Consider the following 57542-nt stretch of genomic DNA (forward strand, 5'->3'; position numbering starts at 1 on the left):
CCAAGGCACGAAGCCAGTCAGAGCAAGAGTCACGTCCGCTGCCGCCGACCATCAGCCCATCATCTGCGGACCGACCCGGCCAGCCTCACAGTCAGTGCAGTGCCCGAGCCTCGGGGACGCCTTCGTCACGGCGGAAACGACGAGAGCCGGGCCCGACCGGGCCCGGCTCTCGCACGACGTACGACCGGAGTCAGCGGCCCCGGGTCTGGCGGAACGCGCCGCGCGCGGGCCGCATGTTCTTCGGGATCGCGCCCTTGGGCAGCTGGGGCCGGGCGGTGAGCGCCTTGAGCCGCTTGTCGAGCGAGTTGACGTCCTTGCCGCTGAGGCTGCGGGGCAGCCGCATCAGTGTCATCCGCAGCTTGCGGATCGGCAGCTCGCCCTCCTCCTGCCCGATCACGTAGTCGTGCAGCGGGGCGTTGCCGATGACCTTGGACAGCCGGCGCTTCTCCTGGCCGAGCAGCCCGCGGACCCGCTGCGGGTTCCCCTCGGCCAGCAGGATCACGCCCGGCCGGCCGATGACCAGGTGAACCATGTCCATCTGGGTGGTGGAGCTGACCGCGGGGGTCACCCGCCAGTCACCCCGCATGCTCTCCATGATCTGCGCCGCCGCGCCGGGCTGCCCCTCGGCGGCGTTCATCATCGCCTTGTTGGACCGCAGGTTGAGCACGATCAGCACGGCGAGCAGGGTCAACAGGATGCCGATCGGCAGCCAGATCCAGCTCCAGAGGATCACCGCGACCACGGTGAGCGCGAGCGGGATCAGCACCGCGCCGGCGGCCAGTGGCGCGAACCACCGGTCCTGCTTGGCGGTGAACTTGAACACCATCCCGATCTGCTTCAGCCGCTGGCCGAACGAGACCTTCTCCTGGGGCTTTGCCATGCGGCCAAGTCTAGTGGGCGGCGCTCGTCGGGGTGATCCGCGCCCGGGGTAGCGGCCGGCTGAGTACCTTACGTCCGCCGAGCGGCCGGTAAGGGGCCGGTAAGGAGGCGGCGACGGCCGAGGATGAGGCGCCGTCCCCATGCCCCGGCACCACCTTCGGGCGAAGAGTCAACGTCAGAAGTTGACCGCATCGCACGACAGGAGCCAGACATGTTCGGCAACGACGCAGACTTCCTGCTCTCCCTGCACCGCACCCACGCCGCCGAGCTGCGCGCCGACGCCGCCGCCGACCGGCTCGCCCGGTCGGTGCCGCGCTCCGGCATGCGCGGCTGGCTCGGCCGCCGGCGTCAGGTCGGCCGTACCGACGCCCGCCGGTGAGCGCCCCCGCCACGGTGAGCGCCCCTGCCACCGTGAGCCTCCCTGCCCCGGTGAGCGCCCCTGCCCCGGCGGGGACCGCCGGCCCGGCCGCCGCCGCGCCGCCGACCGGTCCGGCCGACGGCGGCCAGCCGCCGGCCGCCACCGTCGTCGACCCGGCCGAGCGCGGCGGCCCGGGGGCCGGCGGCCGGCCGATCGACGGAAACGGCGCGGGCGTGGTCCGTGGCATGCTCGGTGCCGTGACCGCACGCTCCGCCAGCACCGTCCTCGTCGGCCGCCAGCCCGAGCTGGCCGCGCTGCGCGACGCGCTCGGCCGGGCCCGCGCCGGAGAGGCCACCACCGTGCTGGTCGGCGGCGAGGCCGGGGTGGGCAAGACCCGGTTGATGGAGGAGTTCCGCCGGCTGGCCGTCGACGCCGGCGCCCGGCCGCTGGTCGGCCAGTGCCTCGAACTCGGCGAGGCCGGGCTGCCCTTCGCCCCGTTCGCCGCCGCGCTGCGCGAGGTGCTGCGCAGCGACGGCGCCGAGGTCTTCGCCGGCTACGAGGCCGAGTTCGCCCGGCTGCTGCCGGAGCTGGCCCGGGTGCCGGCGGTCGTCGGCGCGCCGGCGCCCCTGCCGCTCTCCGACGCCCCGCGCGGCTACCTCTTCGACCTGGTGGCCGAGCTGTTCCAGCGGCTCGCCGACGCCCGGCCGCTGCTGCTGGTGATCGAGGACCTGCACTGGGCCGACCGGTCGACCCGCGACCTGATCGGCTTCCTGGTCCGGGCCGCCCGCCCCGGCCGGCTGCTGCTGGTCTGCACCTACCGCACCGACGAGCTGCAGCGCGGCCACCCGCTGCGCCCCTTCCTGGCCGAGCTGGACCGCGCCCGCGAGGTCGAGCGCATCGAGCTGGCCCGGCTGGACCGGGACGGCACCGGCGCGATCCTCGCCGACCTGCTCGGCGCCGAGCCGGCCGCCCGCGCGGTCGACGACATCCACGACCGCACCCAGGGCAACCCGTTCTTCATCGAGGAGCTGGCCGCGGCCGGCGACCCGATCGGCTGCGCGACCCTGCCGGACACCCTGCGCGACCTGCTGCTCGCCCGGGTCGACCGGCTGCCCGACCCGGCCCAGCGGGTGCTGCGGATCGCCGCCGCCGGCGGCACCCGCTTCGCCCACCAGCTGCTCGCCGAGGTCGCCGGGCTGCCCGAGGCGGAGCTGGAGGACGCGCTGCGCGCCGCCGTCGCCGCCCAACTGGTGGTGGCCGACCCCGAGGGCGACTACGAGTTCCGGCACGCGCTGGTCCGGGAGGCCGTGCACGACGAGCTGCTCCCCGGCGAGCACGCCCGGCTGCACGCCCGGTTCGCCGCCGCCATCGAGGCCCAGCCGCACCTCGTCGTCGCCGGCCGCGCCCCGGCCGAGCTCGCCCACCACTGGTACGCCGCGCACGACCACCCGCGCGCCCTGGTCACCGCCCGCGCCGCGGCCCGCGCCGCCGCCGACCGGTACGCGTACGCGGAGCAGAGCCGGCTCCTGGAGCGGGTGTTGGAGCTGTGGGAGCTGGTGCCCGACGCCGGTGACCGGCTCGACATGGATCACCTCGGGGTGCTGGAGGAGACCCTCGACGCGACCGTCACCGCCGGCGACTACCAGCGCGCGCTCACCCTCGCCCGGGCCGCGCTGGCCGAGGTCGACTCCGCGGCCGAGCCGCTGCGCGCCGCCCGGCTGCTCGACCGGCTGGGTCGGATGCTGTCCATGCTCGGCAAGAGCGACGGCGCCGCCGAGCTGGCCGAGGCGTACCGGCTGGTGTCCGGGGTGCCGGACGGGCCGCAGCGGCTGGAGCTGCTCGCCGCCGTCGCCTCCCAGCTGGCCCGGATCGACCCGGTGGACGGCGTCCGGATCGCCACCGACGTACTGGCCGCGGCGCAGGCCGCCGAGGTGGACACCGCGCTGCTGCCGGTGCAGCTGGCCGTGCTGTGTCACCGCAACGACTCCGCCGACCTCGGGCTGGCCGAGATCCGCCGCGCCGAGGCGGTGGCCCGCGCCACCGACGACGTTCCGACGCTGGTCAGCGCGTTGGTCTACATCTCCGACGTGCTCTTCGAGCTGGGCCGCTACGAGGAGTCCGCCCAGGCCGCCGCCGACGGGGTGGCCGAGGCGCGCCGGGTCGGCATCAGCCGCTCCACCGGCGCGTACCTGCTCTCCAACCGGGCCGAGGCGCTGCTGGCCCTGGGCCGGTGGGCGGAGGCCGAACGGGTCTGCGCCGACGCGGCCCGGATCGACCCGCCCGGCGTCGCGGGTCTGCACTGGCTCCAGCTGCGGGCCGGGCTGCGGCTGGCCAAGGGCGATCCCGGCGCCGACGAGGCGGTCGTCCGGGCGCTGAGCTTCCTCACCCGGCCCTACCTGCACCCGCACCTGCGGCTGCCGGTGGACGAGCTGCGGGTGGAGGCGGCCCTGGCGGCCGACGATCGGGCCGAGCTGCGGCGCGCGGCCGAGGCGGCGCTGGCCGACGACACGCTCTCGACCTACCCCCGGTACGCCTGGCCGTTGCTGGGCGTCGCGGCCCGGGCCGCCCGGCAGCTGGACGACGCCGGGCTCGCGGCCCGGGTCGCCGCGCTGGCGGCGACGGTGCCGGTCCGCTTCCCGGCGGAGCGGGCGTACGCCGCCCAGGTCAGCGCCACCGTGGCAGCCGGGCCCGACCCGCTGGCCGCCTGGCGCGCCGCCGTCGCGGCCTGGCGGACCGACGGCCAGCCGTACCCGCTCGGCCGGGCGTTGCTGTCGCTGGCCGAGGCGGCGGCCCTCTCCGGTGAGCGGGACGAGGTGGCCGCCGCGGTGCAGGAGGCGGCGGCGCTGGCCGACGCTCTCGGCGCGAAACCGCTCGCCGAGCAGGCCGCCACGCTGGCGCGCCGGGTCGGGCTGCGCGGCGCGGCCCGGGGCCGGCCCGGTGCGGACCTGCTCACCGACCGGGAGCGGGAGGTGCTGCGGTTGGTCGCCGAGGGGCACAGCAACAGCCGGATCGCCGAGCAGCTCTTCATCTCCCCGAAGACGGCCAGCGTGCACGTCTCGCGGATCATCGCCAAGCTGGACGTCACCAACCGGGTGGAGGCCGCCGCCCTCGCCCACCGGCTCAACCTGCTCGCCGAACCCAGTCCGGGGTGAGCCCGCGCCGGACCGCGCCGTGCCGGCTGCCGGGTCAGGCGTGGGACAGGTAGATGCGGTAGCCGTCGACGGTGACCAGGTCGAGGCTGCCGGGGCTGGCGCGCATCCGGTCGTCCAACCGGGACGCCAGCGGCGAGCCGACCGGCGCCACCCAGGCCGGCGCCGCCGAGTCCGCGACCGCCCGCCGGTACGGGGCGTACCGGTCGAAGCCGGGGCGCAGCTCGTCGTCGACCACCGCGCAGACCACGTCCTCGCCGCTGGCGAAGGTGAGCCGGTTGCAGGTCCAGTAGCCGGCGTAGACGTGTCGGACGCCGAGCCCGCGCAGGGCGCCGACCAGTTCGGCGTGCCGGGCGTCGGCGGCGCGCGCCGCCGGTGCGGTGCCGGCCGCCCGGTAGGTCGCGTAGCCGGCGGTGAGCAGGGTCGCGGTCAGCACGGCGGCCGCCCCCACCGCCGCGAACCGGGCGGGCCGGGAGCGTGTGCTGTCCAGCCGGTCACGGGCGGTGCGCCACAGCGGCCAGAGCAGCGCGGGCAGGGCCACCAGCAGGGTGGACAGATAGCGGGAACTCTCCACCGGGGTGAGCCCGGCGGCGCTGCTCAGCACGTACGCGGCGAGGGTGGCCGCCGCGGCCGCCACCAGGGCGAGCCGGACCGCCCCGGCGACCCGCCCGGCCACCGGACCGCCGGGATCGTTCCCCGGGGCGGACGGCGACGCCGGCGCGCGGAGCGCCCGCCAGGCGGTCACCGTGCCGAGCCCGAGCAGCACGGGCAGGGCGACCGCCCACCACAGCTGCCACGTCGCGCAGTGGCTCGGCGAGCAGAAGCCCATGCCCAGCGGCGGGCCGAGCAGCAGGCCGCCGTGCAGCCGGTCCGCCCAGCCGGCCGGCACGTCGCCCCCGCCGGCGGCCAGCACGGCGTCCAGCGGATTGCGGCCGGTCGCCAGGCTGTGCCCGAGCAGCGGCGCCGCACCGACCAGGGCCGCGACGCCCAGCAGCGCGCCGGCCCGGCCGAGCAGCTCCCGCCCACGGAAGGCGAGCAGCACCGCGCCGGTGCCGAGCACGTACGGCAGCACCAGGGGGTCCACCCAGAGCATCAGCCCGGCGAGGAACCCCCAGGCCGCCCAGCGGGGCAGCCGGCGACCGGCCCGGCGGGCGCAGAGGTCGTACGCGAGCAGGGCCAGTCCCACCGCGGCCGGGTTCATCTCGGGGTAGCCGCCGCCGGCGATCAGCTGGTTCTTGATGATCCGGTCCGAGCCCAGCGCGAGCAGCACCACCACCAGCAGGGCGAACCACCGGTCGCCGGTGAGCCGCAGGGTGAGCCGCCAGGCGAGCAGCACGAAGAGGGCGTACAGGGCCAGCGTGGGCAGACGCAGCCCGAGCACCGACGGCCCGGTCAGCGCGAGCACCGGCGCGGCCAGGTACGCCTCCAGCGTCCCCATGTACGCCTGGCCGTAGAACCAGACCGGGAACTCCTGCCCTCGGGCGATGTGCAGCGCGGCCAGGCCCATGGTGGCCTCGTCGCTGTTCGTCGGCGGAGCGGCGGACAGCAGCAGGACGAGCCGGTAGGCCACCCCGGCCAGCAGGGCGAGCACGGTCAGCGCCCCCGCCAGCCGGGCCCGGGCGGACCCGAGCAGCGCGCGGGGGGCGTCGCGTGGCTCGTGGCGTACCCCGGCGGTCATGGCCCGATCATGGCACCCACCCGCCGGAGGACCGCGCAGCGGTGCGGTGGGTCAGCCGGCGGTGACCGGGCTGGCGGCGCGGGCGTCGAGGGCCTGGCGGTAGAGCCGGCCGGCCCGGTACGAGGAGCGCACCAGCGGCCCGCTCATCACCCCGGCGAAGCCGATCTCCTCGGCCTCCTCGCGCAGCTCGACGAACTCCTCCGGCTTGACCCAGCGGGTGACCGGGTGGTGCCGGGCGCTCGGGCGCAGGTACTGGGTGATGGTGATCAGCTCGCAGCCGGCCTCGTGCAGGTCGCGCAGCGCCTGGGAGATCTCGGCCCGCTCCTCGCCCATGCCCAGGATCAGGTTGCTCTTGGTGACCAGGCCGTCGGCGCGGGCCTGCCGGATGACGTCCAGCGACCGGTCGTAGCGGAACGCCGGGCGGATCCGCTTGAAGATCCGCGGGACCGTCTCGACGTTGTGCGCCAGCACCTCGGGCCGGGACCCGAAGACCTCGGCGAGCTGCTCGGGGACCGCGTTGAAGTCCGGGATCAGCAGCTCGACGCCGCAACCGGGCTGCAGCGCGTGGATCTGGCGGACCGTCTCGGCGTAGAGCCAGGCCCCGCCGTCGGGCAGGTCGTCGCGGGCGACACCGGTGACGGTGGCGTAGCGCAGGCCCATGCTGACCACCGACTCGGCGACCCGGCGCGGTTCGTCGGCGTCGAACTCGGCCGGCTTGCCGGTGTCGATCTGACAGAAGTCGCACCGACGGGTGCACTGGTCGCCGCCGATGAGGAAGGTGGCCTCCCGGTCCTCCCAACATTCGTAGATGTTGGGGCAGCCGGCCTCCTGGCAGACGGTGTGCAGCCCTTCGCGCGAGACGAGCCCGCGCAGCTGGGTGTACTCCGGTCCCATCGTGGCCTTGACCTTGATCCACGGCGGCTTGCGCTCGATCGGCGTCTCGGCGTTGCGCGCCTCGATCCGCAGCATGCGCCGCCCCTCGGGGGCGGGCGTCGCGGTACGCGCGGCCGGGCCGGTCGTCGGCGCGGAGTGCTCGATCGTCACGAAAGCGAGCCTACGCCGGACGGCGGCCGTCGATGTACGCCAGGCGACCGGCGTCACGCCCGAGGGCCTGTGACGCCGCACACCCGGGCGGTGCGAAAAGGCGTCACATTCTGCGGGTGTCGGTGCTACGGTCGCCGGCAACAGCGACGACGGAGCCGAGTAGCGCCCCGCCCCGCCAGTGCAGAGAGCCGCCGGTGCTGAGAGGCGGTCTGGCGCCGGGGCCGCGAAGACCCTCCCGAGCTGCGGGAAGAACGGTTGCGGGAGACCGCGCCCAGTAGAGCCCGCCCGGCTGGCCCCGGTCATCAGGCGACGAACGAGGCCCCCGTCCGCGGGGGCGAAGGTGTGGTGGCACCGCGAGGACCCGCTCGCCCACACCTCCCGGGCTGAGGTGATGCTCCGCCGCCCGAGGGCGGCGAAGGCGTTGCGATCGATCGAGGAGGTAACCGCCGTGCAACGCGTCCTTTCCACCCAGCTCACCCATCATGTCGGCGAGATCGTCCGGATCGCCGGCTGGGTGCACCGCCGCCGGCTGCTGAAGTCGGTGGCGTTCCTGATCGTCCGGGACGCCGCCGGGCTCACCCAGGTGGTGGTCACCGACCCGGCGGTCCGCGCCGAGGTCGAGGCGCTGACCGAGGAGACCGTCGTGGAGGTCACCGGCACGGTGGTCCCGCGCAGCGGCGACGCCGTTCCCACCGTCGCGACGGCAACGACGCCCGCCGGGGTCGAGCTGACCGCACCGACGGTACGTCCGCTCGGCCCGCCCGCCGTGCCGCCGCCGTTCGACCTCTACCGGCCGGCGCTCACCGCCAGCCTGCCCACCCAGCTCGACAACGCGCCGACCGCGCTGCGGCACCCGTCCCGGTCGGCGGCGCTGCGCGTCTCGGCGGCGGCGGTGGCCGGTTTCCGGGCCGCGCTGGACGCCCGGAACTTCGTCGAGGTCCATACGCCGAAGGTGGTCAGCTCGTCGACCGAGAGCGGGGCGAACGTCTTCGCGCTGGACTGGTTCGGCCGGCCCGCGTACCTGGCCCAGTCGCCGCAGTTCTACAAGCAGCTGATGGTCGGCGTCTTCGAGCGGGTCTACGAGGTGGGCCCGGTGTTCCGGGCCGAGCCGCACGACACCGTCCGGCACCTGGCCCAGTACACGTCACTCGACGCCGAGCTGGGTTTCGTGGCCGACCACCGGGACGTGATGGCGGTGCTGCGCGATGTCGTGGCCGGGATGCTCGGCGCGGTCGCCGAGCGGGGCGGCGGCGCGCTGGCCACCCTCGGGGTCGAGCTGCCGGCGGTGCCGGCGCGGATCCCCGAGGTGCACTTCACCGAGGCGCTGAAGATCGCCGGCGCCCCGGCCGACGAGCCGGACCTCGCCCCGGCGCACGAGCGGGCGCTGGGGGAGTGGGCCCGCCGCGAGCACGGTTCCGACTTCCTCTTCGTCACCGGGTACCCGATGGCGAAGCGACCCTTCTACACCCACCCGGACCCGACCAGGCCGGCCTACAGCAACGGCTTCGACCTGCTCTTTCGCGGGCTGGAGCTGGTCACCGGCGGGCAGCGGCTGCACCAGCACGCCGACTACCTGGCGGCGCTGGCGGCCCGGGGCGAGCCGGTCGAGCCGTACGCCGGCTACCTGGACGCGTTCCGGCACGGGATGCCGCCGCACGGCGGCTTCGCCATCGGCCTGGAACGCTTCGTCGCCCGCCTCACCGGCGCGACCAACATCCGCGAGGTAACCGCCTTCCCCCGCGACCTGCACCGCCTGACTCCGTAGCCCCGACCGGCAGTTTGTTGATCATGAAGTTGTTGCCGCGACACGCCGTGGCTGCCGGCAACAACTTCATGATCGACGAGGTGGGCGGGTGGGGTCAGGGGGGTAGGGGGCAGGGGGTTAGGCGGGGCCGAGGAGGTCCCAGCGGTTGCCGGCGATGTCGCGGAAGACGGCGACCTGGCCGTACGGCTCGGTGCGCGGTGGGCGGACGAACTCGACGTCGGCGTCGCGCATCCGGCGGTAGGTGGCCGCGAAGTCGTCCACCTCGAGGAAGAAGCCGACCCGGCCGCCGACCTGGTTGCCGATCGCGGCGGTCTGCTCGTCGCCGTCCGCGCGGGCGAGCAGCAGGCCGGTCTGCGCGCCGGGCGGGCGGACCACCACCCACCGCTTGGGCCGGCCGTCGGTGGTCAGCGACGGCTTGTCCTCGACCAGTTCGAAGCCGAGCACGTCGGTGAAGAAGGCGATCGCCGGGTCGTACTCGGCGACCACGACGGTGACGAGGTCGACCCGCATGCGGCTCACTCGGCGGTGTCGGTGACCAGCGTGGCGAGGTGGCGCTCCACCACCGGCAGCACGTCGGCGACGGTGACCGGGCGGCCCAGCTCGGCGGTGAGCGAGGTGACGCCGGCGTCCCGGATGCCGCACGGCACGATCCGGTCGAAGAAGCCCAGGTCGCAGTCGCAGTTGATCGAGAAGCCGTGCAGGGTGACCCCGCGGGCCACCCGGATGCCGATCGCGGCGACCTTGCGGGCCGGCCCGCGGTCGTCCTCCGGCACCCACACGCCGCTGCGACCGTCGATCCGGCCGGCGGCCAGCCCGAACTCGGCGCACACGTCGATCAGCATCTGCTCGGTGCGCCGCACGTAGGCGACCACGTCCACCGGGTCGGGCAGCCGCAGGATCGGGTAGCCGACCAGCTGCCCCGGGCCGTGCCAGGTGATCTTGCCGCCCCGGTCCACGTCGACGACGGGGGTGCCGTCGGTCGGCCGGTCCCACGGCTCGGTGCGCTTGCCGGCGGTGTAGACGCTCGGGTGCTCCAGCAGCAGCACGGTGTCGCCGCGCTCGCCGGCCACCACGGACTCGTGCAGCCGACGCTGCTCGTCCCAGGCCGCCCGGTAGTCCAGCAGGCCGGCGCGTACGGCCGTCAGGCCGGAAATCGTCGTGGTCACGGCGTCCAGCGTAGTCCCGCAACCGGCTTGGATCGCTGGTGAGCCGCCTCACCAGCGGCCCGGTCAGGCCGGCGGGATGCGCCAGAGCCAGACGTCGTCGACCCGCTGCGGCTCGCCGAGCAGCATGGTCGCGGTACGCCGGACCGCCTCCTCGTCGACGTCGAACTTCGCCCCGTGCACCCGGTCCGGGAGGACCACCGCCTCGACCTTCCAGTAGGCCAGGTCGGCGCGGACCTCACGCATCGTCCCGTCGGTGACGATCGGCACCAGCCCGGTCTTGCCGGCCTGGTCCATCAGCGCGCTGAAGGTGCGGGGCACCGGGCCGATCCGGCCCCGCCCGTCCGGGCCTCCGGGGCCGAGGAAGAAGCCGGCCGGGATGCGGAACTCGCCCTGCCGGTGGGCCAGGGCGTACGCCTGCCAGCGCTGGCCGTCCGGATAGATGTCCACGGCCACCGGCACCGGGGTGAGCACCCCGCCCGCGGAGACGTGCTCCCGCCAGGTGCCGGCGGTGATGAACCGCGGGATCGGCTCCCGCTCGTGGGTGAGCAACGGGGTGGGCAGCAGCGGCAGCAGGGCCACCGCGAAGCCGAGCGCCCAGGCCAGCTCGGTCGAGCGGTGCCGCGGCGGCGCGGTGCGGAGCTGGTCCACGGCGTACGCCAGCAGCAGCCCGATCACCGGAGCCACCACCAGGGCCAGCCGGGCGGGCAGTGCGGCGTTCACCACCGGCAGGTGGCCGAGCAGGTCGAACGGCATCGGCACGTCGGTGCGGTCGCCGTCGACCTTGGCCACCGGCCCCCAGGAGAGCACGCTGAAGACGACCGCGATCACGCCCAGCGCCCAGAGCGTGGCGCGGCGGCCCGGGTCGGCCCGCCGCCAGAGCACCACGAAGCAGAGCACCGCGAAGAGCAGCAGCGGCAGCCCGAAGAAGGAGTTCTCCTCGGTCGGGTTGGGCGCCAGCGAGGTGCCCAGCCCGGCCTCGCCGGCCAACGAGCGACGCGGGTACGCGCCGAACGCGGCGATGTCCTCGGAGTGGATCACCGGGTCGAAGCCGGTGCCGTGGAACCGTTGCGGGCCGGCGAAGTGCAGCCAGAGCGGATACGCCAGCAGCGCGCCGGCGACCAGCGCGGTGACCCCGAGCCCGCGCAGGAAGTTGGGCAGGGCGGCCCGTGCCTGCGCCCGGCGGGCGGGGTGCAGCGACCAGACGGCGACGAAGACGCCGAGCGCGAGGGCGGTGAAGAAGAGCCCCTCGGCGGCGATCGAGAAGGCGACCGCGACCAGCAGGCCGAGCACGATGCCGTCCCGCAGCCAGTGCCCCGGTCGGCGCAGCGCGAACAGCCGCCAGATCAGCAGCGGCACCAGCCACCCGGCGGTCCAGTTCAGGTGGGCGTTGGCGTGCGACACCATGCCGGGGGAGTAGGCGATGAAGAGCCCGCCGACGGCTGCGGCCAGCCGGCTGCGGACCAGTTGCCGGGAGAACAGCCAGTACCAGGCGACCGCGGTGGCCGCCAGGTTGAGAGTGAGGATCACCAGGAACGTCACCGGCGGCCCGACCAGGTAGGTCAGTGGTGCGAAGATCACCGCGTACACGGTGATCGAGGTGTTCACCGCGAGGTTGACCCCGTCCGGGACGTTGATCAGGTGGGTGAAGAACGGGTTCTCCCCGTGGGTGAGCGCGTTGCCGCCGAAGGCCAGCAGCCACTCGAAGAGCGCCTGGTCGCTGGAGTTGACCGTGACGGTCCGGACGTTCGGGTCGCGCCACAGCCCGCTGGTGACCCAGACGGCCAGCGCGAGCGCGGCCAGCACCACGATCAGGTCGGCCCGGCGGTCCCGGGTGGCGCGTGGCCGGGCGGCGGGCGCGGGCCCGGTGGCCAGGGACGGGGAGGTCGGCACGCAGCGGACGTTACCAACCGGACCTGGACCCGCCGGTCAGACACGGAACCTTCGGGCGGACATCCCGCCGAGCGGGCGCCGAACCGGACACACATCTTCACATCCGTAAATGTGTGAGCGTGGCCCATGTCACACCGCTGACACACCGACGTAACGTCGCGGCAATTCGCAGGTGACCCAGTTCACATTCGCCCCGGGAGGCCGCTGTGCGCCGCTCCTCATCCCTGCTCACCCGACTGATCGGCGTGGCCGCCGGGCTGGTCCTCGCCGCCGTGGGCGCCGTCGTCGTCGCCGCGCCCGCCCAGGCCGCCAGCCTGACCCAGGTCGCCAGCTTCGGCTCCAACCCCGGCAACCTGGCCATGTACGCCTACCGGCCGGACAACCTGCCGGCCAACGCGCCGGCCGTCGTGCTGCTGCACGGCTGCACCCAGAACGCCTCGGGCTACTTCACCAACTCCGGCTGGCGCAAGTACGCCGACCAGTGGCGGTTCGCGCTGATCGTGGCCGAGCAGAAGTCCGGCAACAACGCCAGCAGCTGCTTCAACTGGTTCGAGACCGGGGACACTGCCCGGGGCCAGGGCGAGGCGCTGTCGATCAAGCAGATGGTCGACCACGCCAAGGCGAACTTCGGGGTGGACGGCTCCCGGGTCTTCGTCAGCGGCCTCTCCGGCGGTGGGGCGATGAGCTCCGTCATGCTCGCCACCTACCCGGACGTCTTCGCGGGCGGCTCGATCATCGCCGGCATCCCGTACCGCTGCGCCACCAGCATGGTCAACGCGTTCAGCTGCATGAACCCGGGCACCGACAAGTCTCCGGCCGCCTGGGGCGACCTGGTCCGCGGCGCGTACTCCGGTTACACCGGGCGGCGGCCCCGGGTGGCGATCTGGCACGGCACCTCGGACACCACGGTCGCGCCGATCAACGCCACCGAGTCACGCGACCAGTGGACCAACGTGCGGGGCATCTCGCAGAGCCCGACCAGCACCGCCTCCCTGCCCGGGGGCACCAGCGTCGAGGTGTACGGCAACGACGAGGTGCGCCTCTACCGGGTCTCCGGGATGGGCCACGGCACCCCCGTCGACCCGGGCACCGGAGCCGAGCAGTGCGGCAGCACCGCCGCGTACTTCCTGGACACAATCTGCTCGACGTACCGGGACGCGGTCTTCTTCGGCCTGAACGGCGGCGGGACTAATCCGACCCCGACTCCGACCGCCACCCCGACTCCGACCCCGACGCCGACCCCCACGACGCCGCCGGTGTGCGTGACCGCCAGCAACTACGCCCACGTCAGCGCCGGCCGGGCCCACCAGTCCGGCGGCTACGCCTACGCCAACGGCTCGAACCAGCAGATGGGCCTCTACAACACCTTCTACACGACCGCCCTCAAGCAGACCGGCCCCAACTACTGGGTGATCGGCTGCTGACCCCGCCCCCCGGGGAAGAGGAGGGCCGGTCGTCCCGCTCGGGGGCCGGCCCTCCGCCGTCAGTCGGCCAGGGCGGCTTGCAGGGCGGTGCGGAGATCGGGGTGGCGGTAGGGGAAGCCGGCGCGGGTGAGGGCGCCCGGGAGCACGCGGGAACTGGACAGCGCCTCGGTGGCGAAGCCGCCGAGCACCACCTTCAGCGCCACCGCCGGGATCGGCATGAACGCCGGCCGGTGCAGCTGCCGGGCCAGTTCCCGGGTGAACTCGGCATTGGTCACCGGGGCCGGGCCGACCATGTTCACCGGGCCGGCCAGGTCGTCGGTCTCCAGCAGGAACACCACCGCGTCCAGGAGGTCGGCCATCGACATCCACGGCCACCACTGCCGGCCGCCGCCCAGCTTGCCGGAGACACCCAGCCGCATCGGCAGCAACTGCGGCTTGAGCATCCCGCCGGCGCGGTCCAGCGGCAGGCCGGTGCGCAGCCGGGCCACCCGGACGCCGGCGTCCTCGGCCGGCCGGGTGGCGGCCTCCCACACCCGGCACACGTCGGCGAGGAAACCCTCGCCGGCCGGCGCGTCCTCCTCCACCGCGCGGTCGCCGGTGTCGCCATACCAGCCGACCGCCGACGAGTTGAGCAGCACCGCCGGCCGGTCCTGCGCCGGCAGGCCGGCGATGGTGATGGCCAGCGTGGTGGTGCTGTCCACCCGGCTGGACCGGATCAGCTGCCGGTACTCGGCGGTCCATCGCCGGTCGCCCACACCCGCGCCGGCCAGGTTGACCACCGCCTCGGCCTGGGCCACCACCGCCGGGTCGAGCTGCGCGGCGGACGGATTCCACTGTCGCTCGTCGGGGGTACGCGGCGGGCGGCGGACCAGCCGGATGACCTGGTGGCCGTCGGCGCTGAGCCGGTCCACCAGCCGGGTGCCGAGGAAGCCGGACGCGCCGGCCATCAGGATCCGCATGCCTCCATCTTCGTGCAGGCCGCCGCCGGCACGCGCGTCGGAGGGCCAATGTCCCGGGAAGCGGGCGACGGCTCGACTTTCTGCCCGGCCGACCCGCCACCTGACGAAAGCCCATGTCACCGGCGGTCACCGGCGCGGAAAAAGGCGGCGTCGGCATATCCGCGCTAGTTGCGTTTTCCCAGGTCAGAGGGAAGGTGAATGCGTTGTTCGCATTTGCCCGCGGCGGTGGAATGAATCAGCATGAGTCAACCGGACGGCGTCCCCTATTGGTGGGGAGGATGTCCCCTGCCCGCCGCCGGGTCGATCCCTGAAGGAGAGACCATGCCGATCCTGGTCACCGGAGCGACCGGAACCGTCGGAGGCAGCCTGGTCCGGCAGTTGGTGGCCGCCGGTCACGAGGTGCGCGCGCTGACCCGGGATCCCGCATCCCCGGCGGCGGCCGGCCTGCCCCGCCAGGTGGAGGTGGTGCCGGGCGACTTCGCCACGCCCCGGACGCTGGTCCCGGCGCTGCGGGGAGTGGAGCGGATGCATCTGGTCGCGATGGACGGCTACGGTCCGCTGACGACCGGCCCGGAGATCCTGGAGCTGGCCCGACAGGCCGGCGTACGGCGGATCACCCACCTCGGCCACAACGACCCCAGCCGGGACGACGACGATCCGATCGAGGCGGACCATCGGCCGCTGCACCGGGCCATCGAGAACTCCGGTCTGGAGTGGACGCACCTGTTCCCCGGCGAGTTCATGGCCAACACCTCGGACTGGGCGCAGAGCATCCGGGCCGAGGGCGTCGTCCGGGCCCCCTTCGGTGACTGGAGCAGCGCCATGGTCCACGAGGCGGACATCGCCGCGGTCGCCCTCGTCGCGTTGACCGAGGACGGCCATGCCGGGCGGACGTACTGGCCCACCGGCCCGGAGCCGGTCCGCCGCCGCGACGCGGTCCGGATGATCGGCGAGGCAATCGGCCGGGAGGTCCGGTTCGACGAGCTGACCCCGGAGCAGGCCCGCGAGCACTGGCAGGGCTGGTATCCCGAGGAGGTCATCGAGTGGTTCCTCGCGATGGGGGAGCACCTCGACGGCAACGCCTGGGTGGCTCCCGACGTCGAGGAGGTCACCGGCCGTCCCGGGCGCACGTTCCGGCAGTGGGCCGCCGACCACGCCGACGACTTCCGCTGAGCGGGCGGCCACCGCGGCCCGCTCAGCGGCGAGCGGGCCGCGGCCGCCGCGTCGGGCGCGGCGAGTTCAGCGGTGACCGGGCCGGTCGGCGGCCCGGGCGGTCAGCCGGCGTGCGCCGGGCGCAGGTCGGCCAGCAGCCGTTCGACCTCGGCGAACGCGTCGTCGCCGAGCGGGCCGAGCGCCAGAGTGGCGAAGTTCTCCGCCGCCTGAGCCACCGTGCGACAGCCGGGGATCGGCACCGTCCGTGGGCTGCGGGCCAGCAGCCAGCCGAGTGCGCCCTGGCCGAGGGTACGACCGTCGGCGGTGAGCGCCGCGCGGATCTCCTCGACTCGGGCCGCCCACTGCGGGGTCGGCTTGCCGTCGGTGAACCAGACCAGCCACTCCGGCGCCACCCCGCGCACGTCGTCCGCCCCGACGGCTCGGGTCGAGCCGGTGAGCAGGCCCATCGCCAGCGGGCCCCGGTTGAGGCTGGCCAGGTCGTGGCTGTCGCAGACCGCCAGCACCGCGGCGTTGTCGGCGAGCACCGACAGGTCGTGCTGGATCGCGGCGCAGTGCGGGCCGGCCGCCGCGAAGGCCTCCGCCGAGTCCGGGTTGTCGGTGCTCCAGCCGTATGCCCGGATCTTGCCCTGGGTGACCAGGTCCTCGAGCGTGTCGACCAGGTCGAGCGCGGCGGGCACCGGCAGGTCGTTGATGTGCAGCTGGTAGAGGTCGACGTGGTCGGTGCCGAGCCGGCGCAGCGAGTCCTCCAGGCTCCGCACCGCGTACGCCGGGCTGGCGTCGGTGCCGATCCACCGGCGGGTCGCCTCGTCGGAGCGGTTGCCGAACTTGGTGGCGATCACCACCCGGTCCCGGCGGCCGGCGAGCGCCCGGCCGAGGACCCGCTCGCTGTGCCCGGCGCCGTAGTTGCTGGCCGTGTCGAAGAGGGTGACGCCCGCGTAGAGCGCGGCGTGGATGGTCCGGATCGACTCGGCGTCGTCGACCTCGCCCCAGCCGAACGGCTGCCCGCCGTCGCCCCACAGTGGTCCGCCGATGGCCCAGCAGCCCATGCCGATCGCGCTGACCTCGATGCCGCTGCGGCCCAGTGTCCGTGTCGTCGTCATGCGCCCAGCTTCCTCGTTAGAGTGCGCGCGAAGTCAAGCCGCCAACGGTGCGGCCTCAGGGCGTCGAGGGCCGGCGGTCAACCCAGTCGGTGATGAGCTGGCGCTCGGCGAAGAGCCAACGATCGCCCTGCCGGACGAAGGTGTCGCGGTAGCGGATCGACATGACCATGAGAGTGCGCCGCCCGTCCTCGGTCCAAAGGTGGTGCGCCAGGCAGTAGGTCTCCCCGGTGGCCCGGTCGCCGTCGAGATTCACCGTGCTCTGGCCGTTGAAGTGGGTCGTCCGGTCGTAGGCGGCCAGCCCACCGAAGGCGGCCGCCAGCTCGTTCCGACCGGTCAGCACCTGCGTCGGCTCGGTGCTGTCGGGTTCGCCGTCGTACACGGCGACGCGGGCCTCGTCGGTGAAGAGCGCCGCCTGCCCCTCGGCGTCGCGCCGGTCCGCGAGGCGGGCGTAGGCGTCGACCAGGTCACGGATCGCGAGCCGGTCAGCTACCTGGTCGGACAGGTCTCGGGAAGTGCTCATGGTGGGTCCTTGTGGTCTGCGGGGAAGCGAGCCGGTGGCACATTGCCAGGGACGATACTGGCCCATTCAGGCCTAGACCGGCCAACACGGACTACCTGGTGCGTCCACAGTCCCCGCCTGTGACCCTTGATCCTGGGCGGGCGAGCCTCAGCCGGCGGCGGTGAGGTCCGTGGTGGCGGCCAACTCGGTCACCACGTCCACCACCCGCCGCAGCGCGGGCGAGCTGTTGCCGGGCAGCCAGACCATCTCGGTCGGGGTGAACTCCCCGGTCAGCGGTACGAACACCACGCCGGTACGGCGGAGGTTGTGTGCCGAGAAGCCGAGTCGGGTGATCCCGACACCGGCCGCGACGAGGCCGAGCAGCCCCTGCACGCTGGCGTCCCGGGCCACGATGTCGGGGACGAATCCGGCCGCCCGGAACTTCTCGTCGAACACCCGGTGCCAGGGTTCCCAGGAGCTGCGCGGCGTCATCACCCAACGTTCGTTCGCCAGCTCCGGCAGGGTCAGTTCGGCGCGTCCGGCGAGTGGATGACCCTCGGGCAGGACGACGCAGACCTGTTCGGTGGCGAGCGTCTGGGCGGCCAGGCCCGGGACCTGCGGCGGGCGGGTGAACGCGAGGTCGTAGCGGCCGTCGAACAGGCCCTCGACCAGCGGCCCGATGGTCGTTTCCTCGGTGACGAGTTCCAGGCCAGGGAGGTGTTCCCGGGCGGCCCGGACCACCGGCGGCAGCAGATGGTTCGCGGTGGTGGCCAGGAAGACGAGGCGGAGCCGGCCGATCTCGCCGATCACGGCCCGGCGGACCACGGCGACGGCTTCGTCGGCACGGTCGAGCACCGCGCGTGCCTCGGGCAGGAACAGCGCCCCGGTATCGCTCAGTCTGGTGCCCCGGCTGTCCCGGTCGAACAGTCTCGTGCCGAGGATCCGTTCCAGCGCGTTGATCTGCTGGGAGAGCGACTGCTGCGTGATCATCAGCCGGGCGGCGGCCCGGGTGAAGCTCGACTCCTCGGCAACGGCGACGAAGTACCTGAGCTGCCGAAGATCAGGGGTCACAGGCCGAGCCTACCGCCGTGCCAGGCAACCGGTGTTGGCCGTGACCAGCCGCCCGCGGGCAGCATCGTCGCAGTTCACGACCACACGTCACGGGAGCGGGAAAATGCAGGACAACACGCAGGGCCGGGTCTGGTTGATCACCGGTTGTTCCTCCGGCTTCGGCCGGGAACTCGCGTTGGCGGCGGTGGCCGCCGGCGACCGGGTGATGGCCACCGCCCGTAGGCCGGAGACCCTGGCAGACCTGGTGGAGCAGAGCCGGGGCCGGGTGGACACGGTGGCGCTGGACGTCACCGACCCGGCCTCGATCGACGCCGCGGTGCAGGCCACGCTGGCGCTGCACGGCCGGATCGACGTCCTGGTCAACAACGCCGGTTCGCTGGTCCTCGGCGCGATCGAGGAGGTCACCATGGCGGAGCTGCGCCAGCAGATGGAGGTGGTCTTCTTCGGCGCGGCCGAGGTCACCAAGGCGGTCGTACCGCTGATGCGCGAGCAGGGCAGCGGGACCATCGTGCAGATGAGCTCACTGGGTGGGCAGAAGACGTACCCGGGATTCGGGGCGTACCACGCCGCGAAGTGGGCGTTCGAAGGGCTGTCGGAGACCCTGGCGGCCGAGCTGGCGCCGCTTGGCGTACGGGTGCTGATCGTGGAACCGGGGGCGTTCCGTACCGAGTTCAACACCAACAAGTACGTCACCGAGGCGATGGCGGCGTACCGGGACACGGCCGGGGCGACCCGGAGGTTCACCGACGAGTTGCTGGGTGCGGAGCCGAACGACCCGGCGAAGGGCGCGGCGGCCATTCTCAAGGCGCTGGACAGCGACCGGCCGCCGCTGCGTCTGCTGCTCGGCGGTGACGCGGTGGACGGGCTCCGTGAGCACCACGCCGCCCTGCTGGCCGACGTCGCCAACTGGGAAGGGCTCAGCAGGTCGACCGCGGTCGCCTGAGGCGTCGCGCTGGCACCGGTCGAGACCCGTCACGCGAGCGACCGCGGGGTCCGCGGCGTGCCGGGTCGGTCCGGTGGTCCCTTACGCCGCAGCCATCAGGCGGGGCAGAAAGGCGCCCAGCGGGTCGAGGGCGTCCTTGCGGACGACGTAGCGGGTGACGCCCCAGCGCTTGCGGTGCGCGGCGACCGCGGCGACGATCTCGTCCTCCGTACCGATCAGCACGAACGGGGTGGCGAGCAGCTCGGAAACGGTCAGCCCGGTGTCCTTGGCGGTCTGCGCGGCGGCGGCCTCCGCGTCGTCGGTCACCACGACCTGCTGGACGAGCGCCTCCAGCTCGGGCGGCTCGGCGCGGCCCTCGGCGCCGGCCGCGACCTGGGCGAGCTGCGCCTCGATCTCCGTCTCCCGCCAGCGCACGTCGTGGGCGTAGCCGTCGGGCAGGGTACGGCCCAGCCCGGCCAGCCCTACCACGTCGGCGTGCGCGCCGGCCCAGCGCAGCAGCCGTGAGTTCGCCGTGCCCATGGTCAGCGGGATCCGCCGCTGCACCGGGCGCGGCTTCTCCAGCCGGGCGGCGTGCATGACAAGCTCGGGGGTGTCGACGGTGACCTCTTCGCCGTCGAGCAGGGCCCGGACGGCCTCGGCCACGGCCACGCAGCGGCGTACCCGGCCCGCCACGTCGGGCCGTTCCCGCCCGACCGCCCGCCACTCGGCGGGCGTGTGGCCGGCGCCGATGCCGAGCCGGGCCCGCCCGCCCGAGACCAGGTCGAGGGTGGCCACGTCGGCGGCGAGCAGCATCGGCTCCCGGACGCCGGCGTTCGAGACGTACGAGCCGAGGCCGATGGTGCTGGTCACCGCCGCCGCGGCGGCCAGGGCCACGAACGGGGTGGCGACCGCGCCGGGGTGATCGGCGCAGGTCAGGGCGTCGAAGCCGGCCCGCTCGGCGCGCCGGGCAAGGTCGGTCCAGCTGTCGGCGTCGGACGGGCTGGCCTGGAGGCTGAAGGTGACCATGCGCCCACCCTGCCGGGCGCCGGCCGGGTGGGCCAGCCTGCCGGGGCCGATTCTGCTACCGGCAGACCGCCTCCGTGCTGGTGGCGATGGTGACGGCCGCAGCACACCGGCCCGGGCCGAGTTGTCGGCCGCTAGCCGTCGGCGCGTTCGGGCTTGTCCCGCGGGGGCTCGTGCCAGGAGGCGCGGAAGGCCACCTCGTGCTCCTCGTGGCTGGCCTTCTCCTTGAAGACCGCCTCCCGCAGAACCCGCCGGGAGTCGGCCATGACCAGCACCTCGACCGCGACCAGGCCGACGCAGATCAGGGTGAGCAGGACGAGCGCGGCCAGCCCGGGCAGTTGGGCGGCCAACGGGATGGTGCTCCCGAGCACCAGCACCACGCCGACCCGGGTCCAGGAGAGCGTGCGCAGGGTGCGCCACTGGAACAGCATGTTGCCGCAGAAGTAGCAGCTCACCCCGCCGTAGAGCAGTGCCACGCCGGGTCCGTGGGTCGGCTCCAGGAGGCTGATGTGCGGGTCGGCGATCTCCCGGACCACCTCCTCCGCGCCGAGGGCGAAGAGGATGATCCCGGCGATCATCACCAGGTAGAGGTAGGCGTACGCGTCGCGGGCCATGGCCACCCGGGCGCGGCCCTCCGCGGCGTGCTGGGCGATCCGGGCGGCCGGGCCGATCACGTCGTAGTGCGCCCACCAGAGCGCGGCGGTGAAGACGATGCCGCAGACGGCCGCCGCGACCGCTCCCCAGGTGACCGGTTGGCCGAGCAGGTTGCCGCCCACGCCGACCGAGATGATCGACTCGCCGAGCGCGATGATCAGAATCAGGTCGTACCGTTCGGTCCAGTGCTCGGCCGAGGTCACCGTCCATCCCCAGGCGCCGGCGACCAGGCCGCTGCTGTACTGCAGGACCACCACCGCGACCCAGAGCCCGTCGCGTACCAGGGCCGCGCGGCCCGCGTCGTTGATGTGCGGCGGGATCAGCGCGGCGCCCAGCAGCAGCAGGGTGCTGAACAGCACCTCCGGGGAGTACCTCAGCAGCAGCCGGCGCTCGCCCGGCTTCTCCTGGGCGATGTGCCAGTAGAGCAGCAGGTGCACGGCGCGGATCACCAGGTAGCTGATCGCCACCACCAAAGGCCCGGCAGCGGTCTGGCGCGGGTCGCCGAACGCCTGCGGCAGGGAGAGCGCGAAGCAGAAGAGCGCGGCCATCCCGATCACCATCAGCGCCGGGACGAAGCCCTCGCCGAGCCGGACCCGGGTGGCGACCACGCTGTGCACCACCCAGCACCACCAGAGCACGGCGAGCACGAGCATGGCGTGCAGCAGGCTGGTGCCGCTGATGTTCATCGCGGTGGCACGCGTGATGATGAAGAAGGAGAAGACGAAGACCAGGTCGAAGAAGACCTCGAACTTGTCGACCCGAGCGCCGGGCGCGATCGAGACCGCCGGTCCCAGGCGGTCGCGCCACCGGTGACCCCCCACCGGTCGAGTCTGTCAGCGGGCGGGCGGCACCGGGGGCGGAATCGGATCAGTGCGTGGCGCGGTAGCGCAGCCCGTCCATCAGCAGGTCGAGCAGCCGGCGGGCCTGGTCGCGCTGGGCCGGCTCGCCGGCGGCGAGGGAGACCCCGCTGAGGCTGGCCAGCACGTCGGCGGCCGGGACGTCCGCCCGGACGGTCTCCGCCGCGGTGCCCGCCGTCAGCAGCAGGCCGAGCGCGCCGAGCAACCGGTCCCGGCTCTGGGCGTACGGGTTGCTGCCGGCGGCGATCACGAGGCGCAGCGCGTCGGCCATGCCGCGCTTGGTGGAGAGGTAGTCGATGAACCGGTCCATCCAGGCCCGGATCGCCTGGTCCGGCGGCAGCCGGTCGAGCAGCTCGCCGGCCGCGTCGCAGAGCTTCGCCAGCTCGTTGCGGTAGGCCGCCTCGACCAGCGCCTCGCGGGTGGGGAAGTGGCGGTAGAGGGTGCCGATACCCACCCCGGCGGTGCGGGCGATGGACTCCAGCGTTACCTCCGGTCCGTGCTGGGAAAACGCTCCTACCGCGGCGTCCAGCAGCCGCTGGCGGTTGCGCTGGGCGTCCGCCCGCAGCGGTCTGGGGCCGGGCTCCGGCACGTCGTCTCCCTCGGGGTGTCGGGTCGGCCACTCGGTGGCCGGCTGGCATTCGGAGGAGCCTCCGGTTAGGCTCGACCGTAACGGAGGATCCTCCGCTTCCCATCGTAACGGCCGGCCACGCGAGCCTGCCGCCGCCGACAAGGATGGATCATGACCAGCACACGCGTGAACACGCCCTTCTCCCGCGAGACCACGGCGCTGGAGGTGGTCCGCGGCATCGACCTCGCCGGTCGCCGAGCCGTCGTGACCGGGGGCGCCTCCGGCATCGGTGTGGAGACCGCCCGGGCGCTGGCGCAGGCCGGCGCGGACGTCACCCTCGCGGTGCGCAACCCGCAGGCCGGCCAGGAGGCCGCCGCGGACATCACCGCCACCACCGGCAACGACCGGATCCTGGTCGCCCCGCTCGACCTCGCCGACCAGGGCTCGGTGGCCACGTTCGTGGCGAACTGGGACGGCCCGCTGCACATCCTGGTCAACAACGCCGGGATCATGGCTTCGCCCGAGATGCGCACCCCGCAGGGCTGGGAGATGCAGTTCGCCACCAACCACCTGGGCCACTTCGCGCTGACCACCGGCCTGCACCGCGCGCTCGCCGCGGCCGGTGGCGCCCGGGTCGTCGCGGTCAGCTCGGCGGCCCACCTGCGCTCGCCGGTGGTCTTCGACGACATCCACTTCGAGCGCCGCCCGTACGACCCCTGGGAGGCATACGGGCAGTCCAAGACGGCCAACGTGCTCTTCGCCCTGCAGGCGAACCGGCGCTGGGCGGACGAGGGCATCCTCACCAACTCGCTGATGCCGGGCGCGATCCGGACCAACCTGCAGCGCTACATCAGCGACGAGGAGCTGAACCGGATGCGGTCGCAGAGCGGCGGCGGGGCCGCGTACTGGAAGACGACCGAGCAGGGTGCCGCGACCTCGGTGCTGGTCGCCACCTCGCCGCTGCTCGAGGACGTCGGCGGGCGCTACTTCGAGGACTGCCAGGAGGCCGGGCCGAACCAGCCGGGCACCCGCACCGGCTACGCGCCGTACGCGATGGACCCGGAGGCCGCCGAGCGGCTCTGGCGGGTCTCCGAGGAGACGCTGCGGGCCTGAGTCGGCATTCGCCACCTCGTGGAGACGAAAAAGTGCGCCCCGGGTCACCCCGGGGGCGCACTTTTCGCGTACTGGGTGGATCAGGCCAGGCCCAGCTCCGCCTCGAAGTTGCCGGCCTCCAGCCGCTCCTTGACCGCGACCAGGAACCGCGCCGCGTCGGCGCCGTCGATCAGCCGGTGGTCGTAGGAGAGCGCCAGGTAGACCATCGACCGGACGGCGACGACCTCGCCCAGCTCCGCGTCGTTCACCACGACCGGGCGCTTCACGACGGCACCGGTGCCGAGCATCGCCGACTGCGGCGACGGCACGATCGGGGTGTCGAAGAGGGCGCCCCGGCTGCCGGTGTTGGTCAGCGTGAAGGTCGCCCCGGCGATCTCGTCCGGGCTGATCTTGTTGGTCCGGGTGCGCTCGGCCAGGTCGGCGATCCGCTTGGCGATGCCGCCCAGGTTGAGGTCACCCGCGTTGTGGATGACCGGCACCAGCAGCCCACGCTCGGTGTCCACCGCGATGCCCAGGTGCTCGGCGTCGGGGTAGGTGATCGTCCCGCCGGCCAGGTCCATCCGGGCGTTGACGATCGGGTAGGTCTGCAGCGCCTCGATCGCCGCCAGGGCGAAGAACGGCAGGAAGGAGAGCTTCACGCCGTGCCGCTGCTGGAATGCGTCCTTCGCCTGCGCCCGCAGCTTGGCGACCTTGGTGACGTCCACCTCGATCACCGTGGTGAGCTGCGCCATCTCGTGCAGCGACTCCTGCATCCGCTTGGCGATTGCCGCGCGGATCCGGGGAAGCTTCTCGGTGCTGCCCCGCTTCGCGCTCGGCTGCGGCTTCGCGGCCGGCTTGCTCGGCGCCGCCGGAGGAGCGGACGGGGCCGACGGGGCCGGCGCCGGGGCGGCCTTGGCCGCCTTCGCCTTCTCCGCCGCCTCCAGCACGTCCTGCTTGCGGATGCGGCCGCCCACGCCGGTGCCGTTGACCGAGGAGAGGTCGACGCCGTGCTCGCTGGCCAGCTTGCGGACCAGCGGGGTCACGTAGCCGGCGGCCTCCTCGCCGCCACCCTGTGCGGGAGCCGACGGACGCTGCGGGGTCGGGGTCGCCGCCGCCGGCACCGCTCGCTGCTCCGCCTGCACCGGCTGGGCCGAGGTCTCCGCCTCCGGGGCCGGCTCGTTGTAGGACAGGCCCGGGGTCGGCTCGGTGGCCGGAGCCGGCTTCGGCTCGGGCTGCGGGGCCGGCTTGGCCTGCGGCTCGGGCTTTGCCTGGGGCTGCGGCTCGGGCTCGGGCTTGGCCTCGGCCGGGGCCGCGCCGGCGGCACCGATCACGGCCAGCTCCGCGCCGACCGCCGCGGTCTCGTCCTCGGCGACCTTGATCTCCAGCACGGTGCCGGCGACCGGCGAGGGGATCTCGGTGTCCACCTTGTCGGTGGAGACCTCGAGCAGCGCCTCGTCGACCTCGACGGTCTCGCCGACCTGCTTCAGCCAGCGGGTGACCGTACCCTCGGTGACGCTCTCACCCAGGGCCGGCATGGTGACCGGGGTGCCGCCGCCGGACGGCGCGGCCTGAGCCGGCGCCTGCGGTGCCGGCTTCTCCTGCTCCTGCTCCTGCTCCGGCTCCGGGCCGGTGCCCTCGGCGGCGGCCGTCGGCTCCGGGGCCGGCGCGGCGACCGGCTGCTCGGCCGGGGCCTGCTGCTGCGGCTCACCGCCGCCGGCCTGCTCGCCCTCACCGGCGATGACGGCCAGCTCGCTGCCCACCTCGGCGGTCTCGTCCTCGCCCACCACGATCCGGGTCAGCACGCCCGCTGCCGGCGACGGGATCTCGGTGTCCACCTTGTCGGTGGACACCTCGAGCAGGGGCTCGTCGACCTCGACGGTGTCGCCCTCCTGCTTGAGCCAGCGCGTGACGGTGCCCTCGGTGACGCTCTCGCCGAGCCGGGGCATGGTGACCGATACCGGCATCTTCTAAGACTCCTTCATTCCCCTGGTGCGATCTCGCCCGTCTGCCGCCGGACGCCGCGGAATCAGTTCTCGATCAGGCGTGCGCGTGCAGCGGCTTGCCGGCGAGGGCCAGGTGCGCCTCGCCCAGGGCCTCGTTCTGCGTCGGGTGGGCGTGCACGAGCTGCGCCACCTCGGCCGGGTAGGCCTCCCAGTTGTAGATGAGCTGCGCCTCACCGATCAGCTCACCGACCCGGGCGCCGACCATGTGCACGCCGACCACCGGGCCGTCCTCGACCCGGACCAGCTTCACGAAGCCGGCCGTCTTGAGGATCTGGCTCTTGCCGTTGCCGCCCAGGTTGTAGTTGTAGGTCTTGACCTTGTCGCCGTACTGCTCCTTGGCCTTCGCCTCGGTCAGGCCGACGGAGGCCAGCTCCGGGTCGCAGTAGGTGACCCGCGGGATGCCGGCCTCGTCGATCACGGCCGGGTTCTGCCCGGCGATCTCCTCGGCGACGAAGATGCCCTGCTGGAAGCCGCGGTGCGCGAGCTGGAGGCCGGGCACGATGTCGCCGACCGCGTAGACGTTCGGCACGCTGGTGCGCAGCCGGTCGTCGGTCAGCACGTAGCCGCGGTCCATCTTCACGCCCTGCTCCTCGTAGCCGAGGTTGGCCGTGGTCGGGCCCCGGCCGACGGCGACCAGCAGCAGCTCGGCCTCGACGATCTCGCCGCCGGCGATGGTCACCTTGACGCCGTTGTCGGTCTTCTCGACCTTCTCGAACGGCTTGCCGACCTTGAAGTTGATCTTCCGCTTGCGGAACGCCCGCTCCAGCGCCTTCGAGGACTCCTCGTCCTCGGCCGCGACCAGCCGGGGCAGCGCCTCGATGATGGTCACGTCCACCCCGAAGGACTTCCACACGCTGGCGAACTCGACGCCGATCACGCCGCCGCCGAGGACGATCGCGGAGGCCGGGATCCGGTCCATGGTCAGCGCGTGGTCGCTGGTGATGATCCGCTCGCCGTCGACGTCCAGGCCGGGCAGGCTCTTGGCGTACGAGCCGGACGCGAGCACGACGTTGCGGCCGGTGTAGCGCTTGCCGTCGACCTCGACGACGTTCGGGCCGACCAGCTTGCCGTGCCCCTCGACGATGGTGATCGCCTTGTTGCTCTTGAGCATCCCCTGCAGGCCCTTGTAGAGCCGCGCGATCACGCCGTCCTTGTACGAGTTGACGCCGGCCATGTCGATGCCGACCAGCTCGGCCTTGACGCCGAACTGCTCCGACTCGCGGGTCTGGTCGGCGATCTCGGCGGCGTGCAGCAGGGCCTTGGTCGGGATGCAGCCGTTGTGCAGGCAGGTGCCGCCGAGCTTGCCCTTTTCGATCAGCGCGACGGAGAGATCCAGTTGGGCGGCGCGCAGCGCGGTCGCGTAGCCGCCGCTGCCACCTCCGAGGATGACGATGTCGAAGGTTGCGTCGTTCGGCTCGCTCACGTCCAACTCCCAGGTCGCGTCGCTGCATCGGGGGTCACGGCAGGGCAATGCCGGGCACACCCCACCTCGGTCATCTTGTCACCACCGGGCACAGGGCGCGTAGTGAGGTGCCCAACGACACGTCCCCGACACGTACGCTTGGCACCGTCTTCGATGACGGAATGTGGGGGAGAGCTCCGTGGGGTTGTTCCGGCGCCGTAAGCAGGCGCGCGTGGTGAGCCGTGACCGGGCGGCCGACCGGGCCGATCTGGAGCATCTTGAGGGCTTTGTCCGGACCCGGCGGGGGGTGGAGGCGTTCATCGAGCCCCGGACCACCGTCACCGAGACCACCGTGATGCTCATCGCCGACGACGGCGAGTGGACCCGCCGCCGGATCGACGGCCCGGACGGGGCCCGGCGGTTCGCGTACCGGATGGCGATCCCGATCTACGACGTGCGCCTGATGGGCTACCCGCAGCGGATGCGCGACTTCAACGAGCGCCGCAAGCGCCGCCCCGACCAGTACTGACCGGACGACGAACGGGGCGCCCCGCTGGGGCGCCCCGTTCGTCGTGCTCGTCCTTCTCAGCCGTTGGCGGCGACGTCGTCCACCAGCTGCAGCAGGGTGCGGACCGGGACACCCGTGCCGCCCTTGGTCCAGTAGCCGGTCGGCTCGCCCGAGTGGTAGCCCGGGCCGGCGATGTCGATGTGCGCCCAGGCCACGTCGTCGGTGACGAACTCGCGCAGGAACACCCCGCCCTGCAGCATGTGTCCGGCGCGGTCCATTCCGGCGTTGACCTGGGAGATGTCGGCGACCTCGGAGTCCATGCCCTTGCGCACGTCGTCCGGCAGCGGCATCGGCCACGCCGGCTCGCCGGTGGCCTCGCCGGCGGCCTTCACCCGCTCGCAGAGTTCCGGGGTGCCCATCACGCCGGCGATCCGCTTACCCAGCGAGATCACCTGGCCGCCGGTCAGGGTCGAGGTCTCGAAGAGGTAGTCGCAGCCGTCCTCGCAGGCGCGGGCGATCGCGTCGCCCAGGATCATCCGGCCCTCGGCGTCGGTGTTGAGCACCTCCACCTTCTTGCCGTTGTACATGCTGATCACGTCACCGGGCCGGTACGAGGTGCCCGACGGCATGTTCTCCGCCATCGGCAGGTAACCGGTCACCGTGACGGACGGCTTGAGCGCGGCCACCGCCAGCATGGCGGCGCCGACCGCGGCGGCGCCGGCCATGTCGGACTTCATCTCCCACATGCCCTGGGCCGGCTTGATCGAGATGCCGCCGGTGTCGAAGGTGATGCCCTTGCCGACCAGCGCCACCCGCTTGCCGGTGCCGCCACCCTCGGGGGTGTAGGTCAGCTTGACCAGCCGCGGCGGGGCCTCCGAGCCCTGCCCGACGGCGACGATGCCGCCGTAACCACCGGCCGCCAGGGCCGCCTCGTCGAGCACCTCGACGCCGAGCCCGGCGTCGCGCGCGGCGGCCGCCACCACGTCGGCGAAGGCCGGCGGGCGCAGCTCGTTCGGCGCGGTGTTCACCCAGTCGCGGCTGAGCCGGACCGCACCGGCCACCGCCTGGGCGCGCGCGACCTCGGCCTGGGCGGTGCTGTCGGTGGCGTCCGGCACCGCGATCAGCACCTCGGCCACCGGCTCACGGCGGGCCGGCTGCGGCCGGGTCTTGTAACCGGCGAACCGGTACCCGCCGAGCAGCGCGCCCTCCGCGACCGCGCGCAGGGCGGCCGGGGCGTCGGCGTCGTCCGGCAGCGGCAGGGCCACCGCCACCCGGGCCGCACCGGCCAGGGCGCGGACGGCCGAGCCGGCGGCCCGGCGCAGCGCCTCCGGGTTCGGCGCGGCACCGGTCGGCTCGGGGCCCAGGCCGACCACGGCCACCACCGGAGCGGTGACCGTGCCCAGCGTGGCCAGCTTGGTCACCTCGCCCGGCCCACCGGTGGCGCCGAGCAGCGCCAGTGTCTCGGTGAGCTTGCCGTCGAAGGCGGCGGCGATGCTCTCCGCGCCGCTGGCGAGCAGCAGGGTGCCGGCGAGGCCGCTGGTGGCAACCTGCTCTCCGGTCTGGCTGTGCACGCCGATCACGATGGCGTCGACGGCGAGCTCGGCGGGGTCGGTGTCGACCAGGCTGAGGGTGGTACGGGGCGATGTCACTGAAGCTACTCCGGGCGGGCCGGGCCGGTCGCGAGGCCGCGTACCGGCGGTGAAGGTCTCGGCGGCAACCTACCCGCCGGACGTCGGGGCTGTCCCGCCGACGGCTCCGGCGGGTCCCGCCGATGCTAACCAGCGGGTCCGCCCCCGGTAAGTTGCCACCCATGACCGAGGTGACCACCGACGCCGCCGCGACCCGGCTGCGCCGTTCCCCGCTGCACGAGCGGCACACCGCCGCCGGCGCCAAGTTCGCCCCGTTCGGGGGCTGGGAGATGCCGCTGGAGTACGCCGGTGGCGGCGTCCTGCGCGAGCACACGGCGGTACGCACGGGGGTGGGCGTCTTCGACGTGTCGCACCTGGGCAAGGCGCGGGTGACCGGCCCGGGCGCGGCCGAGTTCGTCAACGCCTGTCTCAGCAACGACCTGGGCCGGATCGGCCCCGGCCGGGCGCAGTACACGCTCTGCTGCGACGACGCCACCGGCGGTGTGGTCGACGACATCATCGCCTACCTGCACGCCGACGATCACGTCTTCCTGATCCCGAACGCCGCGAACACCGCCGAGGTGGTCCGCCGGCTGCGCGCCGCCGCGCCGTCGTCGGTCACCGTCACCGACGAGCACGAGGCGTACGCGGTGCTCGCCGTGCAGGGCCCGCGCTCGGCCGAGCTGCTCGCCTCGCTCGGCCTGCCGACCGGGCACGAGTACATGAGCTTCTCCGCGGCGACTCTCGACGGCTTCTCCGGGGCCACCCTCGACGGCGGCGCCGCCCCGGTGGAGCTGACCGTCTGCCGTACCGGCTACACCGGCGAGCTCGGCTACGAGCTGGTGGTGCCGGCGGAGCACGCCACCACGGTCTGGGACGCGCTCTTCTCCGCCGACGAGGCGTTCGCGCTGCGCCCGTGCGGGCTCGCGGCGCGGGACACGCTGCGCACCGAGATGGGCTACCCGCTGCACGGGCAGGACCTGTCGTTGGAGATCACCCCGGTGCAGGCCCGCTCGGGCTGGGCGGTCGGCTGGGACAAGCCGGCGTTCTGGGGCCGCGACGCGCTGCGCGCGGAGAAGGCCGCCGGCCCCCGGCGTACGCTGCGCGGCCTGGAGGCGGTCGACCGGGCGATCCCGCGCCCCGGCATGAGCGTGTACGTCGGTGACACCACGGTGGGCACCGTGACCAGCGGCACCTTCTCGCCGACCCGCAAGCAGGGCATCGCGCTGGCCCTGCTGGACACCGCCGCCGGGCTGGTCGACGGGGACCTGGTCGAGGTCGACATCCGCGGCCGCCGCACCCAGATGCGCCTCACCCGACCCCCCTTCGTCCACCCCTCCGTCAAGTAACCCCACCCCCACCCCCCAACCCCACGGCCTGTTGCTGCCGACGGCCTGTTGCTGCCGACGGCCCGTTGATCAAGAGATTCGCGTCAGGATCGGGGTGATCCGTGACGCGAATCTCTTGATCAACCTGGTGCTGGCGGGGTGGGGTGGGGCTGGGGGTTGGGGGGTTAGGGGTTGGGGGTTGGGCGTTCGCCGGCGTCCAGGACGGCCTGGGTCCAGCCGCCCTCGATGACGCCGGTGCCGTCGAGCACCGCCCAGTCGACGACGTCGGTCGCCTCGACCACGACCGGGGAGCCGATCCGCACGCTCGGGTCGGAGGCGGCGTCGCTGGCGCTCACGCCGACGATCCGCTCCGCGGCGTCCCAGGAGGTGACCCCGGCCCAGACGTACTCGGGTCCGTCGTCGCCGGGCAGGCCGTACTTCACCACCAGCTGCGCCTCGCGGGGCAGTTGGCCGGCGACGAACCGGGCCCGTACGTCGCCCAGACCGGACCGGGCGGTGGCGACCGCCCGGCTCATCGCGTCCCCGGAGCGGGCGTACCGCACGTCCGGCTGGATCCCGGCGAAGAGGGTGGCGCAGGCGGCGGCGTAGTAGCGGCCGTCCGGCCCGGGGTGCCCGGCGGGCGGGCGCAGGCTCAGGAACGAGTCGGCGTCCGGGTCGGTCGCCGGGTCCAACTCCAGCCGCAGCAGCACCGGGGCGGTCGCGCCGTGCTGCTCCGGGTTCCCGTACGCCACCGCGATGTCGTGCCCGGTCACCGTGGCGAGCACCGGCAGCTGCACGAACGCCGGCACCTCCTCCCCGGCCAGCCCGTCGGTCCAGTCCCGCAGCAGGCGCCGGGCCGCGCCGGTCATCACCGCGCCCCACGCCCGGGTCAGGTGGTCCGGCACGCCCTGGGTCTGCAACTCCAGCAGCCCGAACCGGCGCAGCCCCTTTGTGGTGAACCAGAGCCCGTCGGCGTCCGACGAGTAGGGCACCAGCACCCAGTCGACCAGCCGGATTCGACCCTGCTCGTCCGGGAGCGACCGGAGCGCCGCGGCCGGGTCCAGGAACTGCAGCCCGAAGACGTCCACCACGTCGCCGCCGACCGAGTCGGCGACCGCCGCCGCGACCGCCCGCGCCGACCACTCGTGCGCCGGCGGCCAGCCCGGCCGGTACTCGGCCTGCACCACCACCAGATGGCTGGCCGCGGCGAGCCGGTCCAGCTGCGCCTCCGTGGCGCCGAAGGCGGTGAGCAGGTCCGGCGGCAGCTCGGGGAACTCACCGATCGGCCGAATGTCCACGCTCATCAGGGGGCTGTCCAGCATCTGCCGGGCCAGCCCGTACACCGGCTCGGCGAGCCGGCCGGAGAGCGCCGCCACCGCACTCTTCGTGCTGACCCGCGGCAGACCCGTGACGGGCACCAGGTAGGTCGCGTTGAGCGACTCCGGGACCGGTACGGGCAGGAAGTCGTCCGTGATGAGCATTCTCGTTCCCCCGGTTGGCGGCGCCGGTGCTGTCGAGCCGAACGCTACCCGGCGCGCCGTACCCTGTTCAGCCGGACAGCACCAGACCCAGGTAGACCAGCGTGGTGACCAGCTCGACGTTCGCCCCGAGCACGTCGCCGGTGATCCCGCCGAGCCGGCGTACCACGTGTGCCAGCAGCAGCGTCGCGACGGCGAGGGCCGCGGCGACGGCGAGCGGCCCCTGCCACGGCCGGCCCGGCACCGCGGCGACGGCCACCAGCGCGACGGCGACCGCGCCGAGCGCCGGGGCCAGCGGCCCGACGGTGCCGGCGACCAGCGCGCCGAGCCCGTCCGGCCGGGCCGCGGGAACCCCCCGCCGGCAGGCCAGGGTGACCGCGAGCCGGCCGGCCGCGGTCGCCGCGACCACCGCCGCCAGACCCGCCGGCCAGGACCGCCCGGCCAGCTCCGCGAGCGCGGCGGCCTGCACCAGCAGGACGACCACCAGCGCCACCACCCCGAACGGGCCGACGTCCGGCTTCTTCATGATCTCCAACGCGCCCGGTCCGCTCCGGTAGGAGCCGAGCGCGTCCACGGTGTCGGCCAGCCCGTCGAGGTGCAGCCCCCGGGTGAGCAGCGCGCCGACGCCGACCGTCACACCCGCGGCGACCAGCGGCGTGGCGAACGCGGCCAGGAGCAGCAGCACCCCGGCGAGGAGCAGGCCGAGCAACGCGCCGACCGCCGGGGCGAGCGCCATCGCGGTGCCCGCGACCGCCCGGTCGATCCGGCCGGCGCGCACCGGCAGCGTGCTGAACGTGGTGAGCGCCAGCCGCGCCCCCGCGACGAGCCGCGGCTCAGCCGGCACGCCAGCCCGACGGATCCACCGGCTGCTCCTCCGGCTCGGTGCTGGTCGGGCCCGGCCCGGCCGGCTCCGGCTCGGTGAACTCGGGCTCGGCGCCCGGGTCCTCCTCGACGTCCGTCTCCTCGTCGTCCGGCTCGGCCGCGCCGCCCAGCGTCGGGTGGACCGGCAGCGAGGCGGCCAGCGACAACACTGAGCGCAGCAGCGGCAGCGCGGCCAGCGCGTTGGCACCCTCACCGAGATCCAACCGCAGGTCCAGCACCGGGGTCAGGCCGAGCACGTCCGCGGCCAGCCGAGCGGCCGGCTGCCCGCCGTGGTCGGCGAGCAGGCACCAGTGCCGGGCCTGCCCGGCCAGGTCGCGGCTGACCATGCCCGCGGCCAACCCGACCGGTCCGTCCAGCATCACCGGGATCCGCCGGGCCGTCGCGCCGAGCAGCACGCCGGTGGCGACCGCGATGTCGCCGCCGCCGAGTTCGGCCAGCACGTCCTTGGCACCGCGCGGCGAACGGCGGGTCCGGTGCAGCGCGTCGCGGACCGCCGCGCAGCGTCGCATCCAGGCCGCGTCGTCGATCTCGCCGGCGTCGGTGACCACCCGGCCGAGCACCGCGGGCGGCTCCGCGCCGGCGGTCGCGGCCAGCACCGCGGCGGCCGCCGCCTCGGTGCCGGCTCCGCACGCCGCCAGCACCAGCAGCTGTACGCCGGACTCGGCGGCCTCCTCGGCCAGCCGCCAGCCGTAGCGCAGCGCGGACTCGACCTGGTCGCCGGTGAGCGCCGGCTCATTCTCGATCGGGCCGGCGGTCGGGGCGTCCACCACCTGGAGGCTGGCGCCGCTCTCGGCGGCCATCCGGGCCAGCGCACCCTGCCCGGCGCGAGCCTGCCGGGCGCGGCGCGCCGACTCGCCGGGCATGGTGCCGGCGGCGGCCCCGCCCGCGTGGTCGCCGTGCAACAGCAGCACCCGGGTGGCGCCCCAGGCGGCCGGGGTCGGGGTGCCCTGGGTGGCGGCGGCGAACCCGACCACCCGGTCCAGCACCCCCAGACCGGCGCCGGGCACGTCGAGGGTCGCCAGTCGCTCGATCGCCTGCGGCCCGGCGTACTCGTCGGGCATCGGCAATTCCATGCCGGGCTGGATGACCAGCCCGGTGGCGACCACCGGCAGCGCCATGGTCGGCGCGGACCATCCGCTGCCGCCCTCGGCGACGGCGGGCATCGGCGGGGGCGGGGTCAGCACCTCCGGCAGCGGGACAAGCTCCGGTGTCGGCTCCGTGGCGGTGCCGTTGACGGCGACCGGCGGGGCGACGGCAGGCGGGGCGAGGGCCGGCTGAACGGCGACCGGTGTCGCCGCGGTGGCCGGCGCGGCGTTCGCGGCCGGCTTGAGCCAGGACGGCTGGCCGGCGACCACCAGGACCACCGCGTCGCAGGCGTCCGCGACCGCTCGGTTGGTCGCGCCCAGCGCGTCGGTGAAGGCCCGGCCGACCGGGGTGACCGGCACCAGGGACAGGCCGACCTCCGGGCTGACCAGCACCAGCCGGGCCGCGCAGCCACGTACCGCGGCGGCCAGTTCGGCGACGGTCGCGGTGTCGTCCGCCGGCTGGTGCGCCGGGTCGAGCAGCACGGTCACCCAGCCGCCGAGGTCGTCGACGAGCAGCGTCTCGTTCGGCTCGGCGGCGGCGATCACGTCCGCGAGCCGGCGCGGGTCGCCCGCGGTCTCCTCGGTGGTCCAGCTGCCCGGCCGCCGCTCGCGGTGTGCCGCCAGCCGGGCGGCCCACTCGGTGTCCTCCGGGTCCCCCTCGGGCGCGGTGGCGACATACCGGACCACCGCCGCCTCGCTGACCAGGGACTCGGCGAACTCGGACTTGCCTGACCGGATACCACCCAGCACCAGGAGCGTGTTCCACCCGTCAACCGACATGCCCGTACCTTAAGGCCGCCAGGGGTGCCGTTGCCTGCCGGCCCGGGCGGTCAGTCGCAGTGCTCGAAGGAGCTGGCATAGCTGGCTCCGCCGGTCGACCCGCCCCACTTCACGCACGCCCCGGCGGCGCTGGCCTTGACCGGCCCCGCGTAGTACTCGAAGGAGCCGCTGTCCGTGCTGCGCGTCCGCCCCTGCACCTCCAGGTAGGCCGAGGCAGCCGTCGCGGTGCCGACCGCGCTGTCCTTGAGGGTCACCGTGCAGTTGTAGCCGTTGCCGGAGTGGTAGAGCAGGTAGACCCGCCCCTTGCGCTTGCCGTCGCCGCCGGTGAGCGTCGCCGAGTCGATCACCTGATAGCCGCTGCCACAGACCTGCTTCGCCGTGTACGGGTTGGGCTTGCTCGGCTTGGGGCTGCTCGTGGTGGGTGTCGGCCGGGCGCTGCCACCCCCGGTCGGCGCGGTGCTCGCGGCACCGTCGGCCGGAGCGCCCGGATCGCCGGCGGTGCCGCTCGGTGCGGCCTGCGCCGAGCGGGTGCCGCTCGGCGTGGCCGTGGGCCGCCGGCCCGGGGTGGTGGCGGCCGGCGCCGGGAGCTGCCCCTGCGGGACGTCCGCCGACTCCGCGCTCAGTGCGGGCGGCAGCTCCGCGCCGCCGTCACCGGCCTCCGGGCGCAGCGCGATCACGACCACCGTGGCGACCAGGGCGACGAGCACGGCCGCGCCCGCGCCGACCAGCAGGGCCGGCCGCCGACGGGCCGGTGCCACCCGCTGCGGCTCCTCCCGGGTGTCCGCCGCCGCCACCGGCTCCGGCCACGACGCGACGCCGACCTGGTACCCGCCCGGCCGAGACGGGCCGGGCGGCTGACCGGCGGAAACCGACGCCGGGCCGGGATCGCCGGGCCCGGCCGCCGGGTGAGCCGCGCCGGCCGGCCGGACTGCGGGCGGCGTGAACGGGGTCGCCGGGGTGACCGGTCCGCCGGTCGGCGGTGTGAGCGGGATCGCCGGGGTGACCGGCGCGCCGGTCGGCGGTGTGAACGGGGCCGCGGGGTTGATCGGCGCACCGCCGGTCGGCGGAGTCGGCGCACCGCCGGACAACGCCGGTGGGGTCGGCGCGGGCGGCGTCGCCGATGGGGGCGTCGGTGGAACGGGCGGACCGGCGGGTGCCGGGCCGGCCAGCGCCCACGGTGGCCGGGCGGAGAGCGGGATGGTCGCCAGGGTGGCGTCGCGTGCCTCGGCGGCCGCCCGGGCCATCTCGGCGGCGCTGCCGAACCGGTCCGCCGGCTGCTTCGCCATCGCCCGCGTCACCAACTCGACCACCGCCGGCGGGGTCCCCGGCGGCAGCGGTGCCGGCTCATCCTGCTGGTGCCGCAGCGCCACCTCCAGCGGGTTCGCGCCGACGAACGGCGGCTGCCCGGCCAGGCAGTAGTACGCGACCGCGCCGAGCGCGTACATGTCGGTGGCGGCGGAGACGGGCTGCCCGGTGGCCTGCTCGGGGGACATGTACGAGGCGGTGCCGAGCACCATGTTCGCCGCGGTGAGGCTGGCCATGGCGTTCGACCGGGCGATGCCGAAGTCCACCAGCACGACCCGGCCGTCGCGCTTGACCAGCAGGTTGCCCGGCTTCACGTCGCGGTGCACGATGCCGGCGAGATGCGCGGCGTGCAGCGCCTCGGCGGCCTGCGCCACCACGGACATGGTGGAGGCCGGGTCCAGCCGGCCGGCCTGGCCGATCCAGCCGACCAGGGGCTCACCGTCGACGTACTCCATCACCAGGTAGTCGACCCGGCTGCCGTCGGCGAGGGCCGCCTGGCCGACGTCGTGCACCGCGACCACGCCGGGATGCCGCAGAGCGGCCAGCATCCGCGCCTCGGCCCGGAACCGGGTGGTGAACTCGGGGTCGGCGACCAGCGACGGCAGCAGCACCTTCACCGCCACCTCGCGTTCCAGCAGGATGTCGGTGCACCGCCAGACCGCGCCCATCCCACCCGTCGCCACCCGCTCGTCCAGCCGGTACCGGTCGCCGAGCACCACTCCCCGAGTCAGCACCGGGCCACCGTACCGGCCGACGCCGACGCGTCGATCCACCCCTTGCGGCGCCGCAGGTCTGCCTTTCGTTCGCGACTGCGGGGCTCGCAAGCTCACTCCTCGCGCTCACAGGTGCCGAGCGCGCGGCCGTCGCGCGTCGGGCCGACTACGCTGGCGAGGGTTCGTCCCACGGGGACTTCGGCGGCGAGGGGAGACGCGGCATGGCGTGGAGCTGGCGGTACGAGGGCACGGACGGCCAGTCGGTGCAGGGACCGACGGAGTCGTTCGGCAGCCAGGCCGACGCCGAATCCTGGATCGGTCAGGCCTGGCGGGAGCTCGCGGCGTCCGGCGTCACCTCGGTCGCGCTCGTCGAGGACGATCGGGTCGAGTACCGGATGAGCCTGCTGCCCGCGGCCGAGTGATGGGCTACGACCGCCCGGGCGGTGAGCCGTTGGTGCTCGGCGTGCCCCGGGCGGCGTTGCGGCCCAGCCCGATCTTCCTGGCCCTGGTCGCGCTCTTCGTGACCACCGGCGTGCTGGCCTGGAACGAAATCGGCAACGTCCGGCTGGACGTCTTCGGGTTCGTGGTCTCCGGCTGGCTGGTCTCGCTCTGCCTGCACGAGTACGCCCACGCGGTGGTGGCGTTCCGGGCCGGCGACCGGAGCGTGGCGCACCGTGGCTACCTGACCCTCAACCCGCTGAAGTACAGCCATCCGCTGCTCTCCATCGCGCTGCCGGTGCTGGTGGTGCTCCTCGGCGGCATCGGCCTGCCCGGCGGCGCGGTCTGGGTGGACCGGCACGCGATCCCGGGGCGGCTGCGGCACACCCTGGTCAGCCTCGCCGGCCCGGCCACCAACGTGCTCTTCACCCTGCTGCTCGTGCTGGCCCTGCGGGTCGGCATCGGTGTCGGCGGGTCGGTCGAGTTCTGGGCCGGGGTGGCGCTGCTGGCCTTCCTCCAGCTCACCGCGAGCGTGCTCAACCTGTTGCCGGTGCCGGGGCTGGACGGAGGCAACATGATCCAGCCGTGGCTGAATCCGCAGTGGCGCAAGATGTACGACCTGTTCGCCCCGTACGGCTTCATCCTGCTCTTCGCGCTGCTGTGGAACCCGCGGATCAGCGGCTGGTTCTTCGGCGGGGTCTTCGCCGTCGGCGACGTGCTCGGCCTGCCGTCCTGGCTCTACGCCGCCGGGTTCGACCTGATCCGCTTCTGGCGCGGCTGACCCGGCGCCCGCGCCGACGGGGTCGCCCGGTCCCGATCTGGCCGGGACGGGTCAGCGGGGATCGACCGGTCCCGGTCCGGCCGGGCGCGCGGGCGCCGGCCGGACCGGGCGGGTGTTACGGACGCTGCGCCGGGCTCTCGGTCTTCGCCGGGTCGCGCTCGGTGATCGGGTCGACGATCTCGTCGATCGCCTTGAGCAACTCGGCGTCGAGCTTCACCCCGGCCGCCGCGACGTTGTCCCGCACCTGCTCCGGGCGGGACGCGCCGATGATCGCCGAGGAGACGTTCGGGTTCTGCAGCACCCAGGCGATGGCCAGCTGAGGCATGGTCAGCCCGGCCTGCTCGGCCAGCGGCCGGAGCCGCTGCACCCGGCTGAGCACCTCGTCGGTCATGAACCGGGCGATGAAACCGGCGCCGGACTTCTCGTCCGTGGCGCGCGAGCCGGCCGGCGGCGGCTGGCCCGGCTGGTACTTGCCGGAGAGCACGCCCTGCGCCATCGGCGACCAGACGATCTGCCCGACGCCCAGCTCCTCGCTGGTGGGCACCACCTCGCCCTCGATGACCCGCCAGAGCATCGAGTACTGCGGCTGGTTGGAGACCAGCGGGATGCGCAGTTCCCGGGCCAGCTGGTGGGCCTCGCGGATCTGCGACGCCTTCCACTCGGAGACGCCGATGTAGTGCGCCTTGCCGGAGTGCACGACGTCGGCGAACGCCTCCATCGTCTCCTCCAGCGGCGTGCTGTAGTCGTACCGGTGGGCCTGGTAGAGGTCCACGTAGTCGGTGCGCAGCCGGCGCAGTGAGCCGTTGATCGACTCCATGATGTGCTTGCGGGACAGGCCGCGGTCGTTGCGGCCGGGCCCGGTGGGCCAGTACACCTTGGTGAAGATCTCCAGCCCCTCACGCCGCTCGTCGGCGAGCGCGCGACCGAGCACGTCCTCGGCGCGGGTGCCCGCGTAGACGTCGGCGGTGTCGAAGGTGGTGATGCCGGAGTCGAGGGCGGCCCGCACACAGGCGAACGCCGCGTCCTCCTCGACCTGCGAACCGTGGGTGATCCAGTTGCCGTACGAGATCTCGCTGACCATCAGGCCGGAACGGCCCAGGTGACGGAATTCCATGAACCCGACCCTATCCCCGTGCCGTGCCGGCCTCTGCGCGGCCGGCCCGCGGTGTGTGCGGGCTCGCGGAGCGGCCCCACGCAGGGCCCGGGAGGGCGCCTAGAGCACCGGGTTGGTGTCGGTGAGCAGCCGGTTGATCTCTTCGACGACGCCGTCGCGGTTGTGGTGCACCGGGTCGATCAGCGGCTCGCCGCGCCGGTCGAGCGCACCCCATCGCCCGGTGCCGGTGCCGACCAGGAAGGCGACCGGGTGGATGGCGAGCGCCGGATGCACCGGCGGGACGATCAGCGCGCCGCCGCGGTCCACCACGCCAAGGCGGCCATTCACCTCCACCACGGCCAGGCCCTCGTCGGTGAAGCCGTCGACGTGCCGGCCGTCGGCCAGCTCGGTGCGCAGCCCGTGGTAGCGGGTCGACACCACGATCCGGCCGGTCCGGTCGACCGCGCCCCAGCCCTCCCGGCGTACCGCGGCCACGCCCTTGCGGAACGGGCGTACGTCGGCGAAGCCGGGTGGGACCACCACGTCGCCGGTGGGATCGATGGCCTGCCAACCGGCGTTGCCGTCCCGGACCACCCAGGCCAGGCCGTCGGAGAAGGGCCGGGCCGCGAGGTATGCCGGCTCGATCACCGTGGTGCCGGTGAGCGCGATCAGCGACCAGCGATCGGTCTCCGGGCGGCGGACCCAGGCCAGCCCCTCCCGGAACGGCTGCGCCTCCGCGTACCGGGCCGGGATCACCAGGTCACCGTGGGGGTCCGCGAAACCCCAGAGCACGCCGTCGCGCGCCGGCACCGGGGGTACGCCGCGCTCCAGCACCTCGTTCTCGCCGCGCGGGTACGGCCCGAAGCCGCGCTCCGCGGCCCGTTCGGCGATTGCGTCCAGGCCGAGCCGGACCCGGTCCAGCAGCTCGGCGTCCCCGGCGCCGCGCAGGTCGAGCGCCCGCTCGAAGTGCTGGCAGGCCTCCATGTACCGGCCCTGGTCGTAGCAGGACCGGCCGGAGTGCTCGTAGAGCGCGGCCCGGAGCCGGTCGGGTAGCTCGGCGGAGTTGGCCCGCGCGAAGAGTTGGTCCGCTTCGGCGAAGTCACCGCGCCAGCGCAGCACGTGCGCCAGCCGGGCCTGGGCGAGCGCGGTGCGGCGCAGCTCGCCGGTCGCCTCCGCGTAGGTGAGGGCCAGCCGACCGTCGGCCAGCGCGTCGTCCAGGTCACCGAGGATCCGGGAGACCACCGCGCGCAGGCTGAGCAGCCGGGCGCGGGCCTTGTTGTCGACGGCCGAGCCGAGCTTCTCGGTCAGCCGCCGCCGGATCGTCCGCAGCTCGTCCGGCTCCTCCGGCACCTCGCGCAGCGTTCCGGGATCCAGTCGCCACCGGTAGCTCGCCAGCACCTGCTCGGGGTCGCCCTGTTCGGCCGCGCTCCGCGCCGGCGGCGCCACGGGTGGCGCCGAGACCGACGCGGCGGGTGGCGCTGAGACCGGCGCGGAGACCGGCGCGGCGGGTGGCGCCGAGACCGAACTGATGGGTGGCGCCGAGACCGGCGTGGCGGGTGGCGCCGAGACCGAACTGATGGGTGGCGCGGAGACCGGGTCGGCGGGCGGCGCTGACACCGGCCCCGCGGGCGGTGCGGAGACCGGCGTGGCGACGGCGGGTGGTGCGGACACCGGTATGGCGCCGGATCCGGCCTCGGCCGAGGCCGGTGACCATTCGGCGGGCCGGGCCGGGGCGGGCGGCGCGGAGGTGGGCGCGGCGGGCGGCCCGGAGACAGGGCCTGCGGGCGGCGCGGAGACCGGGTGGGCCACGGCGGCGGAGAACGGCGGGGCCGAGACGGGCATCGCGGGCTGCGGGACCACGGCGGGCGCGGGTGGCGCGGAGGCGGGTCCGGCCGGCGGCGCGGAGATCGGGCTCGCGGCGGTGTCCACCCCGGACGACGAGGCCGGGGGTGATACCGGTGCCACCGGCGAGGCGGACCGGTCGGAGTCGACCAGCTCCGGCGATCCGGTGCCGGGTGCTGGCCGTTCACCGTCGGGCACGTCGACGCCCGCCGGCGCGGCCGGGAGCGCCGAGGAGGCGGCCGACGGCTCGTCGGCCTCGGCCGGCAGCGAGGCGGCGGCGTGCGGTGCGGAGACCGGGTGGGCCGGGACCGCGGAGACCGGCGCGGCGGGCGGTGCGGAGACCGGGTGGGCCGGGGGTACGGAGACCGGGCGGTTGAGGGCAGCGGGTGCGGCGGTGGTGGCCGACGCTCCCGTGCCGGGCTCGGCGTCCGGTGCGGGGCTGCCGGTCGGAACGGGTGGTGCCGGCGGGGTGTCGCCGGGCGCGACGTCGGGCGGCGCGGAGACCGGGAGTGGCACCGAAGTGCCGTCCGGGGCGGCGAGCGCGGGCGCGGCGTCGGCGGACGGCGTCGGACCGGCCGGCGGCGCGGACACCGGCCGGGCCGACGGTGTCGCGTCGGCGTGCGGCGTGCGGTCCGAGTCGGTCGACGCCGGATCGGCCGGTGCCGGCGAGGACGCGAAGGCCGGTGGCGGCGAGGACGCGAATGCCGGTGCCGGCGAGGTCGGGAAGGCCGGTGGCGGCGAGGACGCGAATGCCGGTGGCGGCGAGGACGCGAATGCCGGTGGCGGCGAGGTCGGGAAGGCCGGTGGCGCCGGTGGTGGCGAGGTCGGGAAGGCCGGTGGCGGCGAGGCCGGATGGGCCGATGGCGTCGACATGGCGTCGGCAGATGCCGGCGGTTCCTGCGCGGGCGGTGCCGGGTGCGCCGGCGAGACCGGGCGCGCGGACGCTGCCGGCGTCGGGTCGGCGGCCGCCCCCGTCGGGGCGTCCGCCCCGCCTGCGGGCTCGGCGACCGCGCTGGAGTCGTCGGGGCTCGCCGACTGCGGGGCGGCGGTCAGGTCGGTCTGCGCCTCGCCGCCGGTGCTGTCCTGGTCGGACTCGTCCGGCTCGGGGCGGTTGGGCTGGAACCAGGCGTCCGGTCCACTGGTGGCGGTGCCCGTGGTCGGTTCGGCCTCGGCCGGGACGGCCGGCGCGGGCGGCGCCGACGGGGGCGGTGGGACGTACACCCGGGGCATGCCGGGGGCCGGCGGCGCCGGAGTCTCCGACGTGGGCCGGGCGGACACGTCGGCCGGCGGGGCGGAGACCGGCCGGCGGTAGCTCGGCGGCGCGGAGACCGGGCCGTCGTCGGACCGGGTCGGGGCTGGGCGGTCGTGCGGCGCCGCCGAGATTGGGCGGTCCTCCCACCGGCTCGGGGCCGGGCGGTCGCCGCCGTGGTGTGCGGGCGGCGGCGGCGCGAACCGGTGGCCGCTCGGCGAGACCGGGGCGGAATCCTCGGTCGGGTAACCCGGGGCGGGCCGCGCGGAAGGACGCTGTTCGACGGTGCCCGCCCCGGGATAGCGCGGCGGGGGAGCGTCCGGTCGGGACGGCGGTTCGGGGTGGGCCGGCTCCGCCGGATGTCCGGCCACCGGCTCGGCCGGCAGGAACTCCAGCCGGAGCCGGGCGGCCGGCGGGCCACCGACCGGTGGCGAATCGTCGGGCGCCGCGGGCGGTTGCTGGACCGGGCCGGCCGCTCCGGAGACCGGCGCCGGGGAGACGGGCCCGGTCGACGCCGGGGAGACCGGCGCGGCCGACGGCGGGGAGGCCGCGCGGCCCGATGGTGGACCGCCGGCTTCCGGTCGTCCCAGGTGGCCAGGCTGATCGGGCCGGTCGCCCGAGGCGGGCGCGACCGGGCCCACCGGGCGGGGGTGGGCCCCGGCGGGCGGGACCGGCGGCGCGGGCCGGCCGGGAGCCGGGGAGTCGGGTCGCCCGGCGACGGGCGCGGGTCGGCCGGGGGCGGGGGAGACGGGCGGTCCGGAGACGGGCGTGGGTCGGCCCGGAGCCGGGGAGACGGGCGGTCCGGAGACGGGCGTGGGTCGGCCCGGAGCCGGGGAGACCGGCGGTCCGGAGACCGGTGCCGGGCCGGCGGCCGGCGAGACGGGGATGTCCCGACTCGGCGGGCCGGCGGGGCGTGCGGGCGCGCGGTACGGCTCGTCGTACCGGCCGGGCGGCTCGGGCCGGGCCTGTGGCGGCACGCCGGGCTCGACCGGCCGGCGCTGCTCCGGCCTGGGCTCGGCGCGCTGCCCGGAGTGCCAGCCACCGTCCTGGCGCACCGGGCCGGGTGGGGGCCAGGGCAGGCCGCGGTCGTGCTCGGGGGCCGGCTGCGGCCGTGGTTCGCGGTACGCCTCCGGCCGGGTCTCCCCGCGCGGTCGGCGCTCGGCGTACGGCTCGGCGCGGCCGGCGGCCTCGGGCGGCTGCTGCCGGCGCGGCTCGGGCTCGTGGCGCTGCTCGACGTCGTGGCGGCGCTCGGCCGCGTGGCGCCGTTCGGGCTCGTGCCGCCGCTCGGTTTCGTGGCGTGGGTCCAGCTCGTAGCGCGGGCGTCCATGGTGGTCGGGCTGGTGGGCCCGGTCGTCCTCGTACCGGGAGCGCCCGGTGCGGTCCGGCTCCGGGCGGCGCGGCCGGTCGTCGCCCTGCCGGGGTCCGGCGGGGTCGCGGTCGGGGCGGTAGGGCCGGTCGTCGTATCGCGGCTGCCCGGCGGCGGCGCGCGGGCCGGAGCGGTCCCGGCCTCCGTCGGCGTAGCGGTCGTCCGGGTGACGGCCGTCGGGCTGGCGCTCCCGCTCGGCGTTGTGCCCCCACGGGTAGCGGGTGCGGCCGTTGCCCTCGGCCCCTCGGCGGTCGGGGCCGGCGGCCGGGCGTTCGGCGCCGTCGCGGCGGCGGGGCTGCTCCTCCTCCGGTTCCGGCATCCGGTCCGAGTCGTGGCGGGGCGCGGGGGAGACCGGCGGGGCGTACGGGTGGCTGCGCCCGACCGGCTCGGACCGGGACGGGCGGGTCTCGTGGCGGTCGTGCTCCGGCGGCTCGCGGTGCCAGCCGTTGTCCCGGCCGTGGCGCTCCTCACTGCGGGAGCGACGGTCGGACCACTCGGTACGACCGTCCGCCGCGGGTCGGCGGGCCGGCGGGCGCTCGTCGGGCCAGGACGGCTCGGCATGGGGGCGGCGGTACGGCTCGTCGTCGTGCCGTCGTCCTTCGCGGCTGTCGTACCGGCCGCCGCCGTCCCAGCTCTCCTCGGGTGCTGGGTCATCCGCCCAGGACCGGCCCAGGTAGGTGCCGTCGGGACGGGCCGGGGCGAGCGGTGGCACGTCGGCCCGGCCGACCACGGCGGCCCGTCCCCGGGGCGGCGGTGCGTGCTGCACGCCGATGTCGCCCGGGTAGCGCTGGCCGGGGAACTGGGGGTGCCACTCGTGGGTCGGTTCGACCACCCAGGACGGTTCGGCCGGATCCGACCACCGGTCGGCGTACCGGCTGCTCATCCGGTGGGCCCGTCGTCACGCACGGGGCGTGTGCCGGTGTCCCCCTGACGGTCCGCGGGCGCGGCCGCGATGCGGTGACCGCCGGGCGTCCGGTCGCCGACGACCGCGCTCCGGTGGCCGGCTCGCGTCCGCTCGCTCACGGCGTTGTCACCTCGTTGCCAATTGTCGCGCTGGGCACCCGACCCGCCGGTAGAGTCGCCCATTCCGGCAGGGCGTGGCTGCGGATGGAGGGTATCGGCGTGGGCTCGGTCACCGCCACTGTGGCACCGTCCACCACCTCAAACGTTATCCGATGGTTTCGGACATTTGGGTCTATAGCCGCATCCGGCTTCCGACGATACTCCACCTATCGCCAGGCGGCGCTGGCCGGGATCGTCACCAACTCGGTGTTCGGCTTCCTGCGCTGCTATCTGCTGCTCGCCGTGGCCGGCGCGGCCGGCGAGGTGGCCGGGTACGACCGGGCGCAGCTGGCCACCTTCGTCTGGGTCGGGCAGGGGCTGCTCGCCGTGGTCCTGCTCTGGGGCTGGACGGAGCTGGCCGACCGGATCCGCACCGGCGACGTCGTCACCGACCTGCTCCGGCCGGTCCACCCGGTCACCGCCTACCTCGCCACCGACCTGGGCCGCGCCGGGTACGCGGCGGTGGCTCGGCTGCTGCCGCCGGTGCTGGTCGGGCCGCTCTTCTTCGACGTGCACCTGCCGGCCCGCTGGCCCACCGCGCCGCTCTTCGTCGTCTCGGCCGGCGTCGCGGTGGTGCTCTCCTTCGCCTGCCGGTTCCTGGTCAACGCCACCGCCTACTGGCTGGACGACGTCCGCGGGCCGATGATCCTCTGGACGCTCGGCTCGGGTGTGCTGGCCGGGCTCTACTTTCCGCTGCGCTTCCTGCCGGAGTGGCTCTACCTGCCACTGTGGATCGCCACCCCGCTGCCCAGCCTCTTCCAGACCCCGCTCGACGTGCTGGTGGAGCGCGACCCCACCCCGGTGCAGGTGGGGCTGGTCGCCCTCCAGGTCGGCTGGGCCGCGCTGCTGCTGGCCGTCTGCCGACTCGTGCAGCGCCGCGCCGAGCACCGGCTGGTGGTGCAGGGTGGTTGACCGGCGGGGCGGGACGCTGACCGCGTACCGGGCGCTGCTCGGCGCGCAGGCCCGGTCGCAGACCGCGTACCGGGCCTCGTTCGCGATCGACCTGGTGGGCAACCTCGGGGCCACCCTCTTCGACGTGGCCACCGTGCTGGTCATCTTCGGCGTGACCCGGGAGCTGGGCGGGTTCACCCTGCGCGAGGCGTTGCTGATGGTCGGTCTCTCCGCGTTCGCGTTCGCCACCGCCGACCTGCTGGTCGGCAACATCGAGCGGATCCCCCGCTACGTGCGCACCGGCCTGCTGGACGCGGTGCTGCTGCGGCCGCTCGGTGCGCTGCCGCAGCTGCTCCTGATGGACCTGCCGCTGCGCAAGGTCTCCCGGGCGCTGTTCGGGCTCACCGTCTGGATCGTCGCGGTCGCCTCGGCCGATCTCGACTGGACGCCGGGCCGGGTGCTGCTGGTGGTCCTCGCCCCGGTCGCCGGTGCGGTCTTCTTCGGCTCGGTCTTCGTGGCCACCGCGACCGTCTCGTTCTTCTGGATCGAGTCGGGCGAGCTGGCCAACTCGGTCACCTACGGCGGGCGCGACTTCACGTCGTACCCCGTCACCGTCTACGGCGGCTGGTTCCGCGCGCTCTTCGCGTACGGCCTGGGTTTCGCCTTCGTCAGCTACCAGCCGGCGCTGGCGCTGCTCGGCCGCGCCGACCCGCTGGGCCTGCCGCCCTGGGCGGGCTGGGCCGCGCCGGGCGTCGCTCTGCTCGCCGCCGCGGCCGCCGCCGTGGCCTGGCGCTTCGGCATCCGCCACTACCGGAGTACGGGGTCATGACCGCAATTGAGACGCGCGGATTGCGCAAGGAGTTCACGGTACGGGTGAAGACCGGCCGGCTGCGCCGGGAGACCCAGGTGCGGGCCGCGGTCGACGGGATCGACCTGCGGGTGGAGCGGGGCGAGATGCTCGGCTACATCGGCCCGAACGGCGCCGGCAAGTCCACCACCCTGAAGATGCTCACCGGCGTGCTGATGCCCACCGCCGGCGAGGTACGCGTCTGCGGACTGCGCCCGGTGGCCCAGCGCATCCAGCTCGCGAGACGCATCGGCGTGGTCTTCGGGCAGCGCTCGCAGCTCTGGTGGGACCTGCCGCTGCGGGAGTCCTTCGGCCTGCTCCGGCACATCTACCGGGTGCCCGCCGCCGAGCATGCCGCTCGGTTGGTCCGCTGCCGGGCCCTGCTCGACCTGGACGGCTTCCTGGACGTGCCCGTCCGGCAGCTCTCCCTCGGCCAGCGGATGCGCGGCGAGCTGACCGCCGCGCTGCTGCACGGTCCGGAGGTGCTCTTCCTCGACGAGCCGACCATCGGTCTGGACGTGGTGAGCCGGCAGGCGGTCCGGGGTTTCCTCGGTGAGCTGGGCCGGGCCGGCGACACCACCCTGGTGCTGACCACCCATGACCTCGCGGACATCGAGCGGCTCTGCCGGCGGCTGGTCGTGGTCGACCACGGCCGGGTGGTGCACGACGGCTCGATCGCCGAGCTGCACCGCCGGTACGGCTCCCGCCGGCTGGTCGTGGCCGACCTGGACGCCCGGCTGCCGGAGCCGCCGGCCCTGCCCGGCGCGCAGCTGCGCCAGGTCGCCCCGGACGGCCGCCGCCTGGTGTACGCGTTGGAGTCCGCCGGGGTCGCCGAGGTGGTCTCGGGCCTGGCCGGGCTGGTCAGCCTGCGGGACATCGCGGTCGTCGAACCGGACATCGAGGAGGTGGTGGCCCGCCTCTACCGCGCACCGGCCGGCCCGGCCTCGGCGGACGGCTCGGTGCCCCGATTGCCGTCGCCGGCCGGGCCGGACCCGGCCGCGGAGGCCGCCCCGACGGGGTGAGCGCGGCTCAGGGGTGCTCCATCACCAGCACCGCGAAGGTGCCGGGGACCATCGCCTCGTACCTGTGCGGCTCGTCCCCGGGGAAGGTCGCGTAGTCGCCCGGGCCCAGCTCGACCAGATCCGCCTCGGGCCCGACCCGGAGCCGGCCGGCCGCCACCACGACGTGCTCGACGCTGCGAGGGGTGTGCGCGTCCGCGGTGCGGACCGCGCCGGGCTCCAGCTCGACGAGGTAGATGTCCCGGCGGAGGTGCGCAGAGCCGGCGCTGAGCAGCGTGCCGGCGAAGTCGGCGTGCTCGGAGCGCACCCGGGGGCCGTCACCGGCCCGGATCACCCGGACGGCCGCCCGCGGTGGCTCGACCAGGCGGCTGAACGGCACGTCGAGTGCGGCGCCGAGCGCCCAGAGCGTCTCCACGCTCGGGTCGCCGGTCCCCGCCTCCAGCTGGGCGAGGGCGGACTCGGCGATCCCGGCCCGCTTGGCCAGCTCGCTGAGCGGGATGCCGACCCGTTCCCGTTCCCGGCGCAGCGCGGCGGCGATGGTGGCCAGCGGGGGAGCCGAGTCGGCGGCCATCTGCACTCCGTCGGTGTTCGGTGTGACGAACGAGTCGACCAGGTTCACCAGGTGGACCATTCGTACGCTACAGCGAACGCCAGCGGCCGGGAGGCTTCGCGACAACGCCGCGACCGCTACCGCGGCGGCCGGTGACCGTCACCGCCGCCCGCGGGTCAGACCTTGTCGCCGATCTTGACCTGCGGCGCCGGGGTACGCATCCGGCGGAAGGTGATCGACCGCATGATCGCGTAGAGGTAGAGCGAGCCCATCCGCTGGTCGGTCTTGGGGAACCGCTGGCGGACCAGCTTGCCGATCTTGCGGGAGATCAGGATCGAGTCGACCACCACGCCGAGGGCCAACGCGCCCCAGAGCAGGTTGGAGACGAGCCGGACCTCCGGCGGCATCGCCGCGTTCGACCCGATCAGCACGATCAGCGCGCCGCCGAAGAACCAGGTGCCGACCGTACGCCGGGAATCCACCACGTTGCGGGCCAGCAGCCGCTCGGGGCCGCGGTCGCGCGGGCCGCCCTCGCGGCGGAACTCGGCCGCCGACTCGGCGCGCAGCTGCCGGCGGCGCTCCCGCGCCTCCTCCTTGGTCAGCGGCTTGCTGGGGGCGCCGCCACCGGGACGCCGCCCGACGGTCGGCCGCTTCGGGGTCTCACGCCCCTTGGCCGGGGTGTAGGCCCGGGGACGCTCAGCGGTGGACGCCTCGTCGGGCGTCACGGAGGTGACAGCCTCGTCTACGAGGTCGGCGGACTTGCGGCGAAACAGCGACGGCACGTCGAAAGGGTAGCCAACCGAAGGCGCCCGGTGCACATCGCGGTGCACCGGGCGCGAACTCGCGGTGAGCGAGGTTACGGTCGCTCGGCGTGCGCGCCCAGGTCGGCGAGCTTCGCCTCGAAGTCCTCGTAGCCGCGGTTGATCAGGTCGACGCCGTAGACCCGCGAGGTGCCCTCGGCGGCGAGCGCCGCGATCAGGTGGCTGAACCCGGCCCGCAGGTCCGGGATGACCAGGTCGGCCGCGTGCAGCTTGCTCGGACCGGCGATCACCGCGGAGTGCTTGAAGTTGCGCCGGCCGAAGCGGCACGGGGTGCCGCCCAGGCAGTCCCGGTAGACCTGGATGTTGGCGCCCATCGAGTTCAGCGCCTCGGTGTAGCCCAGCCGCTGCTCGTAGACCGTCTCGTGGACGATCGACAGGCCGCGGGCCTGGGTGAGCGCGACCACCAGCGGCTGCTGCCAGTCGGTCATGAAACCGGGGTGCACGTCGGTCTCCAGCGCCACGGCGTTCAGTTCGCCGCCCGGGTGCCAGAACCGGATGCCGCCCTCCTGGCCCGGGTCGCCGAGCTTCGGCGGGCGGGCGTCGGTGACCTCGTACTCGCCGCCGACCGAGCGGAAGATGTTCAGGAAGGTCATCATGTCGGCCTGCTGCGCGCCGAGCACCTCGACGTGCCCGCGGGTGGCCAGCGCCGCCGCGGCCCAGCTCGCCGCCTCGATCCGGTCCGGGATCGGCCGGTGCGTGTAGCCGTGCAGCTTCGGCACGCCCTGGATCTCGATCACCCGGTCGGTGTGCACCTTGATGATCGCGCCCATCTTCTGCAGGATGCAGATCAGGTCGATGATCTCGGGCTCCACCGCGGCGTTGCGCAGCTCGGTGACGCCCTCGGCCATCACCGCGGTCAGCAGCACCTGCTCGGTGGCGCCGACGCTCGGGTACGGCAGCGCGAACTTCGTGCCGTGCAGGCCGTTCGGCGCGGACAGGTGCAGACCCTCCGGCCGCTTGTCGACCGTCGCGCCGAACTCGCGCAGCGCCTGGAGGTGGAAGTCGATCGGGCGCGGCCCGATGTGGCAGCCACCCAGGTCCGGAATGAAGGCGTGCCCGAGCCGGTGCAGCAGCGGGCCGCAGAAGAGGATCGGGATCCGGCTGGACCCGGCGTGCACGTTGATCTGGTCGGTGCTGGCGCTCTCGACGTTGGCCGGGTCGAAGACGAGCTCGCCGTCCTCGTTGCCGTCGGTCACCTTGACGCCGTGCAGCCCGAGCAGGCCCCGGACGACCTCGACGTCGCGGATCTTCGGCACGTCGAACAGCCGGCTCGGGCTGTCGCCGAGCAGCGCGGCGACCATCGCCTTGGAGACCAGGTTCTTCGCGCCGCGCACTCGGATCCGCCCTTCCAGCGGAGTGCCTCCGTGCACGACCAGGACGTCGTCGGTCAACGCAACCTCCAGCGCGTCGGTGCTGCCGTGTGATGGTGGGGTCGACGGTGTGGATCGGTACCCCGGATGCGGCCGTGGTGAAACAGTCGCCTGCGTCGTTGCTCCGGCAGCATAGTCCTCGGGGATGAGAATGGAACCGGTCACACCGCCCGCAGAGTGTTATTTGGGTGATCCGGTACTAATACCTATCAAGGGCGCTACGCAGAGTGATCAGTTGGCGGTCGGCGGCGGGGTGTCCGCGCCCGGAAGGGCCAGCATCTGGTCCAGCGCCACCCGGGCGTGGTGCGCGGTGGCCGGATCGACCGTGATCTGGTTCACCACCCGGCCGGCGACCAGCTCCTCCAGCGCCCAGACCAGGTGCGGCAGGTCGATCCGGTTCATCGTCGAGCAGTAACAGACCGCCTTGTCGAGGAACATGATCTGCTTGTCCGGATGGGCCACCGCCAGCCGGCGGACCAGGTTGAGCTCGGTGCCCACCGCCCACGCCGACCCGGCCGGAGCCGCCTCGATGGTCTTGATGATGAACTCGGTCGAGCCCACCTGGTCGGCCGCGGTGACCACCTCGTGCCGGCACTCCGGGTGGACCAGCACGTTCACCCCGGGCACCCGCTCGCGGACGTCGTTGACGCTCTCGAGGGTGAACCGGCCGTGCACCGAGCAGTGCCCGCGCCACAGGATCATCTTCGCGTCGCGCAACTGCTCGGCGGTCAGCCCGCCGTTCGGCTTGTGCGGGTCGTAGAGCACGCAGTCGTCCAGCGAGTAGCCCATCTCCAGCACCGCCGTGTTGCGGCCCAGGTGCTGGTCGGGCAGGAAGAGCACCTTCGAGCCCTGCTCGAACGCCCAGTCCAGGGCCCGCTTGGCATTCGACGAGGTGCAGACCACGCCGCCGTGCCGGCCGACGAAGCCCTTGATGTCGGCCGAGGAGTTCATGTAGGTGACCGGGACGGTCTGCTCGGCGACGCCCAGCTCGGTGAGCGCGTCCCAGGCCGCCTCGACCTGCCCCAGCACCGCCATGTCCGCCATCGAGCAGCCGGCCGCCAGGTCGGGCAGGATCACCTTCTGCGCGTCCGAGGTGAGGATGTCGGCGCTCTCGGCCATGAAGTGCACGCCGCAGAAGACGATGTACTCCGCGTCCGGTCGGGCCGCCGCCTCCCGGGCCAGCTTGAACGAGTCGCCGGTCACGTCGGCGAACTGGATCACCTCGTCGCGCTGGTAGTGGTGCCCCAGCACGAAGACCTTGCTGCCCAGTGCGGCCTTCGCCGCGGCCGCCCGGGCGACCAGACCCTGGTCGCTGGGCGCCGGCAGGTCACCGGGACACTCGACGCCGCGCTCGGTCGACGGGTCGCTGCCCCGGCCGAGCAGCAGCAGTGCCGTAGCGGTGTTGGCGGGTTCCACCCAGGTCGAAGTCACGTCCCCCATGGTCCCACAGCACGGGCGCGGCGCAGCCTCGGCCGATGTGGGCTGCCACACTGCTCGGCATGCGCGTGCTGCTCTGTCCGGACAAGTTCGCCGGCACCCTGCCCGCCCCGGAGGTCGCCGCCGCGGTTGCCGAGGGCTGGCGCACGGTGACCGTGGGTGACGACCTGCTGATCCGGCCGCTCGCCGACGGCGGGCCGGGCTTCGTCGACGTCCTCGCCGACGCGCTGGACGGCCGCCGGGTGCCGGTGCGCACCGTCGATCCGCTCGGCCGGCCGGCCGCCGGTGAGATCCTGCTCACCGGCGACGGCACGGCCTACCTGGAGAGCGCCCAGGCGTGCGGGCTGCACCTGCTCGACCCGGCCGAGCGGGACCCGAAGAGCACCACCTCGTACGGGCTGGGGCTGCTGGTCGCCGCCGCGGTGGAGCACGGCGCCACGACGGTGGTCATCGGGCTCGGCGGCTCGGGCACCAACGACGGCGGCGCGGGGATGCTCACCGCGCTCGGCGTCACCGGCCTGGACGAGGCCGGCCGGGCGCTGCCGTACGGCGGGGCGGCGCTCGCCGCGCTCGCCGCGCTCGACGGCGCGCCCCGGCTGCGCGGCGCCCGACTCGTCGCCGCCACCGACGTGGACAACCCGCTGCTCGGCCTGCACGGCGCGAGCAGCGTGTTCGGCCCGCAGAAGGGCGCCGACCGGGCGGACGTGCTGCTGCTCGACGCCGCGCTGGAACGCTTCGCCGAGGTGCTTCAGCGGGACCTGCCCGGCGCTCCGGCGCAGCTCGGCGCGCTCCCCGGCGGCGGGGCGGCCGGCGGCATCGGCGCGGCGATCCTTGCTCTCGGAGGGCGCTGCGAGTCCGGCATCGGCCTGGTCACCCGGGCGATCGGCCTGGACGCCGCGCTGGAGAGCGTCGACCTGGTGATCACCGGGGAGGGCTCCTTCGACCATCAGTCACTGCGCGGCAAGGTGGTCGCCGGGGTGGCCGGGGCGGCCCGGGACCGGGGGGTGCCGTGCGTGGTTCTCGCCGGGCAGGTGAGCACCGGCCGGCGGGAGGCCGCCGCGGCCGGGGTGACCGACGCGTACAGCCTGGTGGAGCATTTCGGGGGCGAGGAGCGCGGCGGCCTGGCCACGGCGCTCAGCCGGCCCGCCGACGGGCTGCGCGAGCTGGGCGCCCGGCTGGCCCGGCAGTGGAGCCGCTGATCGGGTGTGACCTGCGCCGCGCGGGGAAGCCCCGAGGTCACGTCGCCGGGTCGTCCGGCCCGGAGCGGCCTACAATCAAAAATTGGACCACAGTGGGAATCGCTGACCGGCGGGTGACGTTGGTCGGGACGACCACAACCAACGCGCGCAGGGAGAATTCCACGTGACCACGCCAGCGCAGACCGAGTCGACCGAGGCCAAGGCCGCTACGTCCGTCGTCCTCACCGACGTCGCGGCGCAGAAGGTCAAGGCCCTGATCGAGCAGGAGGGCCGTGACGACCTGCGGCTCCGCATCGCGGTGCAGCCGGGTGGCTGTTCCGGCCTGCGGTACCAGCTGTTCTTCGACGAGCGTTCGCTCGACGGTGACGTCGTCACCGACTACGACGGTGTCGAGGTCGTCGTCGACCGGATGAGCGCCCCCTACCTGGCCGGCGCCACCATCGACTTCGCCGACCGGATCGACGCCCAGGGCTTCACCATCGACAACCCCAACGCGGGCAGCTCCTGCGCCTGCGGCGACTCGTTCAGCTGAGTCGACCTCCGCGTCGCCCACGACGGGGCCGTCCCACGGGACGGCCCCGTCGTCGTCGGTGGGCTCCTGGCCCACAGGTGACCGGCGGGTGACCATCGTCCGACCGACCGGACGCGGCCGGGTTGACCGACCGGTAGTCTGACCGCGCCCTGCTCCCGACCCCGAGGGTTGACATGAAGATCGCGGTGACCGGCTCCATCGCCACCGACCACCTGATGAGCTTCCCCGGCCGCTTCGCCGACCAGCTCATCGCCGACCAGCTGCACAAGGTGTCGCTCTCCTTCCTGGTGGACGACCTGGTGCTGCGTCGGGGCGGGGTGGCGGCGAACATCGCCTTCGGCATGGGGCAGCTCGGTCTGCACCCGGCGCTGGTCGGGGCGGTGGGCGCGGATTTCGCCGACTACCGCTCCTGGCTGGAGCGCCACGGCGTGGACTGCGACTCGGTGCACATCAGCGAGGTGGCGCACACCGCCCGCTTCGTCTGCACCACCGACACCGACATGTGCCAGATCGCCTCCTTCTACGCCGGTGCGATGAGCGAGGCGCGCAACATCGAACTCGCCCCGCTCGCCAACCGGCTCGGCGGGCTCGACCTGGTCCTGGTCGGCGCGAACGACCCCGAGGCGATGCTGCGCCACTCCGCCGAGTGCCGGGAGCGCGGCTTCGCCTTCGCCGCCGACCCCTCGCAGCAGCTGGCCCGGATGCCCGGCGAGGACGTGATCGCGCTGATCGACGGCGCCGACTACCTGATGACCAACGACTACGAGAAGTCGCTGCTGCAGAGCAAGGCGGGGCTCAGCGACGAGCAGCTGCTGGACCGGGTCAAGATCCGGGTCACCACGCTCGGCAAGCACGGTGTCGAGATCGCCGGGCGGGACATCGACCCGATCCACGTGCCGATCGCCCGGGAGACCCGGGCGGTCGACCCGACCGGCGTGGGCGACGGCTTCCGCGCCGGGTTCTTCACCGCGCTGTCCTGGGGCCTCGGCCTGGAGCGCGCCGCCCAGGTCGGCTCGCTGCTGGCCACGCTGGTGCTGGAGACCGTCGGCACCCAGGAGTACCAGGTCCGCCGGGACCTGTTCGTCAAGCGGCTCGCCGAGTCGTACGGGGACGTGGCCGCCGACGAGGTCCGCCCGCACCTGCTGCCGTGACCTCCACCCCGGCCGGCGGGGTCGTCGACCCCGCCGCCGTGCCACCCGGCGCCGGCGCTCGGCTGCTGGTCGCCTTCGCCGGGCTGCCCGGCGTCGGCAAGAGCACCCTCGCCGCCCGGGTCGGTGCGGCGCTGCGCGCCCCCGTCCTGCCCGTCGACCCGGTGGAGCGGGCCCTCGCCCGCTACGGCCTGGTCGGCGACGTGCCCGGGATGGCCGCCTACGGCGCGGTCGCCGGGCTCGCCGAGGTGCAGCTCGGGCTCGGGCTCAGCGTGGTGGTGGACGCGGTGAACCCGGTGGCCAGCGCGCGGGGCCTCTGGCACGACCTGGCCGAGCGGGCCGGGGTGCCGCTGCGGCTGATCGAGGTGCACTGCGGCGACGAGGCGGAGCACCGGCGCCGGATCGAGTCGCGGCCGCCGGACCCGCACCACCCGACCTGGGAGCAGACCCTGGTACGCCGCGCCCGGTACGAGCCGATCATCGGCCCGCGCCTGGTGGTGGACACCGCCGTCGACGCCGACCCGCTCCCCGCCGTCCTCAACTACCTGCGCTGACCCCGGCGCGGGTCAGTGCTGGCGGCGGACGTCGTAGGCCGGGCCGTCGGGGCCGGTGACGGTGCCGACGAACTCCTGACCGCGCATCCGGCACCAGGCGGGAATGTCCACCGCCGCCGCCGGGTCGTCGGCGAGCACCCGGACCACCGTCCCCACCGGCAGCTCCGGCAGCCGACGGGCCACCGCGATCACCGGCAGCGGGCAGCGTTGACCACGGCAGTCGAGCACCTCGTCCGGCACGGTCACAGCCCCACCACCCCCGCCTCGGCGCGCAGCTCGGCGACGATTCCCGGCAGCTCGGCGAGGAAGCGCTCGACGTCCGCCGTCGACGTCTCCCGGTGCAGCGAGATCCGCACGTTGCCGTGCGAGAGCACCCCCATCGCCTCCAGCACGTGCGACGGACGCAGCGTGGAGGAGGTGCAGGACGAGCCGGAGGAGACGGCGAAGCCCCGCCGGTCCAGCGCGTGCAGCAGCGCCTCGCCGTCCACGTAGAGACAGGAGAACGTGACCAGGTGCGGCAGGCGACTCTGCGGGTCGCCGACCACCTCCACGTCCGGCACCTGCGCCGCCACCCGGGCCCGGATCAGGTCCACCAGCGGCGTCAGCCGGGCCGTCTCCGCCGCGGCCTCGGCCGCCACCGCGCGCAGGCTCGCCGCCGCGGCCACCACCGCCGGCAGGTTCAACGCCCCCGGGGTACGCCCGGCCTCCCGCTCGTCCGCCGGATAGGGTGACTCCCACCGGGTGCCCTTGCGCACCACCAACACGCCCACGCCGGCCGGGCCGCCCCACTTGTGCGCGCTGGCGGTCAAAACCGACCAGCCGGCCGGCACCGGCACCCGGCCCACCGCCTGGGCCGCGTCCACGTAGAGCGGCACCCCGGCGTCGGCGCACGCGGCGGCCGCCTGCGCCACCGGCTGGAGCGTGCCCACCTCGTGACTGGCGGCGATCAGCGCGGCCAGGGCCACCCCCGGCGCGCCGACCGCGGCCGCCCAGGCCTGCGGGTCCAGTCCACCGAGCCGGTCGACCGGGACCGAGGTCGCCGTGCCCCCGTCCGCCACGTGCCGCTCGGCGGCGTGCAGCACGGCCGAGTGTTCGATGGCGGAGTGCACCAGGGTCCGGCCCGCCCGGCGCCGCCCGGCCAGGCCACCGAGCACGGCGGCGTGCGCGGCGGCCGTTCCGCTGGCGGTGAAGCTGAGCTCGTCGGGGCGTACGCCCAGGGTCTCCGCGGTCGCGGCCCGGGCCGCGTCGAGCAGCTGGCGGGCCCGGCGGGCCTGCGTGTAGAGCTTGCCCGGGTCGGCCCAGCCGTCCTCCAGGGCCGCCAGCAGCGCCTGCCGGGCGACCGGATGCAGTGGCGCGGCGGTGGCCGCGTCCAGGTAGACCAGGGATACGCTCACGGATCCCTACGCTATCGCGGCGGTACGCCCAAGATCCCCCCGATGGGGGCGGACAGTGACCCCACCACGGTCCAGTCCGTCATGGTCGAGTAATCTGCGACCGTCGGTGACGCCTTTGCCGCAGGTGCTGTCGCCCCGTCCGTCCGAGGCCGGGAGATCAGGGCAGACACCGCGGCGCGCTAGGGAGGCAGGACCAGGTGGTCGCAAGGAGTTCGGAGGTACGGCCGTCGGCCGTACGGCACAGCGCTTCCCCGGGAGTCGGTGGACGCCGGCGTGGTGCTGGTCGGCTCGCCGGGCTCGGTCTCGGCGGTGTGGCGCTGCTGGTCCTGCTCACGGGCTGTGACGTCGGCGCGGCGTTCGACGGCTTCGGCTGGCCGCAGGGCGGCATCTCCGCGGAGTCCCGCCGGATGTACGACCTGTGGATCGCGTCCTGCATCGCGGCGCTCGCGGTCGGCGTCTTCGTCTGGGGCCTGATCTTCTGGTGCATCGTGCGCTACCGGAAGCGGGGCAACGAGCTGCCGGTGCAGACCCGTTACAACCTGCCGATGGAGTTCCTCTACACCATCGCGCCGGTGCTGATCGTCTCCGTGCTCTTCTACTACACGGCGATCGTGCAGACCGACGTGAACAAGACGTCGCGCAACCCCGACGTCACCGTCGAGGTCGTCGCGTTCAAGTGGAACTGGCAGTTCAACTACCGTGACGGCCAAGGCGTGGACGCCAACACCGTCGCCTCGACGCTGGGCACCAGCGAGGTCATCCCGATCCTGGTGCTGCCCACGAACCGGTCCATCCGGTTCGAGGAGACCAGCCGCGACGTCATCCACTCGTTCTGGGTGCCGGAGCTGCTGTTCAAGCGCGACGTCATGCCCGGCAACATCCGCAACGTGTTCGAGGTCTCCAGCCTGGAGACCGAAGGCGCCTACGTCGGCCGGTGCGCTGAGCTCTGCGGCAGCTACCACGCCTTCATGAACTTCGAGCTGCGGGTGGTCTCGCCGGAGCAGTACGACCAGTTCCTCGCGGCGAAGCAGGGCGGCAAGACCACCCAGGAGGCGCTGTCGGCCATCGGCGAGGACCCGTACGCCCAGACCACCAGGCCGTTCGACACCCGGCGTACGAAGAACAACTTCAACCCCGACGACCTGCCGGCTGCGGGAAACTGAGGGAGCGGGCATGAAGACCGAGTGGCGCATCTTCCTTCTCATCGCCGGGTTCCTCGCCGGCGCGACCATCCTCTACGGCGCCTGGACGCACGGTGAGGCCGGCCGCGTCGAGTGGGTCGGCACCGTCGCCCTGCTGCTGTCCTTCCTCCTCTGCTCGATGTGCGGCGGCTTCTTCTGGTTCGTCTCCCGCCGCATCGACCTGCGGCCGGAGGACCGCCCGGACGCGGAGATCGCCGACGGCGCGGGTGAGGTCGGCTTCTTCAGCCCGGGCAGCTACTGGCCGTTCGGCCTGGCACTGGCCGCCGCCGTCGCCGGCCTCGGCATGGTGTTCTGGCAGCTCTGGCTGCTCGGCGCCGGCCTGGTGGCGGTCATCTTCGCCGCCTGCGGGCTGCTCTTCGAGTAC

Annotated in this window: 47 protein-coding genes and 1 pseudogene (1 of these 48 running past the window's edge); 20 read left to right on the plus strand and 28 right to left on the minus strand. The window is 74.3% G+C overall.

Annotated features, from left to right (window positions below; all coding sequences use genetic code 11):
• Positions 1-190: 190 nt before the first annotated feature.
• On the minus strand, positions 191-880 hold the full coding sequence (locus tag ACIP9D_RS17645; RefSeq protein WP_350872178.1) for a DUF4191 domain-containing protein: 690 nt from the start codon (positions 878-880) through the stop codon (positions 191-193).
• A gap of 210 nt (positions 881-1090) precedes the next feature.
• Here ACIP9D_RS17645 and ACIP9D_RS17650 point away from each other — a divergent pair, with 210 nt between their 5' ends.
• Together ACIP9D_RS17650 and ACIP9D_RS17655 are read left to right on the plus strand one after the other, a co-directional pair.
• Entirely contained in the window at positions 1091-1258 is a 168-nt protein-coding gene (locus tag ACIP9D_RS17650) for a hypothetical protein (protein WP_350872180.1), read from the plus strand.
• Between the two features lie 224 nt (positions 1259-1482).
• Entirely contained in the window at positions 1483-4389 is a 2907-nt protein-coding gene (locus ACIP9D_RS17655) for an AAA family ATPase (RefSeq protein ID WP_400450542.1), read from the plus strand.
• A gap of 34 nt (positions 4390-4423) precedes the next feature.
• On the opposite strand, the gene ACIP9D_RS17660 is transcribed toward ACIP9D_RS17655, so the two are convergent.
• Positions 4424-6064: a hypothetical protein gene (locus ACIP9D_RS17660; RefSeq protein ID WP_350872184.1), complete on the minus strand. Its 1641-nt coding sequence runs from the start codon at positions 6062-6064 to the stop codon at positions 4424-4426.
• Positions 6065-6115: 51 nt separating this feature from the next.
• The gene (gene lipA, locus ACIP9D_RS17665) at positions 6116-7165 is read right to left on the minus strand and encodes a lipoyl synthase (protein ID WP_396699929.1); all 1050 of its coding nucleotides are present in this window, start codon (positions 7163-7165) and stop codon (positions 6116-6118) included.
• A 391-nt stretch (positions 7166-7556) separates the two neighbouring features.
• On the opposite strand from lipA, the gene aspS reads away from it, so the two are divergent.
• Positions 7557-8873: an aspartate--tRNA(Asn) ligase gene (aspS, locus tag ACIP9D_RS17670; protein ID WP_350872188.1), complete on the plus strand. Its 1317-nt coding sequence runs from the start codon at positions 7557-7559 to the stop codon at positions 8871-8873.
• Between the two features lie 117 nt (positions 8874-8990).
• Here aspS and ACIP9D_RS17675 read toward each other — a convergent pair whose 3' ends face one another.
• From ACIP9D_RS17675 to ACIP9D_RS17685, 3 genes are all read right to left on the minus strand, one after another.
• On the minus strand, positions 8991-9383 hold the full coding sequence (locus tag ACIP9D_RS17675; RefSeq protein ID WP_350872190.1) for a VOC family protein: 393 nt from the start codon (positions 9381-9383) through the stop codon (positions 8991-8993).
• Positions 9384-9388: 5 nt separating this feature from the next.
• Positions 9389-10039, minus strand: a complete 651-nt coding sequence (gene lipB / locus ACIP9D_RS17680) for a lipoyl(octanoyl) transferase LipB (RefSeq protein WP_350872192.1) — start codon at positions 10037-10039, stop codon at positions 9389-9391.
• A gap of 63 nt (positions 10040-10102) precedes the next feature.
• Positions 10103-11929 carry a DUF2079 domain-containing protein gene (locus ACIP9D_RS17685; RefSeq protein ID WP_350872194.1) on the minus strand — a complete coding sequence of 609 codons (1827 nt, stop codon included), beginning with the start codon at positions 11927-11929 and terminating at the stop codon, positions 10103-10105.
• Between the two features lie 206 nt (positions 11930-12135).
• Between ACIP9D_RS17685 and ACIP9D_RS17690 the strand changes: the two genes are divergently transcribed.
• Entirely contained in the window at positions 12136-13353 is a 1218-nt protein-coding gene (locus ACIP9D_RS17690; protein WP_350872196.1) for a PHB depolymerase family esterase, read from the plus strand.
• Positions 13354-13412: 59 nt separating this feature from the next.
• On the opposite strand, the gene ACIP9D_RS17695 is transcribed toward ACIP9D_RS17690, so the two are convergent.
• Positions 13413-14312 (minus strand): TIGR01777 family oxidoreductase, encoded by a 900-nt coding sequence (locus tag ACIP9D_RS17695; protein ID WP_350872198.1) that lies wholly within the window; start codon positions 14310-14312, stop codon positions 13413-13415.
• Between the two features lie 321 nt (positions 14313-14633).
• On the opposite strand from ACIP9D_RS17695, the gene ACIP9D_RS17700 reads away from it, so the two are divergent.
• A complete protein-coding gene (locus tag ACIP9D_RS17700; RefSeq protein WP_350872200.1) occupies positions 14634-15485 on the plus strand; it encodes an NAD(P)H-binding protein in 852 nt (283 codons plus the stop codon).
• A gap of 101 nt (positions 15486-15586) precedes the next feature.
• Here the strand turns inward: ACIP9D_RS17700 and ACIP9D_RS17705 are convergent, their stop codons facing one another.
• From ACIP9D_RS17705 to ACIP9D_RS17715, 3 genes are all read right to left on the minus strand, one after another.
• Complete coding sequence (locus ACIP9D_RS17705; RefSeq protein ID WP_350872202.1) at positions 15587-16585, minus strand: aldo/keto reductase; 999 nt, start codon at positions 16583-16585, stop codon at positions 15587-15589.
• 55 nt (positions 16586-16640) lie between these two features.
• A complete protein-coding gene (locus ACIP9D_RS17710; protein ID WP_350872204.1) occupies positions 16641-17105 on the minus strand; it encodes a nuclear transport factor 2 family protein in 465 nt (154 codons plus the stop codon).
• A gap of 147 nt (positions 17106-17252) precedes the next feature.
• Positions 17253-18155 carry a LysR family transcriptional regulator gene (locus ACIP9D_RS17715; RefSeq protein ID WP_350872206.1) on the minus strand — a complete coding sequence of 301 codons (903 nt, stop codon included), beginning with the start codon at positions 18153-18155 and terminating at the stop codon, positions 17253-17255.
• 103 nt (positions 18156-18258) lie between these two features.
• Here ACIP9D_RS17715 and ACIP9D_RS17720 point away from each other — a divergent pair, with 103 nt between their 5' ends.
• The gene (locus tag ACIP9D_RS17720) at positions 18259-19098 is read left to right on the plus strand and encodes an oxidoreductase (protein WP_350872208.1); all 840 of its coding nucleotides are present in this window, start codon (positions 18259-18261) and stop codon (positions 19096-19098) included.
• Positions 19099-19179: 81 nt separating this feature from the next.
• Here the strand turns inward: ACIP9D_RS17720 and ACIP9D_RS17725 are convergent, their stop codons facing one another.
• The 3 genes from ACIP9D_RS17725 to ACIP9D_RS17735 all read right to left on the minus strand — a co-directional run bounded on the left by ACIP9D_RS17725 (position 19180) and on the right by ACIP9D_RS17735 (position 22200).
• Complete coding sequence (locus ACIP9D_RS17725) at positions 19180-20103, minus strand: LLM class flavin-dependent oxidoreductase (protein WP_350872210.1); 924 nt, start codon at positions 20101-20103, stop codon at positions 19180-19182.
• A 131-nt stretch (positions 20104-20234) separates the two neighbouring features.
• Positions 20235-21575 carry a low temperature requirement protein A gene (locus tag ACIP9D_RS17730; RefSeq protein ID WP_350872211.1) on the minus strand — a complete coding sequence of 447 codons (1341 nt, stop codon included), beginning with the start codon at positions 21573-21575 and terminating at the stop codon, positions 20235-20237.
• Between the two features lie 46 nt (positions 21576-21621).
• Positions 21622-22200 carry a helix-turn-helix domain-containing protein gene (locus ACIP9D_RS17735; RefSeq protein WP_350872213.1) on the minus strand — a complete coding sequence of 193 codons (579 nt, stop codon included), beginning with the start codon at positions 22198-22200 and terminating at the stop codon, positions 21622-21624.
• A gap of 147 nt (positions 22201-22347) precedes the next feature.
• On the opposite strand from ACIP9D_RS17735, the gene ACIP9D_RS17740 reads away from it, so the two are divergent.
• Positions 22348-23292, plus strand: a complete 945-nt coding sequence (locus ACIP9D_RS17740) for an SDR family NAD(P)-dependent oxidoreductase (protein ID WP_350872940.1) — start codon at positions 22348-22350, stop codon at positions 23290-23292.
• Positions 23293-23372: 80 nt separating this feature from the next.
• Here ACIP9D_RS17740 and sucB read toward each other — a convergent pair whose 3' ends face one another.
• Together sucB and lpdA are read right to left on the minus strand one after the other, a co-directional pair.
• Positions 23373-25235, minus strand: coding sequence for a 2-oxoglutarate dehydrogenase, E2 component, dihydrolipoamide succinyltransferase (gene sucB / locus ACIP9D_RS17745; protein WP_350872215.1), 1863 nt, complete (start codon positions 25233-25235; stop codon positions 23373-23375).
• Positions 25236-25308: 73 nt separating this feature from the next.
• Entirely contained in the window at positions 25309-26697 is a 1389-nt protein-coding gene (gene lpdA, locus ACIP9D_RS17750; RefSeq protein ID WP_350872217.1) for a dihydrolipoyl dehydrogenase, read from the minus strand.
• Between the two features lie 178 nt (positions 26698-26875).
• Here lpdA and ACIP9D_RS17755 point away from each other — a divergent pair, with 178 nt between their 5' ends.
• Positions 26876-27205 (plus strand): hypothetical protein, encoded by a 330-nt coding sequence (locus ACIP9D_RS17755; protein ID WP_350872218.1) that lies wholly within the window; start codon positions 26876-26878, stop codon positions 27203-27205.
• A 56-nt stretch (positions 27206-27261) separates the two neighbouring features.
• On the opposite strand, the gene ACIP9D_RS17760 is transcribed toward ACIP9D_RS17755, so the two are convergent.
• Positions 27262-28833 (minus strand): leucyl aminopeptidase, encoded by a 1572-nt coding sequence (locus ACIP9D_RS17760; RefSeq protein WP_350872219.1) that lies wholly within the window; start codon positions 28831-28833, stop codon positions 27262-27264.
• A 161-nt stretch (positions 28834-28994) separates the two neighbouring features.
• On the opposite strand from ACIP9D_RS17760, the gene gcvT reads away from it, so the two are divergent.
• The gene (gene gcvT / locus ACIP9D_RS17765; RefSeq protein ID WP_350872220.1) at positions 28995-30161 is read left to right on the plus strand and encodes a glycine cleavage system aminomethyltransferase GcvT; all 1167 of its coding nucleotides are present in this window, start codon (positions 28995-28997) and stop codon (positions 30159-30161) included.
• 164 nt (positions 30162-30325) lie between these two features.
• Here gcvT and ACIP9D_RS17770 read toward each other — a convergent pair whose 3' ends face one another.
• The 4 genes and pseudogenes from ACIP9D_RS17770 to ACIP9D_RS17785 all read right to left on the minus strand — a co-directional run.
• Positions 30326-31621 (minus strand): DUF2314 domain-containing protein, encoded by a 1296-nt coding sequence (locus tag ACIP9D_RS17770; protein WP_350872222.1) that lies wholly within the window; start codon positions 31619-31621, stop codon positions 30326-30328.
• Positions 31622-31688: 67 nt separating this feature from the next.
• Positions 31689-32462 carry an adenosylcobinamide-GDP ribazoletransferase gene (locus tag ACIP9D_RS17775; RefSeq protein WP_350872224.1) on the minus strand — a complete coding sequence of 258 codons (774 nt, stop codon included), beginning with the start codon at positions 32460-32462 and terminating at the stop codon, positions 31689-31691.
• A complete protein-coding gene (locus tag ACIP9D_RS17780) occupies positions 32452-34365 on the minus strand; it encodes a bifunctional adenosylcobinamide kinase/adenosylcobinamide-phosphate guanylyltransferase (RefSeq protein ID WP_350872226.1) in 1914 nt (637 codons plus the stop codon). The genes ACIP9D_RS17775 and ACIP9D_RS17780 overlap by 11 nt, the downstream gene beginning before the upstream one ends.
• Positions 34366-35144: 779 nt before the next feature.
• Positions 35145-36404: pseudogene (locus tag ACIP9D_RS17785) on the minus strand (serine/threonine-protein kinase); the annotation flags it as partial.
• A gap of 200 nt (positions 36405-36604) precedes the next feature.
• Here ACIP9D_RS17785 and ACIP9D_RS17790 point away from each other — a divergent pair.
• Entirely contained in the window at positions 36605-36805 is a 201-nt protein-coding gene (locus ACIP9D_RS17790) for a hypothetical protein (protein WP_350872228.1), read from the plus strand.
• On the plus strand, positions 36805-37602 hold the full coding sequence (locus ACIP9D_RS17795) for a site-2 protease family protein (protein ID WP_350872230.1): 798 nt from the start codon (positions 36805-36807) through the stop codon (positions 37600-37602). The genes ACIP9D_RS17790 and ACIP9D_RS17795 overlap by 1 nt, the downstream gene beginning before the upstream one ends.
• 115 nt (positions 37603-37717) lie before the next feature.
• Here ACIP9D_RS17795 and ACIP9D_RS17800 read toward each other — a convergent pair whose 3' ends face one another.
• Positions 37718-38716 (minus strand): aldo/keto reductase family protein, encoded by a 999-nt coding sequence (locus ACIP9D_RS17800; protein ID WP_350872232.1) that lies wholly within the window; start codon positions 38714-38716, stop codon positions 37718-37720.
• A 99-nt stretch (positions 38717-38815) separates the two neighbouring features.
• Positions 38816-44035 (minus strand): WG repeat-containing protein, encoded by a 5220-nt coding sequence (locus ACIP9D_RS17805; protein WP_350872233.1) that lies wholly within the window; start codon positions 44033-44035, stop codon positions 38816-38818.
• Positions 44036-44274: 239 nt separating this feature from the next.
• Here ACIP9D_RS17805 and ACIP9D_RS17810 point away from each other — a divergent pair, with 239 nt between their 5' ends.
• Genes ACIP9D_RS17810 through ACIP9D_RS17820 form a run of 3 tightly spaced genes read left to right on the plus strand, consistent with a single transcriptional unit; the run spans position 44275 to position 46974 of the window.
• The gene (locus ACIP9D_RS17810) at positions 44275-45126 is read left to right on the plus strand and encodes an ABC transporter permease (RefSeq protein WP_400450548.1); all 852 of its coding nucleotides are present in this window, start codon (positions 44275-44277) and stop codon (positions 45124-45126) included.
• On the plus strand, positions 45119-45934 hold the full coding sequence (locus ACIP9D_RS17815; RefSeq protein WP_350872235.1) for an ABC-2 family transporter protein: 816 nt from the start codon (positions 45119-45121) through the stop codon (positions 45932-45934). Before ACIP9D_RS17810 ends, ACIP9D_RS17815 begins: the two co-directional genes overlap by 8 nt.
• Positions 45931-46974, plus strand: a complete 1044-nt coding sequence (locus ACIP9D_RS17820) for an ATP-binding cassette domain-containing protein (RefSeq protein WP_350872237.1) — start codon at positions 45931-45933, stop codon at positions 46972-46974. Before ACIP9D_RS17815 ends, ACIP9D_RS17820 begins: the two co-directional genes overlap by 4 nt.
• Before the next feature lie 7 nt (positions 46975-46981).
• Here the strand turns inward: ACIP9D_RS17820 and ACIP9D_RS17825 are convergent, their stop codons facing one another.
• From ACIP9D_RS17825 to nadA, 4 genes are all read right to left on the minus strand, one after another.
• Positions 46982-47542: a helix-turn-helix domain-containing protein gene (locus tag ACIP9D_RS17825; RefSeq protein ID WP_350872941.1), complete on the minus strand. Its 561-nt coding sequence runs from the start codon at positions 47540-47542 to the stop codon at positions 46982-46984.
• A gap of 155 nt (positions 47543-47697) precedes the next feature.
• Positions 47698-48303 (minus strand): DUF3043 domain-containing protein, encoded by a 606-nt coding sequence (locus ACIP9D_RS17830; RefSeq protein WP_350872238.1) that lies wholly within the window; start codon positions 48301-48303, stop codon positions 47698-47700.
• A gap of 74 nt (positions 48304-48377) precedes the next feature.
• Entirely contained in the window at positions 48378-49733 is a 1356-nt protein-coding gene (murA, locus tag ACIP9D_RS17835) for a UDP-N-acetylglucosamine 1-carboxyvinyltransferase (RefSeq protein ID WP_350872240.1), read from the minus strand.
• Between the two features lie 210 nt (positions 49734-49943).
• On the minus strand, positions 49944-51143 hold the full coding sequence (nadA, locus tag ACIP9D_RS17840; protein ID WP_350872241.1) for a quinolinate synthase NadA: 1200 nt from the start codon (positions 51141-51143) through the stop codon (positions 49944-49946).
• 44 nt (positions 51144-51187) lie between these two features.
• Here nadA and ACIP9D_RS17845 point away from each other — a divergent pair, with 44 nt between their 5' ends.
• The 4 genes from ACIP9D_RS17845 (at position 51188) to ACIP9D_RS17860 (ending at position 54582) form a co-directional block, all read left to right on the plus strand.
• Complete coding sequence (locus ACIP9D_RS17845; protein ID WP_350872243.1) at positions 51188-52348, plus strand: glycerate kinase; 1161 nt, start codon at positions 51188-51190, stop codon at positions 52346-52348.
• Between the two features lie 163 nt (positions 52349-52511).
• Positions 52512-52880, plus strand: a complete 369-nt coding sequence (erpA, locus tag ACIP9D_RS17850) for an iron-sulfur cluster insertion protein ErpA (RefSeq protein WP_350872245.1) — start codon at positions 52512-52514, stop codon at positions 52878-52880.
• 173 nt (positions 52881-53053) lie between these two features.
• The gene (locus tag ACIP9D_RS17855) at positions 53054-54031 is read left to right on the plus strand and encodes a carbohydrate kinase family protein (RefSeq protein ID WP_350872246.1); all 978 of its coding nucleotides are present in this window, start codon (positions 53054-53056) and stop codon (positions 54029-54031) included.
• Positions 54028-54582: an ATP-binding protein gene (locus tag ACIP9D_RS17860; RefSeq protein ID WP_350872248.1), complete on the plus strand. Its 555-nt coding sequence runs from the start codon at positions 54028-54030 to the stop codon at positions 54580-54582. Before ACIP9D_RS17855 ends, ACIP9D_RS17860 begins: the two co-directional genes overlap by 4 nt.
• Before the next feature lie 12 nt (positions 54583-54594).
• Here ACIP9D_RS17860 and ACIP9D_RS17865 read toward each other — a convergent pair whose 3' ends face one another.
• Both ACIP9D_RS17865 and ACIP9D_RS17870 read right to left on the minus strand, forming a co-directional pair.
• A complete protein-coding gene (locus ACIP9D_RS17865; protein WP_350872250.1) occupies positions 54595-54828 on the minus strand; it encodes a sulfurtransferase TusA family protein in 234 nt (77 codons plus the stop codon).
• Entirely contained in the window at positions 54825-55976 is a 1152-nt protein-coding gene (locus ACIP9D_RS17870; RefSeq protein WP_350872251.1) for an aminotransferase class V-fold PLP-dependent enzyme, read from the minus strand. The genes ACIP9D_RS17865 and ACIP9D_RS17870 overlap by 4 nt, the downstream gene beginning before the upstream one ends.
• A gap of 197 nt (positions 55977-56173) precedes the next feature.
• Between ACIP9D_RS17870 and coxB the strand changes: the two genes are divergently transcribed.
• Together coxB and ACIP9D_RS17880 are read left to right on the plus strand one after the other, a co-directional pair.
• A complete protein-coding gene (gene coxB, locus ACIP9D_RS17875; RefSeq protein WP_350872252.1) occupies positions 56174-57139 on the plus strand; it encodes a cytochrome c oxidase subunit II in 966 nt (321 codons plus the stop codon).
• Between the two features lie 10 nt (positions 57140-57149).
• Positions 57150-57542: the 5' portion of a cytochrome c oxidase subunit 4 gene (locus tag ACIP9D_RS17880; RefSeq protein ID WP_350872254.1), read on the plus strand. It continues 33 nt past the right edge of the window; only the first 393 of its 426 coding nucleotides appear in the window; its start codon is at positions 57150-57152; the stop codon falls past the right edge of the window.

The organism is Micromonospora sp. NPDC093243 (assembly GCF_044753725.1).
GTDB lineage: Bacteria > Actinomycetota > Actinomycetes > Mycobacteriales > Micromonosporaceae > Micromonospora.

Coding starts and splice junctions, on each gene's coding strand:
- ACIP9D_RS17645 (WP_350872178.1), bottom strand. CDS start 880: ATGGCAAAGCCCCAGGAGAAGGTCTCGTTCGGCCAGCGGCTGAAGCAG.
- ACIP9D_RS17650 (WP_350872180.1), top strand. CDS start 1,091: ATGTTCGGCAACGACGCAGACTTCCTGCTCTCCCTGCACCGCACCCAC.
- ACIP9D_RS17655 (WP_400450542.1), top strand. CDS start 1,483: ATGCTCGGTGCCGTGACCGCACGCTCCGCCAGCACCGTCCTCGTCGGC.
- ACIP9D_RS17660 (WP_350872184.1), bottom strand. CDS start 6,064: ATGACCGCCGGGGTACGCCACGAGCCACGCGACGCCCCCCGCGCGCTG.
- ACIP9D_RS17675 (WP_350872190.1), bottom strand. CDS start 9,383: ATGCGGGTCGACCTCGTCACCGTCGTGGTCGCCGAGTACGACCCGGCG.
- ACIP9D_RS17695 (WP_350872198.1), bottom strand. CDS start 14,312: ATGCGGATCCTGATGGCCGGCGCGTCCGGCTTCCTCGGCACCCGGCTG.
- ACIP9D_RS17700 (WP_350872200.1), top strand. CDS start 14,634: ATGCCGATCCTGGTCACCGGAGCGACCGGAACCGTCGGAGGCAGCCTG.
- ACIP9D_RS17705 (WP_350872202.1), bottom strand. CDS start 16,585: ATGACGACGACACGGACACTGGGCCGCAGCGGCATCGAGGTCAGCGCG.
- ACIP9D_RS17710 (WP_350872204.1), bottom strand. CDS start 17,105: ATGAGCACTTCCCGAGACCTGTCCGACCAGGTAGCTGACCGGCTCGCG.
- ACIP9D_RS17720 (WP_350872208.1), top strand. CDS start 18,259: ATGCAGGACAACACGCAGGGCCGGGTCTGGTTGATCACCGGTTGTTCC.
- ACIP9D_RS17725 (WP_350872210.1), bottom strand. CDS start 20,103: ATGGTCACCTTCAGCCTCCAGGCCAGCCCGTCCGACGCCGACAGCTGG.
- sucB (WP_350872215.1), bottom strand. CDS start 25,235: ATGCCGGTATCGGTCACCATGCCCCGGCTCGGCGAGAGCGTCACCGAG.
- gcvT (WP_350872220.1), top strand. CDS start 28,995: ATGACCGAGGTGACCACCGACGCCGCCGCGACCCGGCTGCGCCGTTCC.
- ACIP9D_RS17770 (WP_350872222.1), bottom strand. CDS start 31,621: ATGCTCATCACGGACGACTTCCTGCCCGTACCGGTCCCGGAGTCGCTC.
- ACIP9D_RS17780 (WP_350872226.1), bottom strand. CDS start 34,365: ATGTCGGTTGACGGGTGGAACACGCTCCTGGTGCTGGGTGGTATCCGG.
- ACIP9D_RS17790 (WP_350872228.1), top strand. CDS start 36,605: ATGGCGTGGAGCTGGCGGTACGAGGGCACGGACGGCCAGTCGGTGCAG.
- ACIP9D_RS17795 (WP_350872230.1), top strand. CDS start 36,805: ATGGGCTACGACCGCCCGGGCGGTGAGCCGTTGGTGCTCGGCGTGCCC.
- ACIP9D_RS17800 (WP_350872232.1), bottom strand. CDS start 38,716: ATGGAATTCCGTCACCTGGGCCGTTCCGGCCTGATGGTCAGCGAGATC.
- ACIP9D_RS17805 (WP_350872233.1), bottom strand. CDS start 44,035: ATGAGCAGCCGGTACGCCGACCGGTGGTCGGATCCGGCCGAACCGTCC.
- ACIP9D_RS17820 (WP_350872237.1), top strand. CDS start 45,931: ATGACCGCAATTGAGACGCGCGGATTGCGCAAGGAGTTCACGGTACGG.
- ACIP9D_RS17825 (WP_350872941.1), bottom strand. CDS start 47,542: ATGGCCGCCGACTCGGCTCCCCCGCTGGCCACCATCGCCGCCGCGCTG.
- ACIP9D_RS17845 (WP_350872243.1), top strand. CDS start 51,188: ATGTGGGCTGCCACACTGCTCGGCATGCGCGTGCTGCTCTGTCCGGAC.
- ACIP9D_RS17855 (WP_350872246.1), top strand. CDS start 53,054: ATGAAGATCGCGGTGACCGGCTCCATCGCCACCGACCACCTGATGAGC.